Annotated in this window: 38 protein-coding genes; 20 read left to right on the top strand and 18 right to left on the bottom strand. The window is 69.6% G+C overall.

Features of this window, described 5'->3' with window-relative positions:
- Nucleotides 1-292 precede the first annotated feature (292 nt).
- The 3 genes from U9R90_RS10715 to U9R90_RS10705 are packed head-to-tail and all read right to left on the bottom strand — an operon-like array spanning nucleotide 293 to nucleotide 2,962.
- Nucleotides 293-1,561: an ATP-binding protein gene (locus U9R90_RS10715; protein WP_411056178.1), complete on the bottom strand. Its 1,269-nt coding sequence runs from the start codon at nucleotides 1,559-1,561 to the stop codon at nucleotides 293-295.
- A complete protein-coding gene (locus U9R90_RS10710) occupies nucleotides 1,558-2,313 on the bottom strand; it encodes a hypothetical protein (protein WP_411056177.1) in 756 nt (251 codons plus the stop codon). Before U9R90_RS10710 ends, U9R90_RS10715 begins: the two co-directional genes overlap by 4 nt.
- Before the next feature lie 28 nt (nucleotides 2,314-2,341).
- Nucleotides 2,342-2,962 carry a class F sortase gene (locus tag U9R90_RS10705; RefSeq protein ID WP_411056176.1) on the bottom strand — a complete coding sequence of 207 codons (621 nt, stop codon included), beginning with the start codon at nucleotides 2,960-2,962 and terminating at the stop codon, nucleotides 2,342-2,344.
- 253 nt (nucleotides 2,963-3,215) lie between these two features.
- Here U9R90_RS10705 and U9R90_RS10700 point away from each other — a divergent pair, with 253 nt between their 5' ends.
- Nucleotides 3,216-4,019, top strand: a complete 804-nt coding sequence (locus tag U9R90_RS10700; RefSeq protein ID WP_411056175.1) for a nuclease-related domain-containing protein — start codon at nucleotides 3,216-3,218, stop codon at nucleotides 4,017-4,019.
- 5 nt (nucleotides 4,020-4,024) lie between these two features.
- On the opposite strand, the gene U9R90_RS10695 is transcribed toward U9R90_RS10700, so the two are convergent.
- Nucleotides 4,025-4,447: a nuclear transport factor 2 family protein gene (locus U9R90_RS10695; protein ID WP_411056174.1), complete on the bottom strand. Its 423-nt coding sequence runs from the start codon at nucleotides 4,445-4,447 to the stop codon at nucleotides 4,025-4,027.
- A 175-nt stretch (nucleotides 4,448-4,622) separates the two neighbouring features.
- Here U9R90_RS10695 and U9R90_RS10690 point away from each other — a divergent pair, with 175 nt between their 5' ends.
- Both U9R90_RS10690 and U9R90_RS10685 read left to right on the top strand, forming a co-directional pair.
- Nucleotides 4,623-4,859, top strand: coding sequence for a hypothetical protein (locus U9R90_RS10690; RefSeq protein WP_411056173.1), 237 nt, complete (start codon nucleotides 4,623-4,625; stop codon nucleotides 4,857-4,859).
- Nucleotides 4,856-5,725, top strand: a complete 870-nt coding sequence (locus U9R90_RS10685; RefSeq protein ID WP_411056172.1) for an RNA polymerase sigma-70 factor — start codon at nucleotides 4,856-4,858, stop codon at nucleotides 5,723-5,725. Before U9R90_RS10690 ends, U9R90_RS10685 begins: the two co-directional genes overlap by 4 nt.
- A 13-nt stretch (nucleotides 5,726-5,738) precedes the next feature.
- On the opposite strand, the gene ligD is transcribed toward U9R90_RS10685, so the two are convergent.
- From ligD to U9R90_RS10665, 4 genes are all read right to left on the bottom strand, one after another.
- Complete coding sequence (ligD, locus tag U9R90_RS10680; RefSeq protein WP_411056171.1) at nucleotides 5,739-6,641, bottom strand: non-homologous end-joining DNA ligase; 903 nt, start codon at nucleotides 6,639-6,641, stop codon at nucleotides 5,739-5,741.
- 35 nt (nucleotides 6,642-6,676) lie between these two features.
- Nucleotides 6,677-7,633, bottom strand: coding sequence for a DUF4190 domain-containing protein (locus tag U9R90_RS10675; protein ID WP_411056170.1), 957 nt, complete (start codon nucleotides 7,631-7,633; stop codon nucleotides 6,677-6,679).
- A gap of 14 nt (nucleotides 7,634-7,647) precedes the next feature.
- Entirely contained in the window at nucleotides 7,648-8,697 is a 1,050-nt protein-coding gene (locus tag U9R90_RS10670; protein WP_411056169.1) for a Ku protein, read from the bottom strand.
- Nucleotides 8,698-8,843: 146 nt separating this feature from the next.
- Complete coding sequence (locus U9R90_RS10665) at nucleotides 8,844-11,816, bottom strand: M4 family metallopeptidase (protein WP_411056168.1); 2,973 nt, start codon at nucleotides 11,814-11,816, stop codon at nucleotides 8,844-8,846.
- Nucleotides 11,817-12,226: 410 nt separating this feature from the next.
- On the opposite strand from U9R90_RS10665, the gene U9R90_RS10660 reads away from it, so the two are divergent.
- The 7 genes from U9R90_RS10660 to U9R90_RS10630 all read left to right on the top strand — a co-directional run bounded on the left by U9R90_RS10660 (nucleotide 12,227) and on the right by U9R90_RS10630 (nucleotide 17,877).
- Nucleotides 12,227-12,448 (top strand): hypothetical protein, encoded by a 222-nt coding sequence (locus U9R90_RS10660; RefSeq protein WP_411056167.1) that lies wholly within the window; start codon nucleotides 12,227-12,229, stop codon nucleotides 12,446-12,448.
- A 298-nt stretch (nucleotides 12,449-12,746) separates the two neighbouring features.
- Entirely contained in the window at nucleotides 12,747-14,480 is a 1,734-nt protein-coding gene (locus U9R90_RS10655; protein WP_411057703.1) for a SulP family inorganic anion transporter, read from the top strand.
- On the top strand, nucleotides 14,477-14,914 hold the full coding sequence (locus U9R90_RS10650; RefSeq protein ID WP_411056166.1) for a pyridoxamine 5'-phosphate oxidase family protein: 438 nt from the start codon (nucleotides 14,477-14,479) through the stop codon (nucleotides 14,912-14,914). The genes U9R90_RS10655 and U9R90_RS10650 overlap by 4 nt, the downstream gene beginning before the upstream one ends.
- A 204-nt stretch (nucleotides 14,915-15,118) precedes the next feature.
- Nucleotides 15,119-15,526: an STAS domain-containing protein gene (locus U9R90_RS10645; RefSeq protein WP_411056165.1), complete on the top strand. Its 408-nt coding sequence runs from the start codon at nucleotides 15,119-15,121 to the stop codon at nucleotides 15,524-15,526.
- A 106-nt stretch (nucleotides 15,527-15,632) separates the two neighbouring features.
- Nucleotides 15,633-16,019 carry an ArsR/SmtB family transcription factor gene (locus tag U9R90_RS10640; protein ID WP_411056164.1) on the top strand — a complete coding sequence of 129 codons (387 nt, stop codon included), beginning with the start codon at nucleotides 15,633-15,635 and terminating at the stop codon, nucleotides 16,017-16,019.
- A 266-nt stretch (nucleotides 16,020-16,285) separates the two neighbouring features.
- Nucleotides 16,286-17,386: a dihydrodipicolinate reductase gene (locus U9R90_RS10635; RefSeq protein WP_411056163.1), complete on the top strand. Its 1,101-nt coding sequence runs from the start codon at nucleotides 16,286-16,288 to the stop codon at nucleotides 17,384-17,386.
- Nucleotides 17,383-17,877 carry a carboxymuconolactone decarboxylase family protein gene (locus tag U9R90_RS10630; protein ID WP_411056162.1) on the top strand — a complete coding sequence of 165 codons (495 nt, stop codon included), beginning with the start codon at nucleotides 17,383-17,385 and terminating at the stop codon, nucleotides 17,875-17,877. Before U9R90_RS10635 ends, U9R90_RS10630 begins: the two co-directional genes overlap by 4 nt.
- A 16-nt stretch (nucleotides 17,878-17,893) precedes the next feature.
- Here the strand turns inward: U9R90_RS10630 and U9R90_RS10625 are convergent, their stop codons facing one another.
- Nucleotides 17,894-19,537: a GMC oxidoreductase gene (locus U9R90_RS10625; RefSeq protein ID WP_411057702.1), complete on the bottom strand. Its 1,644-nt coding sequence runs from the start codon at nucleotides 19,535-19,537 to the stop codon at nucleotides 17,894-17,896.
- 934 nt (nucleotides 19,538-20,471) lie between these two features.
- Nucleotides 20,472-20,621 carry a hypothetical protein gene (locus U9R90_RS10620; RefSeq protein WP_411056161.1) on the bottom strand — a complete coding sequence of 50 codons (150 nt, stop codon included), beginning with the start codon at nucleotides 20,619-20,621 and terminating at the stop codon, nucleotides 20,472-20,474.
- A gap of 27 nt (nucleotides 20,622-20,648) precedes the next feature.
- Between U9R90_RS10620 and U9R90_RS10615 the strand changes: the two genes are divergently transcribed.
- Nucleotides 20,649-22,838, top strand: coding sequence for an FG-GAP-like repeat-containing protein (locus U9R90_RS10615; protein WP_411056160.1), 2,190 nt, complete (start codon nucleotides 20,649-20,651; stop codon nucleotides 22,836-22,838).
- A gap of 228 nt (nucleotides 22,839-23,066) precedes the next feature.
- Here the strand turns inward: U9R90_RS10615 and U9R90_RS10610 are convergent, their stop codons facing one another.
- A complete protein-coding gene (locus U9R90_RS10610) occupies nucleotides 23,067-24,071 on the bottom strand; it encodes a DUF3152 domain-containing protein (RefSeq protein WP_411056159.1) in 1,005 nt (334 codons plus the stop codon).
- A 324-nt stretch (nucleotides 24,072-24,395) separates the two neighbouring features.
- Entirely contained in the window at nucleotides 24,396-24,944 is a 549-nt protein-coding gene (locus U9R90_RS10605; RefSeq protein ID WP_411056158.1) for a hypothetical protein, read from the bottom strand.
- A gap of 357 nt (nucleotides 24,945-25,301) precedes the next feature.
- On the opposite strand from U9R90_RS10605, the gene U9R90_RS10600 reads away from it, so the two are divergent.
- The 4 genes from U9R90_RS10600 (at nucleotide 25,302) to U9R90_RS10585 (ending at nucleotide 36,862) form a co-directional block, all read left to right on the top strand.
- Entirely contained in the window at nucleotides 25,302-33,983 is an 8,682-nt protein-coding gene (locus tag U9R90_RS10600) for a DNRLRE domain-containing protein (protein ID WP_411056157.1), read from the top strand.
- A 40-nt stretch (nucleotides 33,984-34,023) separates the two neighbouring features.
- Nucleotides 34,024-34,557, top strand: coding sequence for a hypothetical protein (locus tag U9R90_RS10595; protein WP_411056156.1), 534 nt, complete (start codon nucleotides 34,024-34,026; stop codon nucleotides 34,555-34,557).
- 590 nt (nucleotides 34,558-35,147) lie between these two features.
- The gene (locus U9R90_RS10590) at nucleotides 35,148-36,272 is read left to right on the top strand and encodes a hypothetical protein (RefSeq protein ID WP_411056154.1); all 1,125 of its coding nucleotides are present in this window, start codon (nucleotides 35,148-35,150) and stop codon (nucleotides 36,270-36,272) included.
- Nucleotides 36,273-36,694: 422 nt separating this feature from the next.
- Entirely contained in the window at nucleotides 36,695-36,862 is a 168-nt protein-coding gene (locus U9R90_RS10585) for a hypothetical protein (protein WP_411056153.1), read from the top strand.
- A 206-nt stretch (nucleotides 36,863-37,068) separates the two neighbouring features.
- Here U9R90_RS10585 and U9R90_RS10580 read toward each other — a convergent pair whose 3' ends face one another.
- Together U9R90_RS10580 and U9R90_RS10575 are read right to left on the bottom strand one after the other, a co-directional pair.
- Nucleotides 37,069-37,275, bottom strand: a complete 207-nt coding sequence (locus U9R90_RS10580; RefSeq protein ID WP_411056152.1) for a DUF397 domain-containing protein — start codon at nucleotides 37,273-37,275, stop codon at nucleotides 37,069-37,071.
- Complete coding sequence (locus tag U9R90_RS10575; protein WP_411056151.1) at nucleotides 37,272-38,126, bottom strand: helix-turn-helix domain-containing protein; 855 nt, start codon at nucleotides 38,124-38,126, stop codon at nucleotides 37,272-37,274. Before U9R90_RS10575 ends, U9R90_RS10580 begins: the two co-directional genes overlap by 4 nt.
- A gap of 131 nt (nucleotides 38,127-38,257) precedes the next feature.
- Between U9R90_RS10575 and U9R90_RS10570 the strand changes: the two genes are divergently transcribed.
- The 3 genes from U9R90_RS10570 to U9R90_RS10560 all read left to right on the top strand — a co-directional run bounded on the left by U9R90_RS10570 (nucleotide 38,258) and on the right by U9R90_RS10560 (nucleotide 39,451).
- Nucleotides 38,258-38,749 carry an ATP-binding protein gene (locus tag U9R90_RS10570; protein WP_411056150.1) on the top strand — a complete coding sequence of 164 codons (492 nt, stop codon included), beginning with the start codon at nucleotides 38,258-38,260 and terminating at the stop codon, nucleotides 38,747-38,749.
- Between the two features lie 70 nt (nucleotides 38,750-38,819).
- A complete protein-coding gene (locus U9R90_RS10565; protein ID WP_411056149.1) occupies nucleotides 38,820-39,083 on the top strand; it encodes a hypothetical protein in 264 nt (87 codons plus the stop codon).
- Nucleotides 39,080-39,451, top strand: coding sequence for a hypothetical protein (locus U9R90_RS10560; protein ID WP_411056148.1), 372 nt, complete (start codon nucleotides 39,080-39,082; stop codon nucleotides 39,449-39,451). The genes U9R90_RS10565 and U9R90_RS10560 overlap by 4 nt, the downstream gene beginning before the upstream one ends.
- Here the strand turns inward: U9R90_RS10560 and U9R90_RS10555 are convergent.
- A complete protein-coding gene (locus U9R90_RS10555; protein WP_411056147.1) occupies nucleotides 39,406-39,900 on the bottom strand; it encodes a transposase in 495 nt (164 codons plus the stop codon). The two genes, U9R90_RS10560 and U9R90_RS10555, sit on opposite strands and share 46 nt — an antisense overlap.
- Between U9R90_RS10555 and U9R90_RS10550 the strand changes: the two genes are divergently transcribed.
- Complete coding sequence (locus U9R90_RS10550; RefSeq protein ID WP_411057792.1) at nucleotides 39,822-40,103, top strand: hypothetical protein; 282 nt, start codon at nucleotides 39,822-39,824, stop codon at nucleotides 40,101-40,103. The genes U9R90_RS10555 and U9R90_RS10550 overlap by 79 nt on opposite strands.
- Nucleotides 40,104-40,312: 209 nt before the next feature.
- Entirely contained in the window at nucleotides 40,313-40,747 is a 435-nt protein-coding gene (locus U9R90_RS10545) for a hypothetical protein (RefSeq protein WP_411056146.1), read from the top strand.
- 121 nt (nucleotides 40,748-40,868) lie between these two features.
- Here U9R90_RS10545 and U9R90_RS10540 read toward each other — a convergent pair whose 3' ends face one another.
- From U9R90_RS10540 to U9R90_RS10530, 3 genes are all read right to left on the bottom strand, one after another.
- A complete protein-coding gene (locus U9R90_RS10540; protein ID WP_411056145.1) occupies nucleotides 40,869-42,587 on the bottom strand; it encodes a PhnE/PtxC family ABC transporter permease in 1,719 nt (572 codons plus the stop codon).
- Entirely contained in the window at nucleotides 42,584-43,444 is an 861-nt protein-coding gene (locus U9R90_RS10535; protein WP_411056144.1) for a phosphonate ABC transporter ATP-binding protein, read from the bottom strand. Before U9R90_RS10535 ends, U9R90_RS10540 begins: the two co-directional genes overlap by 4 nt.
- An 8-nt stretch (nucleotides 43,445-43,452) precedes the next feature.
- Nucleotides 43,453-44,423: putative selenate ABC transporter substrate-binding protein (locus U9R90_RS10530; RefSeq protein ID WP_411056143.1), on the bottom strand; the 971-nt coding region annotated here is incomplete at its 5' end.

Below are 44,423 nucleotides of genomic sequence, written 5' to 3'. Positions count from 1 at the left end.
CCGTTGTGGGCAATCGTTCCGCAGGGCGAGGGGGGCACCTCCCGCTCGAGCGAAGTCGAGAGTGGGGGAGGGTGGGCACAACCCCTCGCCACGGGGTGCACCCGTTTCACCAAGCCCGGAGGGCAACACCCTCCCCCCGTCACGGGGCACCCGTGCAACCAAACGCCCGAGGGCAACGCCCTCCCCTCGCCACGGCGCACCGTGACAACAAGCCCGAGGGCGCACCCTCACCCCGCCACGGCGCACCCGTGCAACCAAGCCCGAGGGCGCAGCCTCGGCCCGTCGCGCGGCGCTAGCGCGGGCCGCAGTCGCATTCGGCTGTGGCGGGGAGCGAGAGGCGGGCGACCGCGCCACCGTCGGGCGCGTTGGCGAAGGACAGGCTCGCCCCCAGCACCCGCGCCTGGCCCGCCGCGATGGTGAGGCCGAGGCCGTGGCCGCCCCGCGCACCCCCCTCCGTCCGGAACCGCTGCGGGCCGTGCGACACCAGATACTCCGGATACCCGTCACCGTGATCGCGCACGGTGATGACGGGCCCGTCGACCGTCAGAACCACCGGCCCCCGCCCATGCCGATGCGCATTGGCGAGAAGATTGCCGAGGACGCGCTCAAGGCGTCGCCGGTCCGTCTCGACGCACAGGTCGCGAGCCACCACGACCTGCGTGTCCGTGCCGGAGGCCCGGACGACGCGCGCGGCGAGGGGCCCCAGCAGGTGCGCGTCGAGCTCGAGTTGCTCGGACCTGGAGTCGAGCCGGGAGATCTCCAGCAGGTCCTCGGTCAGCGAGCGCATGGTCTGGACCCGGTCCCTGACCAGCTCCGCGGGGCGGCCCGGCGGCAGCAGCTCGGCCGCCGCGTGCAGCCCGGTCAGCGGGGTGCGCAGCTCATGCGCGACATCCGCGGTGAACCGCTGCTCGCTCTCCAGCTTGCCCTGGAGGGATGAGGCCATGGTGTCCAGGGCTCCGGCCACCGCGGTCACCTCGTCCGGATGGCGCGTGGGGTCTTCCGTACGGGGGTCGTTGACCCGCGCGTCGAGGTCACCCGCGCTGATCCTGCGTGCCACGGACGCGGTCTGATGCAGCCTGCGGGTCACCCGGGTCACGGCGAAGGCGCCGATCAGGAGTGTGGCGCCGATGGAGAGGACCGACGAGCCGACGATGGCGCGGTCCAGGCCCTCGATCGACTTGGCGCTCTGCGAGTAGTCGATCTCGGTGGCGATCACCCGGCCGCCGTCGGCGGGGCCCGCCGCCCACATGGTGGGGCGGCCGTTGTGGTCGGCGACCATGGTGGCGCGCTGCCCGGAGGCGGCGAGGTCGCGCAGCGCGTCCGGCAGGCCCGACGGGTCGACACCGGAGCCAGGGGGAAGCCGGTCCCCGGCCTCGTACAGGCGGCTGACGTCCTCCAGCTTGGTGAGGGCCTTCTCGCGGGCGTTGCCCACGGTCTGGCCGGTCACCGCGACGTGGACGAGGGAACCGAGCAGCGCCGCGAGGACGCAGCACATGACCGTGATGAAGAGCGCGGCCTTCCAGGTGAGGGTCGCGGTCCAGGCGGGCAGGCGGGGCTTCACGGGCGCGCCGCCGAGGGGCCGGGGCTCGCGTCGCGGTCCGGGCTCGCGTCGCGGTCCGGGCTCGTGCCGCCGTCGGGGCTCGCGTCGCCGTCGGGGCTCGCGGGGATGATCTCCAGGCGCTTGGGGAGCATCGCCTTCTGCTGTGCGTCCCAGGACCAGACGTCCCGGTACTCGTAGTCGGGGATGTGCGCGGGGGAGTGCACGACGAGGTCGCGTCCTGCCACCTCCACGCTGAGTACGGGCTGCGCGGTGGACATGATCCGCATCAGCTTCGTACCGTCGGGGCGGTAGCAGCGGATGCCCAGGCTGCCGTCGGAGAACTGGATGCCGACGATCAGCTCGTGCTTGCCGTTGCCGGTGATGTCCCGGTAGTACGCCTTCAGGACCGGGCAGTCGGCGGCCTTCTCGTCGCACTCGGCGACCGCCTTGGCGGTGTCGTCGGGGAGCGCGTCCGCCCCGGTGTAGGTGTCCGGGTGGGCCGCGGCCTCCGCCTGGACGATCGCGATCGGGTCGATCGCGTGCAGGTCCCCGTCCGGGACGCTGATGCCGGGGACGGCCTCGGTCATCACGTCGGAGAGGTCGTCCTGGTTCCCGGGTGGTGGCGGTGGCAGGTCGGGCCAGAGCTGGGCCGGGCCGACGGCCCTCGGCGTCGGGCCCGCGCTCTCGGCGCCGCCCGGATCGTCGCAGCCCGTGGCGAGCAGGGCGGCGACGGGCAGCGCGAGAGCTCCCAGGGCCAGCCGGCGACGGGTCACGGCACTCCAGCCTGCCGCGGCCTGCGGCCTAGTTCACGAGATCGGCGTAAAGGATGATGTTGTCGGTGCGGTGGCCTCCCTCGAGGCCGCCACCGCAGGTGAGGAGCCGCAGCTCGGGGCTGTTCGTCTTCCCGTACACCTTATTCGTGGGGAAGTCCTTTTTCGCTACCTGTTCGATCTCGCGGATCTTGAAGCGCGCGGTGCTGCCGTCCGCCCGGTCGACCTCGATCGCGTCGCCGACCTTGACGTCCTTGATGTTCCTCATGAGCGCCGGGCCGTCCGCGGTGTCGTAGTGCGCGACCAGTACGGATGCGCCCTTTTCGCCCGGGGTGGGGCCGTCCGTCCACCAGCCGGGCTCATCGGCCTTGTCCACCGGCGGTACTCCGAGCTCGCCCGAGCCGTCCGTGGCCAGGTCGAGCATCGACTTCGCGTCGACTCCGGCCGAGGGGATGCGCAGCCCGGTCGGCTCGGCGGGCTTCAGCGGCTGGGCGGCCTGCCTGGCCTGGGTGGTGGCGGTGGAGCTGACGGTGACGTCGGGGCCGGGGCCGTCGGAGCCCTGGCCGCAGGCCATGAGCCCGCCGCCGAGTGCGACGGCCAGCGCGGAGGCCGTGGTGATGCGGGCCGTACGGGACAGGGTGGACGCGCTCATGGGGGCTCCAGTGGGGGAGGGGGCCGAGTGGATTTTCTGCGGCACAGTGGATTTCCTGCGGCACAGATGACGCTATGTGTCCCGGATTGCGATGGTTCGGCTGGCTGGTAACGGCAGGCCGTAGGTGTTCGGGCGGTGTCGTTACTGGTTCGGCTGTTACGCGACTGGTTCGGCCGGTACGTGCGTCTTCGCCGCAACCGGCCTATTGCCCCCTCCGTGCCGGACTGCTCCCATGGTCATGGGGTGATGCGGCATGGCCGGACTACGGGTCGTACCGACCTGGCGGCACGGGCAGGAGAGGTACTACGTCCTGCTGCCCGACGGAAGGAACATCGCCTGGTACGACCGTGACGCGGGCCGGGTGAGCCTCCTGCACGACGAGCGCAGAGCGGGCGTGCTGGAGGCGCTGCAGCCGTATCTCACCGGGCCGGTCACCGTCGGACCGCCGCCCGTGCCCACCGCCTCCGACCTGCTCAGACTGAACCTGCACCCGGACGACGACCTCGCCCCGAACCGCCCGGGCGAGGCCCTGCTGGTCGCGCTCGACCGCGACCCCGCGCCGCCCCGCCGACTGCGCGGCGACCCGCGCCGCCGTGAGCTCGCCGCCGAGCAGGCCGTGGGCGGGGCGCTGGACCGGTTGGAGGGCGTGGGCTGGCGCACGCTGCACTCGGTTCCGCTGCCCGGCGGGGCGCGTATCCACCATCTGGCGATCGGCCCCGCCGGGCTCTTCTGTGTGCACGCGCTGAACGCGCACCGCCAGCGGGTGCGCGTCGCCGATCCCAATGTCGCCGTCGGCCGGGCCGGACCGCAGCCGCTGCTGCGCGGCCTCAGGCACCAGGCCGACCGCGCGGGCCTCGCCCTGACGGCCGAGGTGCGCCCCCTGCTGGCGCTGGCCGAGGCGGCGGCGGTCGACCTCCGCGTGGTGCCGCGCGAGCTCCGGGTGCTGCCGGAGGGCGAGCTGGCGGCGCTGGCCGCGCTCGGCGGCGTACTGAAGCCCGCGGACATCGAGGCGCTGTACGCGCACGCCCGCGACCGGCGCAGCTGGCTGCGGGTCTGATCCGGTTACAGGTGGTCGCCCCAGCCGCCCTGGATCATCGTCTGGAACGCCCAGGCGCCGTCCCGCTTCAGCAGGATGTCGGCGTAGCGCAGCTGATGCGTGCCCTCCGGTGTGGTCATGGTCGAGTCGGTGAAGACCACGACCATCGCGGGGGACAGGAAGACCGGGGTGCGGGTCGACTCGAAGGTGACGTCCGTGTCGCCCATCACCTGGGTCATCGTCCGCACGAACCGCTCGCGGTCCCACTGGGCCGACCTGCCGTTGCCCGCGGAGTCGTCGCTCACCAGGTTGAGCGGGAAGACGGCCATATCGGCCATGCGCTCGATCTCGCGCTTGCCGCTGCGCGCGTCGTACTCCGCGAACCAGGCGTCCAGGCCGGCGCGGTCCTCGGTGGTCGGGGTGTATCCGGTCTCGGGCAGGAAGGTCATACACGCTCCTCGCGACTGCTGGTCAAGAAGGGTTACGTGAGGAACGTATGCCCTGGGGGTCTGCTAGTCAAACTTGATTAGTCGTGATGCGCGTCACGGACGCGGCGGTGTCACATCCGGCGCGCGGCCGGTGTCTCCATGCCGTAGCCCGATGGAGGAATGGAGGAGGAGAGACATGGAGTACGCCGAGGCGATGAGCCAGACCCCGCCGACCGTGACCGACGAGCTCGCCGCCCGGCTGCTCGGGCGGCTCGGGGCGCCGGCGATGGTCGAGCTCACCTCGTGGGTCGCGTGCGCGAACAGGTCCGCGCGGACGAACGTCGCTCTCGGCATCGAGTCGCAGGGCTTCGCGGCCGCCCGCGACATGCGCCCGCACGCCAAGCCGAGCCGCGGCATAGCGTCGGCGTCATGACCGACAACCCGTTCGTCGCCCACCGCAGGCTGCTCTTCACCGTCGCCTACGAGATGCTCGGCTCGGCCGCCGACGCCGAGGACGTCGTCCAGGAGACCTGGCTACGGTGGGCGGACGTGGACCAGGCCCAAATCCGCGACCCGCGCGCCTACCTGGTGCGGATCGTCACCCGGCAGGCGCTCAACCGGCTGCGGTCCCTGGCGCGCCGGCGCGAGGACTACTTCGGCGAGTGGCTGCCCGAGCCGCTGCTCACCAGCCCCGACGTGGCCGAGGACGTCGAGCTCGCGGAGAGCGTCTCGATCGCGATGCTCACCGTGCTGGAGACGCTCGGCCCGGCCGAGCGCGCGGTGTTCGTACTGCACGAGGTCTTCGACACGCCGTACGGCGAGATCGCGGCGGCCCTCGGGAAGACCCCGGCGTCGGTACGGCAGATCGCCCACCGCGCCCGCGAGCACGTCGCTGCCCGCCGACCGCGGATGGAGGTGGACCAGGCGGAGCAGCAGCAGGTCGTCGAGCGGTTCCTGGCGGCGCTGACGTCGGGGGATCTGCCGGGCCTGCTCAAGGTGCTCGCTCCCGACGTGGTGCTCGTCGCCGACGGCGGTGGGCTGGTGAAGGCGGCCAGGCGACCGATCGTGGGCGCCGGCAAGGTGGGCGCGTTCCTGATGAATCACGCCCGGCTCTCCGTGGACCTGCAGGCGGTGCCGATGTGGCTCAACGGCACCGCGGGCGCCCGGATCGATGTCGACGGCGCACTCGCCTCCGCGGTCGGCGTGGCCGTCGAGGACGGCCGGATCACCCGGCTCTACGCGATCCGCAACCCGCACAAGCTGGGCCGACTCGAGGACCAGGCGGAGCTGGCCCGCTAGCGGGCCACGCGCGCTACCGGCGTTTTCGGGGCAGCGGTCTGGCGCGGTTGAGGTTGATCAGCGGGCCGAGCAGGTCGCCGTACCGCTGCAGCCGGGGCGCGATCTCCGTGGCCACGAAGGACAGCTGCGCCGGATCGGTGCAGGACTCGACCTCGTCCCAGGTCACGGGTGTCGAGACGGTCGGCTCGCGGCGGGCGCGCAGGGTGTAGGGGGTGGCGGTGGTCTTGGCGGCAGCGTTCTGGCTGTAGTCCACGAAGACCTTGCCGGGGCGCAGGCTGCGCGTCATCCGGTGCAGCGCGAGGCCCGGCAGCTCGCCCTCGGCCTCGACCGCGAGCTCCTTCGCGTACGCCGTGACCTTCTCGGACGGCGTGGGCTCCAGCGGCACCAGGACATGCAGGCCCTTCGAGCCCGAGGTCTTCGGGTACCCGGCAAGCCCGTCGGCGGCCAGCCGCTCCCGCAGCCAGCGTGCGACCTCGCAGCACTCGACGACGGTGGCCGGGGCGCCGGGGTCCAGGTCGAACACCATGCGGTCGGCCTGGCCCGGTGCGTCCGCCTGCCACTGCGGGGTGTGGAACTCGGTGACCAGGTTCGCCGCCCACATCAGCGAGGCCAGGTCCTGCACCAGCACCTGGGTGGCCGCCGCCTGGTCGTCGGAGTGCCGGGGGACGTCGGCGGTGTGCACCCAGGACGGGGTGCCGGGCGGGACGTTCTTGGTGAAGAACCGCTGACCGTCGGGTCCGTCCGGGAAGCGCAGGAACGACACCGGGCGGTTGTGCAGATGCGCGAGCAGCGAGCCCGCCGTGCTCGCGTAGTAGTGCAGCGCCTCGCCCTTGGTGAAGCCGGTCGCCGGATAGAGCACCTTGTCCAGATTCGAGAGCGTCAGGCGCCGCCCCTCCACCTCCGTGATGGGCGTCATACGAGGAGAATCCCACGTAATCGCGCGGAATTCTCTCAGGGCGTCGGGCCGCTCCAGATCGCCGAGTCGCGGTCGAACTCCGGCCGCACCTCCACGTCCAAGGAGGCGTCGGCGTTCGGGGGCAGGCCGAAGGCGTAGGTGGCCACGGCCTGGCGGCCCGGGAGCACGGTCCCGCTGAGGCCGGAGAGGATGTTCGCCGCGCTGTCGAAGATCCGTTCGGCCGTGCGTCCGTCGGCGTCCTTTGCCTGCACTCGGAAGAGGGCGAGGCCCAGCCGCTCGTCGGAGTTGTTACGTACCGTGATGTCGACCGTCACGGCCCGGTGGCCGGAAGAGTGTCCGGCCGCCGTATCAGAGGGGCTGAACGAGCGAGGGGCCGAGACCGTGACCTCGACCCCGTCCTCGTAGTGCTGGGTCGCGCCGAAATCGAGCGCTCCCTTGGTGGCGGGTGTCGTGGCCTTCCCCGGCTCGGCGGACTCGTCGTCTTCCGGAGTGGTGGCCGCTGGTGTGGGCGGTGCTGTTGTCGTGGTCTCGGTGGGGGAGAGGTTGCGTTCGAGGTCCTTGAATGCGTCGTTGACGATCAGGGCTCCGATGACCGACAGGGCGAGGGCGAGGACGCCGAGGACGGCACCGGTGATCGACATACGCCGGTTGGTGGCGTAGCCCCGCGCCGCGCGGCGGGCGCCGACGAGACCCAGCACCAGGGCGATGACACCGAGGACGGCGGCCAGCCAGAAGAGGATGGGGACGAGCCCGGTGAGGAGTCCGACGATGCCGAGGATCAGGGCGCTGATGCCGAGCGCGTTGCGGGGCGGTTGATCCGGCCCTGGAGCCGACGGGCCGTGCAGCGGACCTGCGGGCGGTCCCGAGGGTGGACCCGTGGGCGGTCGTGCGGGTGGTTCCGGGGGTGGACCCGCGGGCGGGCCCGCCGGTGATTCCGGGGGCGGCGCAGGGTGGGTCCAGGTCGTCCAGTCGGGCTTCTTTGGAGCTGCCATCCGGTTTCGCCTCTTCAGGAGACCTTCCCCCGGCGCTGCTTGCCGCCCTTGTGGGAAAGGGCCTTGATGAGTTCCTCGCGACTCATGGACGATCGCCCCGGTATCTCCGCGTCGGCAGCGCGGTGATAGAGCTCTGTCTTGCTGAGGGATTCGAGGTCCGAGGCCCGCGGGGCCGGCTTTTCCGTCTTCTTTCCGGCCCGTCGTTTCGCCGCGGCGTCCTTGATCTTCGTGGGGGGTCGGAGGCTGGCCTTTTCTTCGGTCGCCTCCTGCGGTTCCTCGCCTCTCGCGGCCTTGGCTCTGCTGACGCTGGCTTCCAGTGCCCCCATGAGGTCGATGACGTTGGTGGACTGGGGAGGTGGCACCGCCTTGTCCAGGGTCTCGCCGGTGCGCTTGGCCTCGACGAGGCGCAGTACGCGCTCCTGGTAGGTGTCGTGGTACTCCTCGGGGTCCCAGTCCATGCTCAGCGCCTCGACCAGCTGGATCGCCGTCCGCAACTCCGGTTCGGTGACCTCGGTCTTCTGCGGGAGGTCACCGACCTCGTGATGGGGGTCGCGTACCTCGTCCGCCCAGTGCAGGGTGTGGACGGCCAGTACGTCCCCTTCCGCTTTCACCGCGACCAGGTACTCGCGATTGCGCATGACAACGCTGGCGATGCCCGCCTTGTTGGACCGCGAGAGGGCTTCGAGGAGGAGGGAGTACACCTTCGCGTACTCCTTGCCCTTCGCGCCCAGGTAGTAGGTCTTGTCGAAGAAGATCGGATTGACCTGATCCAGGTCGACGAACCCCTTGATCTCCAGGGACCTGGACTGACCTGGGGCGATGTCGTCCAGTTCACCGGGCTCGACGACGACGTACTCGTCGCCCATGTCGAACCCCTTGACGATCTCGTCCGCGAGGACCTCCTCACCGGTCCGCTCGTTCACCCGCTTGTTGCGGACCCGGTCGGACGTACCGCGCTGGAGCTGGTTGAAGCGGATCGTGTGGCTCTCCGTGGCGGTGAACAACTGCACCGGCATGGCGACCAGCCCAAATGAGAGAGCACCGCTCCAGACCGCACGCCCCATGTCCCTCCACCTCCTCGTACCTCCCATCGCACCCCCACCGCGCGGTGATCGCATCCCGGGCCCTGGGGAAGGCCGCGCTGCGGGGTGGGTGAGGGGGGACGCCAGGCTGGGCGGTGCTCCTCATGCTGGTCGGTGAGCGGACAGGGTCAGTCGCAGCTGCCGCTCGGCCGGGTCCGTGTCACCACGTTGCTGATGCCGGTGGTCCCGTCGAGCCACACCACCTGGCTACCTGACGGGGCGGCGGCCGAGAGCTGCTCACCGCGGTTGCACGAGACCCGGCGCCTGAGTACGTCGCCGCCCTTGCGGGACGGCGCGAACTGCCAGAGCTTGGCCAGCGACTCGTTGCGGAATTCGGAGCCGGAGCCGGAACCGGAGTCGGGGGTGCGGGCGGTCATCGTCACCGCGTCCGGGGAGACGGTCAGGTCGAAGGCGTTGAGTGCCTGCGGGCCGGTCTCCGGGCTCACGTCCCTGACGTCCGAACCGTCGAGCCCGGCACTGCGCAGGGCCGTCGTTCCGTTCGACCGGATCTCGTCGAGCAGCCAGAAGACACGGTCGCCGCGGAGGGCTGTCGGGCCGAGGCTGGTCCCCGCTGCGGCCTTCTGGATGAGGGTGTCCTCACCGGTCGCCAGGTCGAGCACCCGGGTGTTGTACTCGTAGCTGCCGGTGACCCGTCGGGTCTGCTGGTAGGCGATCCTGCCGTGGCTCAGCGACGGGAAGCGCGTCCTGTTGTAGCGGCCGCCGCCGATACGGGTAGCGCTGTCCGGGTCGCTCATCCGCAGGTAGACCACGTTCCGCAGCCCCGCGCGCAGACTCATGTCAAAGGTGACCACATCACCCTCGACGGCCAGGGCGGACCCCACACTTCGGCCGGACCACAGGGTCTTGACGGGGCCGCCGTTCAGCGGCCTGGCCAGGATGTCCACGGACGTGTCGCCGTACGCCTGCCACACCACCGTCGTACCGTCCGTGGCCGGATTGACGTGGTAGCGGCCGTCGTTGGGGCTCATCAGCCTCAGCCGCCCCTTGCCGTCCGTGCGGCCTGCCCACACCGAGTAGGGCTCGGATCCCTCCTCGTTGGACTTGGACGCCACCCACCAGCCGTCGCTCGCGCCCAGGTGTGAACCGGTGGTGTTGACGCGCTGGAGCAGCAGGTCCGAGTCGACGCCCAGGGCCAGTTCCCAGCGGGGCACGATGCCATGGGCGTTGAAGGCCCGACGGATGTTCCTGAGGTTCTTGCCGCCGGCCTTCAGGGCCTTGGCCGCCGCGATGACCGCCGTCCGGCCCTCGGTGAACCCGTCGAGCGGCGTCAGGTACTCGGTGAGTGCCTTGTAGACGATCTTGTCCGCGAGCGCGGGGTCGAGGTCCTCGCGGATGTCCCACAACGCACCCGAGAAAATGGTGGAGTTGAGGTGGACGCCACCGTTGTCGGTGCCGAACCCCACACCGAGGAAGGACTTGGCGGTGGTCCGTCCGTCGTTCTGGTCGCGGAACGCGCACGCGCGCGGGGACTTGGTACGGCACAGCGTCTCACCCACGAGCCCCGCGTCCGGGTCGTCCATGGGGATGCCGTACACGTCCGTCTCGACGGCGTTGCCGAAGTAGTCCGCGATCGCCTCGTTCATGGCGCCGGACTGGCCCGCGTAGACCAGGCCGGCGGAGTGATCTATGACTCCGTGCGTCAGTTCGTGGCCGACGACGTCCAGAGCGGCGGCGAGCGGGCGGTGTTCGTCGTCGCCCGTGCCGTACACCACCTTCTGCCCGTCCCAGAACGCGTTGACGTACGGCTGGCCGTAGTTGGTGACCCCGACCAGGGAGTTGACCGTCATGCCCCGCCCGTCGAGGCTGTCGCGGCCGAACTTGCTCCGGAAGTAGTCGTAGACGTGAGCCGCCGCCCAGTGTGCGTCCACCGCGCCCGCGGTGGTGGCCTCGGTGCCGAAGTCCGGGGTCGGCGAGGCGAACTCCTGGAGGTCGTCGGGCCACTTGCCGGCCACGTCCGCGGCCCACTTGCCGCGTGCGTCCCAGGTGGCCAGGACGTTGCCGGAGCCGTTCGGTATCCGGGACTGGTCGCGCAGTACGTAGGTGTCGCGGGCGTCGTCCTTGGTGACCTGGAGCTTGACGGACTCGCCGTTCAGCCGGACGCCGGAGCCTGAGGCACCCGGACCGGAGCCCGAGGCGCGCGGACCCGAGCCCGCGGCGTCCGAACCGGAGCCCGCGGCACCCGGACCGGACTCCTCTGGTGGGGGCGTGGCGCTTTGCGTGCTTCGCGCGGGTGCCGTTCCCGGCGCCCCGAACGTCTTGATGCCGCTGTACTGGAGCACCGGGTACCCGGCCCGCGCGTCGATGTACACCTCACGCAGCACCGGCTCGCCACGCACCGGCCCCTTGCTCCGCACGGTGACATGCCGGGCCAGCACCCCCTTCCCGGTGGGGATGACGACCAGGCCGCGCGGGATGCCGATCAGTGGTGGCCGCTCTCCTCCGCCCTCATCACCCTCATCGGACGCGGCGAACCCCCGCGCGTCCAGGTCGGCGGCCCGTACGGCGTCGACGGCCCGCTCGACGGCGAGCTTCTCGTCGATCTCCGCAGCGGTGCCGGTGCGCAGACCGGTGAAGTACTTGCCCGAGGTGCCGGTGACGACCCGGTTGCCGTCGCGCTTCTCCATACGGACCACATACTGGCCACCGAGAACCGGCACACCGCGGTGCTTCTGCCGCAGTCGTACGGTCTCCCGCCCGCCGTCCGCGAGGGTCGCCACGGGTTCCAGATCGCGTGCCGGAGCGGGGATCCGGTAGCGCCGCTCCTTCGAGGCGAGATGGGCCTGCGCCGCGTCCGCGGCATCACGCGCGGCTGGAGCGCGCTCTCGAATGCCCTCCACCAGCGCGGGCGTCGCGGTCTCCTGCCCCGGAATCACCTCGCCCGGGCTCGGCGGGGGTTCCGCGGCAGCCGGGCTCGCGGCAGCCGGGCTCGCGGCAGCGGGGGACGCCGACACGAGAAGTGCGGCGACGCCGATAAGCGCCGCCGCACTGGATATGCCGCTTCGTCGTGCTCTTGCCCCCGCTCTCGCTCTTGCTGTGCGTAACCCTTCCGGACTCTCCGTGCTGGTCCCGGACCGAGTCATGTACCCACCCCCACCTCTCCGTGGATCGGAACCGGCGGCACGCCACCGCCGGGCATGGACATGTAACCCGTGGTGTGTCGACGCATCAACGGGGCGGGGGCTCATGCAGGCGACTTCCGGCCCTTGCGGTCAAGGGCGTGACCGGGAAGGCCACGATCGGAGCCAGTTGCCGCTACGCGCGTGGGGTGCGGCCGGGGAGCCCGCCCCCTGAAGTGCGCCCCCGCCTGGGCGTGCCCGTATCAGCGGCGTGGCCTGGCAAATACGGGCAAGACGACTGGTCGTTGGGGCCGTTCACAGCACAACGCCCGCACCGGCGCCAGCGGTAAACGGAGATCGAGACCGCTTCGTCATCGCATCGTCGCTCAACCGGCCCTCACCGAAGGGCCCCCGAGTGGCGCATACTGAACTCAATGACAAAGCCATCCGCGCCCCGGCGCCACCTGCCCACGAGCCCCTTCAAAGCCCCGGTCGCCGCACCGGTGAAGCACTTCGCCCTGGGGGACCGCGTCTCCCACGACCAGTACGGTCTCGGCAGGATCATCGGCGTCGAGGACGGCATCGCGGCACTCGTCGACTTCGGCTCCCGCCAGGCCAGGATCGCCAGCCCGTACACGGGTATGGACAAGCTCTGATCTCTGCCGTACCGCGACGACAGGCCTTCCCGAGGAGGAACTAGGCGCTGCCGTCACGGTCCTTACGGTCGCCCCTGCGGTCCGCACGGTCTGTGCGGTCCTTCGTCCCTTTCCCTCGCATCGCTCATGAAGTCAGCTCAAGCCATAGATCACACTGATGACGAATTGCCAATTTTCGCAATTCGTTACATGCTGTAGAGGCTGTGCTGCCCGTGAAGTCGAGTGAGCGAGTGAGGTAGAGGGACACGTGACCGTTTCGCTCCGTTCCCTGCTGCCCGCCCGCGCGGACTTCGCCGCGATGACCCGCAACCCGCGCCGCGACCTGCTCGCGGGGCTCACCGTGGCGATCGTGGCGCTGCCGCTCGCCCTCGGCTTCGGTGTCTCCTCGGGCCTCGGCGCCGAGGCGGGCCTGGCCACCGCGGTGATCGCGGGCGCGCTGGCCGCGGTCTTCGGCGGCTCGAATCTGCAGGTGTCCGGGCCGACCGGGGCCATGACGGTGGTCCTGGTGCCGATCGTCGCCCAGTACGGACCTGGCGGGGTGCTCACCGTCGGCCTGCTCGCCGGTGGCATGCTGCTGGCGCTCGCGCTGCTCAAGACGGGCAAGTACATGCAGTACGTGCCCGCGCCCGTGGTGGAGGGCTTCACCCTCGGCATCGCGTGCGTGATCGGCCTCCAGCAGTTGCCCAACGCCCTGGGCGTCGCCCAGCCGGAGGGCGAGCGCATCCTGGTGGTCAGCTACCGCGCCGTCGAGGAGTTCGTCCGTACGCCCAACTGGACGGCGCTCGGGCTGGCGCTCGGGGTGGCCGCGCTGATGCTGGTGGGCGCCCGCCGACGGCCCACCATCCCCTTCTCGATCATCGCGGTGATCCTTGCCACGCTGGTCGCCCAGCTCTTCCACCTGAAGGGCGCCGCCCCGATCGGCGACCTGCCATCGGGCCTGCCCGCCCCATCGCTCGGCTTCCTGGACCCGGCCGCGGTGTCCTCGCTGCTCGCCCCGGCCGTCGCGGTCGCCGCGCTCGCCGCCCTGGAGTCGCTGCTGTCGGCGACCGTCGCGGACGGGATGACCGTGGGCCAGAAGCACGACCCGGACCGGGAACTGTTCGGTCAGGGCATCGCCAACCTCGCCGCCCCGCTGTTCGGCGGCGTGCCCGCCACCGCCGCGATCGCCCGTACCGCCGTCAACGTACGGTCCGGAGCGGGCTCGCGGCTCGCCGCGCTCACCCACGCCGCGGTGCTCGCCGCGATCGTCTTCGCGGCCGCACCCCTGGTCTCCAAGATCCCCCTGGCCGCGCTCGCCGGCGTGCTGCTCGCCACCGCGATCCGCATGGTCGAGGTCGGCTCCCTGCGCGCCATGGCCAGGGCGACCCGCTCCGACGCGGTGATCCTGGTCCTGACCGCCGTGGCGACCCTCGCCCTCGACCTGGTCTACGCGGTGATCATAGGGCTGCTGGTGGCCGGTGCGCTGGCCCTGCGCGCGGTGGCCAAGCAGGCCCGGCTCGAAGAGGTCGACTTCATCGCCGACCTGCCCGGCGGACACAGTGAGGAGGAGCGTGAGCTGCTCGCCGAGCACATCGTCGCCTACCGCATCGACGGTCCGGTCTTCTTCGCCGCCGCCCACCGCTTCCTGCTCGAACTCTCCGAGGTCGCCGACGTCCGCGTGGTCATTCTGCGGATGTCCCGCGTGACGACCATCGACGCCACCGGCGCGCTGGTCCTCAAGGACGCGGTGGAGAAGTTGAACCGGCGCGGCATCGTCGTCATGACCTCCGGTATCCGCGCGGGCCAGCGCCAGGTGCTCGACTCCACCGGCGCGCTCCGGCTGCTCCGCCTGGAGGGCCGCGAGTACGCCACCACGCCGGAGGCGATCGCCGGGGCCCGCGCCTATCTGCGCGGCGCCGGACTCCTGCCCACCGTCCCTGCCCAACCGTCCGGTACGGCTCAGCTGTCCGGTACGGCTCAGCTGTCCGGTACGGCCCAACCGTCAGCCAAAGCCCAACCGTCCGGCACGGCCCACGAGGAAGCCTCCCGATGAGTACCGCTCCCGCCCCGCACCGCCTGGTCGAACTCTCCGGCGCCGAGGCGCTGTGGCTCCTCGACGGCAGTCGCCGGGGCCGTCTCGTATACGTCAGGCGCGGGGCGCCCCCCGTCCGCCCGGCCGACGCCGCGCCCGCCGTCCGCCCCGCCGCGCACGTCCTGGAGCACGGCCGCCTGGTCGTCCGTACGCCGGTACCGGCCGCCGCGCTGGCCGCGGGGGCCGCGGTGACGTACCAGGTCGACGAGGGGGGCCAGGGCGGCACCGGCTGGAGCGTCACGGCCACCGGGCCCGTGGAGGTCGTCACCGACCCCGACGAGGCCGCCCACTACCGCCGTACGCTCGCCGGCCTGACCCATGGCCCGCACGACACGGTCCTGCGCCTGCACCCCCAGACGGTGACCGGCTTCCGTCTCACCGGCGCGGGGGCCTGATGCCACCTGCGGATACCCTCGCTCTCAACGGAGGTCTCGCCGCTGTCGTCGAGCATCTGGATCACCCTGCCCATGTGAACGACCACCGGGCAGCGATGGCTGCGTTTCCGGGGGACAACCCCCGGACCCCCAGCCCGACAAGCAGGTCAGCCAGGCAAGCCGGTGTGGACGTCGCCGGGCGGACCTGGGGAAAGGCACGAACCCATGACCATTGAGTGGCGCTACTCCAGCGAGCAGGACCACGGTGTGCTGTCGGTCGCCGGATTCCTCGGCGCGGACGCCGTCGCCCGCTTCACCGGAGCGGTCGGATGGGTGCTGGCCCGTGGTGCGGGTCCTGTCGTCCTGGACTGCACCGAACTGCGCGGCTGGTCCGCCGACGGCCAGAGCGCCATCACGCTGGCCGCCCAGCGCCTCGCCGACCAGGGGCGGGCCCTGGAGCTCGCCGCGATCCCCGCCGACGGCTCGCTCGTCCCCGACGGCGACGGGCCGCCGCTCACGGTTCACTGCGACCTGCCCACCGCGCTGGCCGCGCAGGCCGCCCGGAGCGCGCCCGCCGACGGCCGGCCGGACCAGCAGGACCGGCAGTGGCGTACCGACGGATGGCCCACCTGACGGGCCGGGTCCGGTCCCTCGAGTGGGTGGGCGAAGATAACACCATGCCGATGTTCTCCGCGTTCTCTGCCTCGTCCGCGTGGACACCAGCCGGGAGGCCCCTCCGGTGAGTGCGCCGCTGTACCAACTCAAGGCCGAGTTCTTCAAGACGCTGGGCCATCCCGCCCGGATCAGGGTGCTGGAACTGCTCAGCGAGCGCGAACACGCGGTCGGCGAAATGCTGCCCGAGGTCGGCATCGAACCGGCCCACCTGTCCCAGCAGCTGGCGGTGCTCCGCCGCGCCAACCTGGTCGTGACCAGGAAAGAGGGCTCGACCGTCTACTACTCGCTGACCAGTCCGCACGTGGCCGAACTGCTGCGGGTGGCGCGGACGATCCTGTCCGGCGTACTCGCGGGCCAGGCGGAGCTACTGGCGGACCTGCGGGCGGGGCAGCCGTCTTCGCCGGGGGCCGCCGAGCCGGGCGAAACGACGGGGCGCCGCAAGCCGTCCTAGGCGGAGGCTGGTGCGGGGGCGCCCCCGCACGGATGTGAGAGGCCCCCGCCTGGACGTGAGATGCCCCGGCCGGGTGTGGGACGCCCCCGTACCCCCTGCCAGCTGCGCGGCGACCGTCTCCCGGCAGGTCGGGCACCGCTCCCTGCCGTCCCACGCACTCCACCCGAAGTCCGTGGGCTCAAGCGACCGCCCTCCAGTTCCCTGCGCACCGGCGAGAGGGAACAAGGCTCTATGAATCGCAGGGCCCCGGCGCTACCCTCCCGCGCATGATTCCCACGGTCGTCTGGGGCACCGGCAACGTGGGCCGCGCGGCCATCCGCGCCGTCCAGGCGCACCCCGCGCTGAAGCTGACATCCGTAGTCGTCCGGAACCCGGACAAGGTCGGCCGCGACGCGGGCGAACTCGGCGGCCTCGACGGTGCGTTGGGCGTCACGGCGACCGACGACATCGCCGCGGTACTGGCCGCCGCACCCCGCGCCGTGGTCTACGCCGCCTCCGGCGACCTCCGCCCCGACGACGCACTCGCCGACGTGCTCCGGGCGATCCGGGCCGGGGCCGTCGTCGTCACCCCCGCCCTGTACGCGCTGTACGACCAGCGCAGCGCACCACCCGAGCTGCGCGACCCCGTACGGGCCGCCATCGCGGACGGCGGCGGCTCGCTGTTCGTCTCCGGAGTGGACCCCGGCTGGGCCAACGACGTACTGCCCCTGCTGATCAGCGGACTCGGCAGCACGGTCGACGCGATCCGCTGCCAGGAGATCTTCGACTATGCGACGTACGACCAGGAGGACTCGGTCCGGTACCTGGTAGGCATGGGCCAGCCCATGGACTACGAGCCGCCGATGCTCGCGCCGGGCGTCCCGACCATGGTGTGGGGCGGCCAACTGCGGCTGATGGCACGGGCACTCGGCACCGAACTCGACGAGATCAGCGAGACACTGGACCGCTGCCCGCTGGACAAGACGGTAGCCACCACGACCATGGGCGAGTTCCAGGCCGACACCCAGGGTGCGGTCCGCTTCGAGGTACAGGGCATCGTCGCGGGCCAGCCCCGCATCGTCATCGAGCACATCACCCGCATCCACGCGTCCTGCGCCCCGCACTGGCCAACGCCACCCGACAACGGCGCCGGAGCACACCGCGTGATCATCGAGGGCCGCCCCCGTATCGAGGTCACGGTCGAGGCCACCGACGAGGGCGAGAACAGGTCGGCGGGCGGGAACGCCACGGCGGTTGGCCGCCTGGTGGGCGCGATCGACTGGTTGGCGGAGGCGGAACCCGGCCTGTACGACGCACTGGACGTCCCCCTGCGCCCGGCGGTGGGCAGGCTCGCCGGGCCTCGAAGGAGTACGAGGAGGCCACGATGAACATCGACATCCCCGAAGGCAAGGACCCGATCGGCTACGTCTGGGGCGAACTGGTCCCCGGCATCGGTCCGTCCGCCTCTGCCTTCTCCCTCGCGGTGTACGAGCACACCACCCTCGGCCTGCGCGAGTTCGAAGCCGCGCGCCTGCGCATCGCCCAGATCAACGGCTGCCTCTTCTGCCTCGACTGGCGCACCGAACGCGACGACGGCCAGAAGGTCGAGGACGGCTTCGCCGACGCGGTGACCCAGTGGCGTACCACCGACGCTTTCGACGACCGCACCCGCCTGGCCGCCGAGTACGCCGAGCGGTACGCCCTGGATCACCACGGCCTGGACGGCGACACCGGGTTCTGGACCCGGATGACCGCCCACTACAGCCAGCGCGAGATCGTGGAGCTGAGTATGAGCATCGGCTCCTGGCTGGCGTTCGGCCGCCTCAACCACGTACTGGGCCTGGACGCCGTCTGCGTCCTGCCCCCGCACACCGTGTAGCTGCTACGCGCGGAAGCTAGAAGTCAGCGGCGATGACCGACTCGATGTTCCGTTCGGCGAGCGCGGTGATGGTGACGAACGGATTGACGCTCACATTGCCGGGAATCAGCGACCCGTCGATGACGTACAGCCCCGAATACCCGTGCAGCCGCCCGTGGTTGTCGGTCGCCCGGTCCAACACCGCACCGCCCAGCGGGTGATATGTGAGGTGATCTCCCCAGATCTTGTACGCGCCGAAGAGATCGGTCCGATAGATCGTCCCCTCCCTGGAGTTGATCCTGTCGAAGATCGTCTTCGCGGCGTCGATGGACGCCTGCTTCCAGGCGGTCTGCCAGTTGAGTTCCACCGCACCCCTCGCGGCGTTCCACGAGAACTCCGCCCGATGCGGAGTGTCGGTGATCGACAGGTAGAACGAGGCGTACGTCTCGATCCCGGTCGGCAGCGGCGCGACCTCGGCGAACGCGCCGCCTGCGGCCCAGTTGTCGATCCCGGCGGTGGGCATGGCGGACTGGACCTTCCCGGTCGGGTCCCACATGTGGTTGGCGCGTCCGCACATCACGTTCCCGTTGTCCCCCCACCCTTTCCCGATCTCACCGTTCAGACCGGGCAGTACGCCGGTGGCCTTGAGCCGGGTCAGCAGCTTGCTGGTGCCGACGCTTCCGGCCGCGAAGAACACCTTGTCCGCGGTGACGGTCTTGGTGGCGACGGGGTCGCCGACCGTGTCGATCTGGTCGATGACCACCGTGTACCCGGGGTCGCCGCCCCCGCCCACCGGAGCGACCGAAGTGACCTTGTGCAGCGGCGAGATGGCGACCCGACCGGTCGCCAGGGCCCCGGCGAGATAGGTCTGCCGCAGCGACTTCTTCCCGTGGTTGTTGCCGTAGAGCACCTCACCCACCAGCGCGGACTTCGGCACCTCCCCGGCCGCCTCCCGCTCCATGTACGCCCAGTCGTACACGTTCGGCACGAAGACGAACGGAAACCCGGACCGCTCGGCGTGCTTACGCCCGACCCGCGCGTACCGGTAGCAGTCGGCCGCCTCCCACCAGCCGGGGTCGACGCTGCTGACCCCGAGCCCCGCGTTGGCGCGCGGATAGTAGACGTCGTACATCTCATCCGCATCCACGGACGGCAGCACGGCCCCGAAGTTCTCCCGCCGAGGCGTGACCGCCATCCCCCCGTTGACCAGCGACCCGCCGCCGACCCCGCGTCCCTGATACACGATGATCCCGCCGAACTCCTCGGCGTCCAGGATGCCGGTGTAGCGCGGGACGTTCTTGTCGAGCGGATACCCGAGGAACTGACTGATCGGCTGTCTGGTTCTGGTACGCAGCCAGTACGAACGGAAGTCCGGCGCGGTGGTGTTGGCGAAGACCTTGCCGTCGGGCCCCGGGGTGTCCCAGGCCATCCCCATCTCGACCATGTGCACCTCGACCCCGGCCTGCGCGAGCCGCAGAGCGGCCACGGACCCGCCGTACCCGGTACCGATCACGAGGGCCTGGACGTGGGCGCCGGGTTCGATCGACGCGGCGGAGTTGGGGGCGGCCTTCGCGTGGGCGTCGGCGCTGACATGCCCCGCAAGGGCAACAGCCCCAAGAATGGAACCAGTTCCAGCGATGAATCCGCGGCGCGATATACCCCGGGAGCCCGCATTGTGCATGGTAGCGACACGCATGTGACGTTCCTCACTCTCGACGGAATGAGAACACGTATTACTGCCGCTAGCGCAAGAAGTCCCGCATACCAATAAGTAACTTTCGCCCGATCTTGGCTGGATGAGCTCCCAGGGTGCGCCGATGTACGTGCCGTCACCTTGCACGCGGACGAACGACGTGCACCAAAGGTTGTACAGCGTGCGGGGATTTGAGGTGTGAGAAGGCGCACGGCTTGTAGGCGTGATGTTCAGGAGCGCGGAGCCGCTTGAGGTTACGTGGGGTCCCCCCGCGAATCACGAAGCGTTGCCAAGTACGAGACTTTTCAAAGGTGGAACGTTTGAGTCCGCGATCAACCCATGCGTACAAGCCGCTGAGCCTGAAAAGGAGAACCTGGCTGACCCTCGGCGCCGTCGTCATCGGCGGTGCGGGAGTGGTGACGGTCGCCATCGCCACTCCGCCCGACGGCCAGACGGAGACGAAGGCGAAGGCCTCCCCGGTCAAGATGCACACCGTGCCGCTGCAGGCGAAGGGCGCCGGGAAGAGCGGCGTCGACCGCCGCGGCACCGAGCCGTACAGCCTCCTCGGCATCTCCTGGCCCGCGAGCAAGGTGGACATCGAGGGCACGGCGGAGGTCCGTACGCGCAGCGTCGAGACCGGTGAGTGGACCGGCTGGCAGAAGCTCGAACTCGGCGTCGACCCCGTGGAGACGGCCGAGGGCCAGAACGAGAGGAAGATGCGCGGCGCGACCGAGCCCCGCTGGGTCGGCCCCTCGGACGGTGTCGAGGCCCGCGTGGTCGCCGCCGACGGCTCGGTGAGCGACGGTCTGCCGAAGGCGCTCCGCCTTGACCTGGTGGATCCGGGCATGCTGCCGAAGGAGGCCAAGAGGGCCAACCAGGAGGCGCAGGACGCTCCGGACAGCAGCGACGCCGATCCCGCGGCCTACGCGCTGCAGCCGCCCGTCGAGAGCTCCACACCGGTGCCTGACGAATCGCCGGGCGGCGACTCGACGGCCGACGAGTCCCCCGCCGCGACGACGGCGGAGAGCCCAGCGCCCGCCAACTCGCCCACCGAGCCCCCCAGCTCGCCCACCGCGTCCCCCGGNAGAGCTCCACACCGGTGCCTGACGAATCGCCGGGCGGCGACTCGACGGCCGACGAGTCCCCCGCCGCGACGACGGCGGAGAGCCCAGCGCCCGCCAACTCGCCCACCGAGCCCCCCAGCTCGCCCACCGCGTCCCCCGGTGAATCCACGAGCGAGAGCACGAGCCCCGCGCCGAGTGACAGCGCCTCGCCGAGTGACTCCACCTCGCCGACGCCGACGCCGACGCCGACCGAGACCGTGCCGACGCCTCTCCCGTCCACCGTCAACCAGCCGCCGATCGTCTCCCGCACCACCTGGGGCGCGGACGAGTCCAGGGTCGACGACCCGCCGGCGTACCTGGACAAGCTCGACGCGGCTTTCGTCCACCACACCACGGACGCGAACGGCTACACCTGCGCCGACACCCCGAAGATCCTCCGGGCGGTCTTCACGTACCACGTGGAGTCCAACGGCTGGAACGACATCGGCTACAACTTCCTCGTCGACAAATGCGGCAAGATCTATGAGGGCCGTGCGGGCGGTGTCGACCTGCCCGTGCGGGGTGCGCACACCTACGGCTTCAACGGCTACTCCATCGGCATCTCCGTCATCGGAAACTACGCCACGGACGGCAAGACGACCGCGCCCATCCAGAACGCCGTCGCTCGCATCGCCGCCTACAAGCTCGGCCAGTACGGCGTCGACCCGGCCGGCCAGGTGACGCTCACCGCCAGCGCCGACACGGGCGTGTGGAACGAAGGCGAGCAGGCCACGCTCCGCACCATCTCAGGCCACCGCGACGGCTACGCGACTGAGTGCCCGGGCGACGACCTGTACTCCAAGCTCGCCGACATCCGCCGGTTCGCGGCCAGCCCGGCGGCGAACGCCGCGCCGCCCACCGCCGACCTGAACGGGGACGGCGTCCCCGACCTGGTCGCGGGCACGCCGGATGCCGCGGACAACGGCAAGGACGGCGCGGGCACCGTGACCGTCGTCCCGGGCGGTACGGACGGCCCCGTGCCCGCCGCCAAGAAGACGATCACCCAGAACAGCCCGGGTGTCCCCGGAGGCTCGGAGACTGGCGACAAGTTCGGCACCGACACCGCGTGGGGCGACGTCAACGGCGACGGCCACGCCGACCTCGTTATCGGCAGCCCCTACGAGGACACCCACAGCCTCACCAACAACGGCATGGTGACCGTCATGTACGGCCCGGAGCTCAACTCCGGCAAGGTGCTCAACACCGGCTCCGAGACCCGCGCGGACTGGGAGCGGCACGGATCGTCCGTCACCGTCGGGGACTTCAACAGTGACGGCAAGGCCGACGTCTTCTCCGTCGCGCGCGGCAAGCCGGGCCGTTGGTGGTCCTACGACGGCGCGACCGGAACAGCCACCTCCGGCTACCTGGGCTCCGGCCCCTATAGCGGCTCCGCCTACGCCGCCGACTCCGCCACGGGCGACTTCAACCGCGACGGCTACACCGATGTCGTCGTCAACTTCCGCGACCCGGACAAGTACGGCCGCGTACTGGTCCTTGAGGGTTCGGCGACCGGCCTGCAGCGCGCGGGCATCCTCGGTGTCAAGGGCGGCCGCTCGGTGGACGTCGGCGACGTCAACGCCGACGGGTACGCGGACGCCGTGGTCGGCCAGCCGTACACCGCCGAGTCCGGGGCGTACCGGGGCGGCCAGGTGACGGCCTTCTACGGCTCGTCCTCAGGCCTGACCACCACCGGCCGTACGACGCTCCACCAGGACTCCGGCGGGGTGCCGGGCGCGGCCGAGAACGGCGACGCCATGGGCTGGTCCATCAGCGTCGGCGACTACGACCGCGACGGTTACGCCGACGTCGTCGCCGGTGTGCCGCGGGAAGACCTCACCCGCTCCGGCACCTCCCGGACGGACGCGGGCATGGTCGTCCTGCTGCGCGGTACCTCCAGCGGCCTGACCGGCAGCGGCGCCCAGGCGTTCCACCAGGACACCTCCGGCATCCCCGGGGCGACGGAGTCCAACGACTGGTTCGGCTCGAAGGTCGTCCTGAACGACCTGTCGGGCTGGGGCCGCGCGGACCTCGCCATCGGCGCGATGGGCGAGAACAACGAGGACGGCACGATCCTGTACCTGCCCAGTGGCAGCGCCGGAATCTCCACGTCCAGCGGCGTCTACATCGGCCGCAGCCAGCTGGGCACGCAGGCGGGCGACGGCCTGGGCTCGGCTCTCACACCGTGATGCGGTAGCGCGGTAACGGCAGTACGCCACAGATCCCGCCGTGGGGGGGGGCCCGGGGGGGGGCCCCCCCACGGCGGGCGTCGCCATGGGGGCGGGCCAGCGGGCAGGCCGTACCGCGGCGATCACTCGCGCTCATGCCGATGCCGATGGCGGGCCGATCGGCCGAAATCCGCCAACTCAGATCACACGGGTCTTCCGTGAAGCCCCTGCTCCTGTCGTACGGGCCCGTCAGGGAACCGAAGGGCCGCTGAGATAGGCACCGGCCCGGTTGTAAGGCCAGGCGTTGGCGACGCAGCCGTTCAGTCCCTTGATCTGTTGCATCATCGCCGGGGCGGGCTGGCCCGGCCCGGGGCAGCCCTCGTGGCCGCGGCCGATTCGGTGGCCGACCTCGTGGTTGATGATCAGCGCCTGGTACTCGGCGATGGGCCCGTCGAACTGGGGTGAGCCGAGGACCCATCGCTTGAGGTTCACGACCACGTTCTCCCCGACCCTGCAGTTGACCTCGCCCCTGGTCTGCAGGCCCGCGGCGCCGCAGATGGCGTCGACGGTACCCGGCGTCGCGATCTTCACCACGAAGTCGTAGGAGCCCGACCCCACCCGCTTGAACGAGTGCTGGCCGCCGCGGGTCCAGCCCCGGTTGTCGGCGAGTATCGCGTCGACCCGGGCCGCGGCCCCGCTCGCTGTGATGTCGATGCCGTCCTCGACCATCACCTTGTAGCGCCACACACGAGGCCCCGCGCCCGCGGTCGCCGGGCCTGCCCCAGCCGTCCGGAAGGTGCCGGGGCCGGTGGCCGGTACGGCGACCTTCTCGTCGCGGGTCTGTGACGGGGACGGCGAAGCGGAGGCGCTGGGTGAGGCGGAGGCACTGGCCGAAGGGGAAGTGCTGGGCGAGGGAGATGCGTCGGGCGACGTGCTGCCGCTCGGCGACGCGTCAGCGGGGCGGGCGTCAGGAATGGGACCGGCCGAGGCTTCTTCTCGTAGGTCGGCGGTGCCCGGGGCGCGGTCGGCCCCCGCCTGGTCGCGTGTGTCCTGCAAGTAGGCAATGGCGACACCACCGCCGAACGCGGCGACGCAGAGGAACACGCCAACCGTGACCACCCGTGCCGCGCCTCGCCGCGCGGCGCGTCTTCGGACACGGGTGCGGCGTCCGCGGCCGTGCCCTCTGGGCTCCCCCGAGCCCTGGCCCCCTCCGGGTTGAGCTGACCGGTACTGGCGAACCGCGCGCCGTCCCATGGCTGTTGTCCTCCCCTGGCTGTGCCAACTGGGCAGGACTGACTACGTCATGGGACCGATCCACTGCCGCTCCGCGCCGCCGGAGATCCCTCTCCGGGCTTCGCGCCCCCCGCCGCACAGGGCAGGCAACCCCGCCCTGACCAGGACAGTCTTAGATACACCGTCGCATCGCCGTCAACCTGACGGATAAAACACCCATTCTGGTTGCGAGGCCGCAACGCACGCCGCCTGCCCTTCAGGGGCGGATGGTGGAACCGCATCGCGCCGCAGTTGCCGGTTCGTGCTGCCGCACACCTGAGGTGAGCCCGGCGTGTCCGCGCGGGGTCACTCTGTCTCGGTCGGCAGTTCGCCGCCCGAGCAGGCGGCACGGCCGAACTCGCCGCTCGCTGTGGCGAGTTGCACATGGTTGCCGCGGATGGCGAGGGTGCAGGACGCTTTGCCGCCCTTTTCGCCGAGCTGGATCGACACGATCGGCGTCCTGCCGAGCGGTACCTCGACGGTCTTCCGCCAGGGCAGTTCCGCGGCCTTGGCCACCGTCGCCTTGCCCGACTCGCTCCGGGCCAGGTAGGAGATGTCGGCCGGGCCGTCACCGGTGACCTCGTACGTCACCTCGGCGGTCGGCACGGGCTCGGCCTTCGGCTTGCTCTCGGTGCCGAACATCCCGTAGGCGACGAGGCCGCCGGTGACGAGCAGCAGGGCGGCCGCGATCGCCAGGGTGGCCCGGGTCCCGTCGGAGCGCCGCTTCGCGGAGCCGGAGCCGTCCGTGTCCCCTGCGGATTCCGCGCCCTTTTCGGCCATCTCCGTCTGGTCGCTCTTCTCGTTCTCCTCGCTTTTCTCGTCCGACTCGGCCTTCTCGGGCCCCGCTGATGGCATAACAGTGAACCGGCTTTCGGTAGGCGGCGGTTGTGGAACCGGGCGGTTATACACCATCCGTACCCCGCCGTGCGAGCGACCGAATAAACAGGGCATAAAGCCCCGGCCTTCAGCGGTGTTTTGCCTGTGATGTCCATGCCCTTGACGGCGCGTCGGTGCGCTTACTAGAAATCCGCCGTCACGCGTACGGGCCGGGCGTTCCGGCTCGTTGGCCGCGATGGAACACCCCCAAGCCGGGCGGGAACCTCCGCTCCGGTCCGTTCCGCCTGCCCGAAAGGCAGTTAGGTGAAAGTTCCCTACAGGAGATATCTCTCCTGCTTGGTGGTATCGGCAGTGGCGAGCACGCTGCTACCACAAATGGCCTATGCCGCACCGGTTTCCGGTGAGCCCGGCAAGAGCTTCACGGAATCACTTTCCGGCTTGTTCTCCGACGACGACGAGGAGAAGCAGAGGAAGCAGAAGGAGGAGAAGGAACCCCCCTCCTACGACGAAGGTCAAATAGCCGACCGGCAGAAACTCCCCAAGGGCAAGAACGCGCCGAAGGCCAAGCGCGTCAAGGAGCTGACCAAGCGACGCACCCCCACCGCCCGCTTCTGGGAGCTCTCCGACGGCCGCGTAGAGGCGGAGTTGTCGGCGGCGCCGACCTCCTATCGCGCCCCGGAGTCGAAGTCCTGGAAGCGGATCGACGGGACTGTACGCCCCGCGAAGGACGTGAAGGGCAAGGACAAGCCCAAGGGCTTTGACTACGCCAACACCACTAATACAGGCCGTAGTTGGTTCGGATCCGACCCGGACCGGCTGTTGCGCTTCGAGGCCCCGGGTGGCGGAGCCGTCACCCTCGGCCTGGAGGACGCGCCCGGCAAGCGGCTCAAGCCGGAGGCCAAGGGCGCCACCGTCACCTACCCGGGCGCGGCGCACGGCGCCGACCTGTCGTACCAGGTCGGTCCGGGCCGGGTGAAGGAGGACATCACCCTGGCGAAGCGCCCGTCCGGCCCGGTGACGTTCACGTTCACTCTCAACACAGACGGCGGTCTGACGCCGAAGGCGCGCAAGGACGGCTCGATCGCGTTCTTCGGCGAGCTGCCCAATACCCCCGTTCTGGTTATCCCCGCCCCGTACATGACGGACGCGAAGAAGTCCGCGTCGTCGCCGTACGGATACGAGTTCAGCGCGGATGTCACCCAGAAGCTGACCCGCGACCGGGACGGCGACGGCTGGAAGCTGACCGTCACCCCCGACGCGAAGTGGCTGAAGGCGAAGGAGCGGCAGTACCCGGTCGTCGTCGACCCGACGCTCACGATCGCGCCGTCGCCGAGCGGGTCCCAGGACACCATGGTCCTGTCCGACTCCCCGGGCACGAACTTCAACTCCTCCTGGAAGCTGTCCACGGGCAAGACCTCCAGCAGCGCCAGCGCGCGCTCCCTCCTGAAGTTCCCGCTGGACGAGATCCCCGCCGGGGTGCAGGTCGACGCGGCCCGGCTGAGCGTCTACTTCGACCAGTCGCACACCACCAACGGCAACGACGTCCCCATCCAGGCGTACCGGGCCACCGGCGCCTGGGACGAGTCCACGGCCACCTGGTCCAACACCAGTGGCCTGCTGGGGGAGTTGTCCGGCACCAGCGTCCAGGTGGACAACGGCGACGCGGGCACCACGGCCGCGACCGGCACCTGGCCCGCGTCCGGCTCCTCGCTCACTCAGTACGCGGTGGACCAGGACTACCAGTACAACAAGGACACGGTCGCCGGTGACAAGTACACCTGGCAGCCGAAAGTCAAGGACACCGCCACCTACCGGGTCGACGCGCACTACGTCGCCGCCGCCGACCGGGCCACCAACGCGCCGTACACGGTGACGCACCGGGACGGCTCGGCCACGTACACCGTCGACCAGAGCGCCGGGACCAACGGCGAGTGGACGTCCCTGAACGGCGGCACGCAGCTGCCGTTCGCCAAGGGCACGGCCGGAAAGGTCGTCCTCGGTGACGATCCGGCCTCCGACTCCACCGCGGTCATCGCGGACGCGGTACGCCTGGTCAACCCCGCCCAGATCGTGAAGAACAAGGGCGAGTACAACGAGTGGCACAAGTTCCCGGTCGCCGACACCGTCCAGAAGTGGGTCAACGGCACCGCGAACCACGGCTTCATCCTCAAGGCCAAGGACGAGTCGTCCACGGGCCCGCTCGGCGGCCCCCGCTACGAGGCCGGTGACGGCTACTACGGCGGCGAGACCGCGACGATCCCGCGGCTCACCGTCTCCTGGGGCCGGGCCGGCACCGCCCTGCGGTCCCCGACCGTCGTCCACGGCACCGGCCCGGAGCTGAGCTGGCCCGCGTACAAGAACTCCAGCGGCGAAACCGGCGCCGACATCGTCGAGTACCAGCTGCACCGCTCGACGAAGCAGGACTTCACGCCGTCGGCGGCGACCCTGATCGCGCCGGTCGACAAGACGGCCACCTCGTACGCGGACACGACGGCCACGCCGACTCCGGACACGTACGCCGGCCAGATCGGGCGGTCGTACTACTACCAGATCGCGGTCAAGACGGCCGACGGCGACCTACTCGGATCCCCGACCCGGACCGTCGGCGTGCCCAAGGCGGGCCGCACGATGAAGCTCATCCAGGGCACATCGGGCGTCACCGACACGGCGCTGTCCTCCGCGCAGCCCGGCACCAACCAGGACACCATGCAGTCCTGGGGCGTGGGCCAGAACTGGCTGAGCGTCGGTAACAACTCGTCCACGTACGGCAAGACCCGTGCGGCGATGAAGTTCGCCACTGACGACATCCCGGACACGGCCACCGTCCTGGAATCCCGCATGTTCATGTGGGGCGCGGAGACCACCACCGACACCGACGGCGCGATCTACGAACTCCACGGCCTCAACCGGAACTTCGACGAGACCGAGGCGACCTGGAACAACGCCACCGCCGCCACCGCCTGGACCGCACCCGGCGGTGACTACTCGGCCACCGTCTCCGACACCGTCGGCAGCGTCCACGACGTCGGCCGCCACTGGTGGGACGCGACCTCCCTCACCCAGGACTGGATCGACGACCCGGCCGCGAACAAGGGCGCGATGGTCCGGCTCAAGGACGAGTCCGCCACCGGTCCGCAGGAGCGCACGCTGTTCCTGTCCTCGGAGGCCGACGACTACCAGCTCGGCCCGCTGCTGCGCGTCGTCTACGTCGACTCCACGACGCAGGACACGTACTACGCGCCGCAGACCCCCTCCCGGATGACCCCGAACACCACCTACACGGTGGACTTCACGGTCACCAACACCACGTCCTCCGCGTGGGCTTCGGGCGAGCGCGAGCTCTCCTACACCTGGCAGCTCCCCGACGGCACGGACGCCACGACCGGCGGCAACCAGCTGGCCACGGCCATCCCGCCGCTCACCCCCGGCGAGTCGGCCACGATCCAGGCCGAGGTGAAGACGCCGATCAACTCGGACTCCGGCAACAAGCGCACCGAGTACGTGCTCGGCTGGGACGTCCGCACGGTCGCCGACGGCACCTGGCTGTCGGCCGGGACAGGCGGCATCCCACCGCTGAAGCAGAACACGGCCGTCGAGGCCCCGACCTCCAACCAGCTCGGCCTGGAGAAGTTCTACTCGTACACGGGCAAGAACACCGGCGCCGGGTCCACGGTGATGAACAACCTCGCCGCGGGCAACAGCGTCTGGTCGTACAACGCGTTCGCCAACCCGGGCCGGGGCCTCAACACCTTCGCCCGGTTCTCGTACAACTCGCTCGACACGAGTGACACGGTCGCCGGTCACGGCTGGTCGTTCCAGGTCGCCGGCCCCATCCGGCTCGGCGCGCCGCTGGACTTCCACCCGAACCCGAACCCGACCGAGGTCCGCCTCCCGGACGGCGACGGCACCACGCACGTCTTCCGCTGGGACAGCACCAACAGCGTGTGGAAGGCCCCCGCGGGCGTCCACTTCAAGCTGGAGGCCAAGCCGGGCGCGGAGTGCAAGCCGTCCAGCGACCCGGTACCGGACGCGTGGACGATGACGCGGCCGGACGGCACGCGGTTCCTGTTCGGCTGCGACGGCTACCTGACCTCCACGGTCGACAAGAACGGCAACGCGCAGACGTTCACGTACGAGGAGCGCCGGTCCAACAACAAGCCGACCAAGTTCCTCAGGTACGTCACCGACCCAGCAGGCCGCCAGTCCCTGACGGTCGACCACTACAAGAAGGGCGACTCGTCCTACGAGTACATCGACGACACGGGCGCGAAGGTCAGCGGCACCAAGCTGACCAACACCAAGATCTACGACCACGTGAAGTCCATGACGGACATCTCGGGCCGCAAGGTCGCCTTCTACTACACCGAGAAGGGCCTGCTCGGCCGGATCGTGGACGGTGAGGGCTCGGCGCAGCCGAAGGTCTTCAAGTTCACCTACGACGCCACGCAGGGCAACAAGAACGTCAAGCTGGTCGAGGCCACGGACCCACGCGGCAACGCGACCGACATGGCGTACTACGCCCCGAAGGACGGTGACGACCCGAAGTACCACTGGTGGACAAAGACGATCACCGACCGTCTCAACGGTGCCACCGGCTTCGCATACGCGTCCAACGCCACCACCCCCAAGTTCACCGACACCAAGGTCACCGACGCCGAGACGAACGCCACGGACTACGTGACGGACGACTTCGGCCGCCCGGTGCAGACCACCAACGCCAAGTCCGAGACCACGAAGATGACGTGGGACGCGGACAACAACGTCACCTACATCGAGGAGGACAACGGCGCCAAGACCGCGCACTGCTACGACCAGAAGACGGGCTATCCGCTCTGGCAGCGCGACGCGGAGAACAACAAGAACGGCGTCCCGCCGTCCGAGGACTGCGCCCCGGGCACCTACCCGGCCAACTCGGCGCAGTACGGCTACCAGACCCGGGCGGACGGCTACGCGGCCGACCTGGTCTCGAAGACCTCCCCGGAGGGGCGCGAGTGGCGGTTCGGCTATGACACGTTCGGCAACCTGAAGACGGTCACCGACCCGAAGGGCGTCGCGACCGCCACGGCGGACGACTACACGACGTCGTACGCCTACAACGGCTACGGCCAGCTGACCAAGGCGACCGACGCCAACGGCAACGCGACGACGAACAGCGACTTCGGCCCCACGGGCTACCCGCAGACGATCACCGACGCGCTGGACAAGTCGACGAAGTTCGTCTACGACGAGCGCGGCCAGGTCACGTCGGTGACGGACGCGCTGGACAAGAAGACCACGCAGACGTACGACACGTTCGGCCGCCCACTGGTCTCCACGGTGCCGAAGGACCAGGGCGAGGGCGACTTCATCACGACCCCGGCGCCCGTGTACGACGCCAACGACAACGTCACGAAGTCGACGGCGCCCAACGGGGCGGTGTCCACAGCCGTTTACGACGCCACAGACCAGGTGACGTCGGCCACCGCGCCGAAGGACATGGCGACGTCGGACGAACGGAAGTCGGCCTACACGTACGACAAGGTCGGCAACCTCAAGACGACAACGGAGCCCAAGGGCACGCTGACCACGTCGGACCCGACGGACTACGTCACGACGAACAACTACAACGCGATCTACCAGCTCACCTCGGCCGTGAACGCCGACGGCGACAAGGTCAGCTACAAGTACGACAACGTCGGCAACACCACCACGGTCATCGACCCGAAGAAGAACGCGACCGCGGACACGACCGACTACACCAGCAAGACCGCCTACGACCTGAACCACCGGGTCACCAAGGTCACGGACGCGGCCGGGAACACCACCCAGCGGTCCTACGACAAGGACTCGCTGGTCGTCTCGACAACGGACGCCGAGAACAACACCACGACCGTCACCTACGACGAGCGTGGTGCGAAGACTCAGGTCAAGGTCCCGCACAAGGGCACGACGTCGATCACGTACCGGACGACGAAGTTCGAGTACGACGAGGTCGGCAACACCACGAAGGTGCTCACGCCGCGGGCCGTGGAGGCCGGATCGACGGAGGCGTTCACAGCGCGTACGGAGTACGACGCGCTGAACCGCCCGGTCAAGCAGTTCCAGCCGTACGACCCGGCGGACGCCCGCTACAACGACCCGAACGTCTACACAGAGACGGCCTACGACGCGGTGGGCCGGATGAAGTCCACGTCGCTGCCGCCGTCAGAGGGCCAGACGGTCCGTAACAAGACGACCTACAGCTACTTCGACAACGGCTGGGCGAAGTCGTCCGTGGACCCGTGGGACATTTCCACCACGTACGACTACAACGACCTGGGCCAGCAGACCACCCGGACCCTCACCTCGGCGGGCGGTTCCTCGAACCGCACGATGGCGTGGGGCTACTACCCGGACGGCAAGCTCAAGTCGAAGTCCGACGACGGCGTCCCGGTCGGCAAGAACGTCGTCCTGGCCGACAACTCCGACACCCAGCACACCACGTCGACCGGCACTTGGACGAAGGCAGACGCGGAGGGCCAGCAGGGCTACGACCACGCCACGCACGCGGCGGGCACGGGCACGGACGCCTTCACGTGGACGCTGAACATCCCGGCGGACGGCACGTACGACGCGTACGTGAAGTACCCGGAGGTGACGGGCGCGGCCACGGCGGCGAAGTACACCGTCACCCACGCCACGGGCACGACCGACAAGACCGTCGACCAGACGGCCGCAAAGGGCACCTGGGTGCCGCTCGGTTCGTACGACTTCGAGCAGGGCAATGCGGCGAAGCTGGAGCTGTTCGAGAACAGCGGCGGAAAGGCCGTGGCGGACGGCGTGAAGCTGGTCCGGGACAACACGTCCGACACGGACAACGAGCAGAAGACGTTCACGTACGCCTACGACGCGAACAGCAACCTGACGTCCATCGACGACACGTCGTCGGGCACGAACGCGGACGCGTACACGGTCACGTACACCGGCCTGAACCAGGTCAAGAAGGTGACCGAGTCGCTCGCGGGCCAGGAAGAGAAGGCCACGTCGTACGCGTACGACGCGAACGGCCAGCCGGAGACGGTCACCCACCCCGACCAGCACTCGTCCTACACCTACGACCTGCGCGAACTGGTGAAGACGGTCGAGGTCGGCAAGTCACCGACGGACGCCTCCCCGAAGGTGTCCACGTACACCTACACGGCCCGCGGTCAGAAACTGAAGGAGACGAAGGCCAACGACAACACCGTCGACCACACGTACTACCTCGACGGCGCACTGAAGTCGACCAAGGAGAACAAGCCCAACGGCACCCTGGTCGCCTCGCACACGTACGCCTACGACCCGAACGGCAACAAGGCGCAGGACGTCGCGAAGAAGATGAACGCCGACGACAACGCGGCGTATCTCTCCTCCACGACCGACTACACCTACGACCCGGCCAGCCGACTCGCCAAGTCGGTCAAGACGGGCAACGGCGCGGCGACGGAGACGTACGTCCACGACGACAACGCCAACGTCGTCAGCCAGTCGGTCAAGGGCACCTCAACCACCTTCACCTACGACCGCAACCGCCTCCTGTCATCGGCGACATCAGGCACGTCATTCTCGTACAACTACGACCCGTTCGGCCGCCAGGAGTCCGTCACGGCGGGCGGCGAGGTCGTGGAGCGCAGCGTGTACGACGGCTTCGACCACGTCGTCGAGTCCCAGAAGGTGGACGACGCGGGGGCCCTGAAGTCCACGAAGTACACCTTCGACCCGCTGGACCGCACGGCCTCGAAGACGGCAGACGGCAAGACCACCGACTTCAACTACCTCGGCATGTCCGGCGAGGTACTGGGCGAGGAGGTCTCCGGCGAGCTGACCAAGTCCTACCAGTACAGCCCGTGGGGCGAGCGTCTGTCCCAGGTCAAGCACCACACTGACGGAACGTCGGAGGACGGCTTCTACGGCTACAACAGCCACACGGACGTCGAAACCCTGACGGACGAGAACGGCAACGCGAAGGCGACATACGGCTACACCGCCTACGGCAAGGACGACGAGTCCGAATTCACCGGCATCGACCGGCCAGACACCGCCGACCCCACCAAGGACGCGTACAACCCCTACCGCTTCAACTCAAAGCGCTGGGACGCCTCTGCAGGCGAGTACGACATGGGCTTCCGCAACTACAGCCCAGGCCTGAACCGCTTCACGACCCGAGACATGTACAACGGGGCGCTGGCGGACATGGGCCTCGGCGTGGACCCGTACAGCGGCAACCGCTACGCCTTCACCGGTGGGAACCCCACCAGCAGGGTTGAGCTCGACGGTCACATCTCTTGCGGCTTCTGCCGTGACGTGGTCAATACCGTGGAGGACGCCTTCAAGAGCGGGACAAAGGCAGTTGCGAAGACCGCGGGCCGAGGACTCTTGACTGCTGGACAGGTGTTCCTTGATGTGTTGGGGTGGAACTCGCCCACGGGATCCCAGGGATACGAGTCGGATCCTGGTGCCACACCGGACTACGACAAGGGACTGTTGCTCAAGCCTGACTCGAAGAAGGAGTGGCAGCCTGGCGTCGGCCGGTTCCCATTCCAGCGGCAGGACTGCACTCGCGGCCAGAGCATGGTGTACTACATGCCGCTCGACCAGCAGGGGCGGGCTCAGGGCGCCTTCGCGTGCCTCACGGCTGGCGGGTTCAACTACACGGACAAGAGTGGTGACAAGGTGATGAACACGCCGCCCACGGAGATCATGGGTAGTAACGCGCCGTGGCCTCCGCAAACGCCTGGATTCTGGGAGAGTGCTCCCCCGGGGTTCAAGCTAGGGAACGACCCCACTATGAACCGCGGTCATCTTCTGGCGCGTCAGCTCGGTGGTAGCGGAACAGATCGACGCAACCTGGTGCCGCTGTATCGGACCGCGAACTCCCCTGAAATGGCGGGGGCAGAGAAGAAGATTGCGGACTCGATCGCAGCGGGGAATACGGTCTACTATTCGTCGGTCCCTGTTTGGGGGGACGAAAGCAATCCAATTCCCCGCGGTGTTACCATGACCGCCTACACTTCGACAGGGTCTCAAATTGTCAATCAGACGATTTGGAACAGACCATGACGAAGACGTAGTCCGTTCGTAGTCGCGTGGAGGGGTGCACATGGAGTGGGTCAATCGCCTGGTGACGGTGACGGGTTGGAGCGCTGAGCCAGGCGAACTAGACTGGGCCGACACTGAAAGGGTGCTGGGCACCCCTCTGCCGGCTGATTTCAAGGAAATGCGCCGTCGCTTCGCGGCGTGGGGTGCCTTCTGTGATCATGTGCTGGTACTAAAGGCGCAAGGGGTCGCAGAGTCGGTGCTGGCCAATCACGAATCCTTGCTCAGGTCCGTGCGTGGAAATCCCGATAACCGTCGGATGTTCGAACCCTTCGGGCTCCTCGGAGATGGCGAGAGTGGGGGCAAAGGGCTTGTGCAGTGGGGGTATTCCTTCATTGAGGAGGAGTACTACTGGCTGGCCGACACCTCGCATGATCCGTCGACATGGCCCGTGGTGGCGCGAGTGGATCCACTGGAGCCTTTTCAGCGTTTCGACATGACCGCCTCTGAATTCGTTTACCGTTTGCTCACGGAGGCAGAATTCTCTGCATTCAGTGTCGCGGGGACGATCGAGACGCCGTATTACCGGGCTTTCTGAGCCGCTGGGCTTCGACTGAATTGAACTCCGACGTGACGGCCCGCCAGGTGCATCTGGCGGGCCGTCAGCTGTGCCATATTTTCCACGAGCCCATCCTGTTATTGATCCAAAACGGGGTACGAACCGGGAGAGTCGGCTTGAATAACAGTGGGCTCCCGCACGCGCTTGGGGGGTTGCAATGGCCGGGACTCGATCGGAAATTTTGCTCGGTATTCCTGTATCTGTTGTTTCGGTTTCAGTGATCGGGGGCGTCTGGGCGTCTTGTGATGTCGGCGTAAACTCATCTGCTAATTCGTTCTACCTCGTACTCCTTGCTCCGCTCATGTGGCTGACTGCAGCCGTTTTGTGGATGGCTTTCTATCGGGTTCTGGGTAGATTTGGTCCTGCTGTGACTTTGGTGGCCGGAGTCGTCTTCAGTGTGTCTTATTTGGTTTTTCGTGACGTGGCTTGGGATTGTGGACTCGTATCCAGCCCCAGAGTGCCCGGGAAACATTCCGCCATGGTGGCCGGGGTTCGTCCCGGGGTGAATCTCCTGGGTGCCTGGTGCGCGAATCCTGGACGGTCGACTTCTCCGCGGGGGCGATGGGGGCATGAGTCGTCTGCTCGGCTATGCAATGACTTGGGCCGCTCTCATGGGGTCGATCACCCTCAGGTACGGCGAGTCCGGCGAGGATCGGCTGATGAGTCTTGTCGCTGCGCTCCCGGCTTGGGGATATATCGGCTTTCGCGTCAGGCGGGAGATCCGGGGGATCAAGGAGGACGGCAAGCTGGAGCGCATGCGCAGGGAGGAGCGGAAGCTCATGGGACAGGACGAACTGCTCGATGCCATAACGCGGTTGGCTCGGCGCGGTGCGCAGCCGCTGCAGTGCGGCGTGGCCGGGCATGGGGCAGGGCACCTCTGTCTTGCCGTCGCCGGGGAGATCTCGCTGGCCGAGCTGGTTGAGGGGATCAGCGGCCGGTACGGGGTCTCACGCAATCTCGCCATGGGCGGATACGCCGATCCGACGGTGGACGCGACGACAGGGCTGCCCCTGCTCGCCCCCTTCGGTGAGCACGTGGTGGACATGCGGGCATGGGCATATGGGAGTTGGTGGATCGGGGCCGGGACCGTGGACAGCGAGGGCGGTGTGCGGCGCGTGGTGCTGGTCGCCGAACGGGCCGCGCCGGTGGTGGACGGGTTGCCAGTCGATGCCTCGTGGGTGGAGCGGGTCGTTGCCGTGACCGGGTGGGCCGGAGGGGGACGGACGCGGACGATCGACTGGGCCGCCGTCGAGGAGCGCCTCGGCACCGCTCTGCCCGGCGACTACAAGCAACTCGCCGAGATCTTCGGAGACGGTGCCTTCGACGGTTTCCTGAGCCTGTACGTCCCCGATGCCGGTCTGCCCGGCATGGACGTTGTTGATCACGCCGAGTATCTGGCCCGGTTTGAATCGCGGGAGGGCGTGAGTGTCTGGCAGCCGTATGGCGTCTACCCGGCCCCCGGGGGGCTTCTTCAGTGGGGTACGTCTGAGCAGGCGGACGAGTTCTACTGGCTTACCGAAGGCGATGACCCAGAGGGGTGGCCCGTCCTCGCTCAAGAGGAAATTCCCGATTCCTGGCGCCGGTTCGACGGCTCGGTCGCCGAGTTCGTCTTCCGCATGCTGACTGAGCGCGGGCACCCCTTCTCGACCGCCCGGTATTTCGACACGCACTGGTTCGAGAGCCACGAACCGTGAGCCGGCTCCGAGCTGACCGCTTGGCTGACGAGTCCAGTGGCTGCCTCGGCGCCGGGCACGGAGGGACTCTGCGAGCCGGGTGAAGTGCTGACACTCGTCGCATGCGTGGCTGGATCAGTTGGGAGCCATGGTCAAGTCACCGATCACTCGCAGCCCGACTTGAGCTGCCAACCAAGGAGCACGTTTGGCCTCAACCTGTTTGATGTGCACGAAAACCGATGAGCGCAGACTGAGCCGCCGGGCGACCGGCGTCGGATGGCGCACATCAGTCAGCGCCGGTCTCGGCTTCCTTGGGTGCCGCGGTGGGCGCCTCGGGGACGACATGCGACCCCCTGCCCGACACGGTGCCCTCCTGCCCCGCGCCCGTTCCCGTCGCGCCCCGGCAGGAGCGGGCACGGCCCCGTTCGCCGTACGGGCTGGACGTGCCGCTTGCCGGTGAGGACAGCGCGCTGGTCCGCCCGTATCTGCTCGACCACGAACAGCGGCAGGAACGGGCCCGGCAGAGTCGGCGGCGGCTCGCCCTGGTGCTCGCGGCCGAGTACGGCATCGACCTTGACCGGCGCCTGGTCGGCGCGGCGGGGGTGGCCTGATGAACAAGCAGCGGCACGGCGACCCGTGCGGGGCGCGGTCCGACCGCGTACCGCTACCTGCACGAAGGGCTCACCGTGCTGTCCGGCCACGCCCCGCACTGCGCGCGGCGTGGCGGATGATCCATGAAGAGGAGGGCTTGGACGGGGAGTAGGCCCGGAGGCCGTACGCGGTTGAGGTCCCGTCGCGCGCCGGGACCCTCCCGTCGTCAGCGCCCGGACAGCGAGGCCACGAACTCGGTCCAAGCCTCGCCGCCGACGCCCAGCGCTGGGCCGGTGCGCCGCTTCGAGTCCCGAACGAGCACGGCTGCGGGTGTCGTGGCGACCTCGACGCAGTCGCCCCCTTCGGCACCGCTGTAGCTGCTCTTGAACCAGGTGAGTTCCGAGCCCACGGACGGGGCCTCTGCGGTGTTCATAGCTCTCCCAGCAACTTCTCGATGAATCCCAGGGACTCTCGCGGAGTGAGAGCCTGGCTCCGGATGATCCCATAACGCGCGGCTGCGAGATGGGTCTCATCTCGGTTTGTGAGCAGGTGACTTCGCCCCTGGACCTCTCCGTACACGAACTGCTCGCCGCCCTTGCGTGTGATCAGTTTGAACGGTCCGTCAACGCCCGCGTTGTCCTCGCGGTCCATCGGCATGGCCTGGACCTCCACATTACGTTTCTGCCCGAGGAGCAGGATCTGTTCAAGCTGACCGCGCATGGCCCTGCCTCCGCCGAACGGCTTGCGTAGCACCGCCTCGTCCATGACGAAGCTCAGCAGCGGTGCGGGCCACCGACTGAAGATCTCCTGTCGCGACAGCCGTGCGGCAACGCGAGACTCGATCGTCTCCTCGTCGAGGAGCGGCCGCCGCATCGCAAGCACGGCCCGCATGTAGTCCTCCGTCTGCAACAGGCCGTTGACCACGTGCGAGTCATACGCGCACAGCTCGACCGCCTGCGCCTCGAGCCGCGCCATATCCCGGAAGAACGCCGGATACTGAGCCCGCGCAACCTCCTCCTTAAGGGCCTTCAGTACGCCGCCCGCGTCCAGCACCTCATCCGCCCGGTCGATGAACCGCGCCTGCGGAATCCGGCGCCCCTGCTCGATCGACGCGATCGACTGAGCCGCGTACCCCATCCGCTTCCCGAACTGCGCCCGGTCGAAGCCCGCCCGTACCCGCAACAGCTTCAACTGCCGCCCGAACGCGCTCACCACACCCGAGCCCGGCTCGTCCTCCGGCCGCTGCCCCACCTCGGCCCGCTCGCCGCCCTCGTCCTGAGCCATCGTCACCGTCCACGCCTTCCGCCCGAACCACCCGCCGCGCCACGTACAGCCACCGACCCGCCGCGTACAACGCCCCCGCGACAACGCGTCACTCCTGGTCACGCTACGCCACGACACCCCACCGTGGGAGCATGACCGGCAACCCCGCACGCACCACGCAGACCAGCCAACTCCCCAGCCCCACCCACCACTTCGCCATGGACTTCAGCTCCACCCCGCGCGGCGCCCGCCTCGCCCGGCGGCTGTGCGCGAAGCGGCTCGACGCCTGGGGCATCCCGTATGGCAGCGAACCGCACGACACACTCAGTCTCATTGCCGCCGAGCTGTGCGCCAACGCCGTCCGGCACGGCCACGTCCCCGGCCGGGACTTCCGCTTCGACCTCACCGCCGCACCCGACACGCGTACCAGGCCCACTGGCACACGCGTACGCATCGCCGTCACCGATACCAAGGGCGACCGTCTCCCCGAGCCCGCCCCCGCCGACCCCACGGGCGACCGGGCCGACGGGCGCGGACTTCTCCTCGTCGCGGCGCTCGCCGACCGCTGGGACTCCGAGTCGCGCGCGCAGGGTCCCGGCAAGACCGTCTGGGCAGAGTGCGCCATCCCGCACTCTGCCGCGTAGATGCCGACCGGCGTGGGTGGCGAAGCCGCCAGATTCCCCACGGCGTGGTATTCAGATGTATTCTTGCCGTATGGCTGACACCACCATCAAGGTCACCGACGACGTTCGCGACCGGTTGCGCATACTGGCCGACGAGCGGGGCACCAGCGTGCGCAGCCTCGTGGAACGGCTCGCCACCGAGCTGCCGACCGATGCCGAGCGTGCGGAGCGCACCGCCCGAGGGCTGGCCTACATCCGTGCGAACCTCTGCCCGGACCTCACCGACGACGACGTACGGCGCGCACAGGAATGGCGGGCTGACATCGCGGCCGGTCGCATCGGGGGCCGCAGGTGATCATCCTTGACCACACGGCGGTGCTCGCCCTGTGCCGGGGGCACCGGTTCCTGTCCGGCCTCGCGGTAGTTGAGGCGGACGAACCCGCCGGGCGGGCCCACGTCCCCGCGCTGTGCCTGGTTTCCGCGAGCCTGGAGCTGCCCGGTGCGGCAGCCCACGTCGGAGCACTGCCCGGCCTGGAGTTCCTTCCCCTGGACTTCGCCGCCACCGCGGCCGTCGAACAGGCCGTCGCCTCCGGAGTCGACTGGCGCCACGCACACGCTGTCTGCTCCGCGGTCTCCGGCGCGGAGGACGGGCAGGTGCTCACCGCCGTTCCCGAGGCCTACGACGGAACCGGGGTGTGGGTCGTCGATATCGGGAAACCCTGACCACGCGGCCCAAGCCAGACCTTGGTGAATCTGGCGTCGGTGCGGATGAGGTTCAGGGCGGCAGCGGTCAGCATGTGCTGGAAGCGCGTCTTGTCCAGTCCGTGGTGGCGGGTCCGGCGTAGTCCGCAGCGCCGGGGCCCTTGCCCGAAGGCCGCTTCGATGCCGGCGCGTGTCGCGCCCGGGAGCGTGCACCCGCAGGTGGGCGCGATGGTGTGGGGCGTGGCCAGGGGCCGGGTCGGTGCGGTCACGGGATGCGCGGGCCCTGCGTCCGGCTGCGCCCTCTGGGCGGCGGCATCGAGTGGGACGCGGAGCCCGAAAGCCTCACTACGTCCGTGACCTTCCTGGACCCGCCTCAGCGAGGAGGCGCGCAGTGAACCCCGTGTGGGACAAGCGGCGCAACGGCGACGCGTACGTGGCGCTGCTCGACCACGCCGCCGCCTGCCCTTCATGCCGTGCCGGGGCCGTCCTGTGCCCGGACGGCCGACGGCCGGCGGGCGCGCTGAGGACCGTACGGGAGCGAGGTGCGCGCATCGTGATCTGCCGCAGCCGCGAACGGGAGATCCAGCCTGGCGAGCCGTACGGGCGGCACGTGCACGACCGGGCGACGGGTGCTCCGCTGGTCAACTACAGCCACCGCGACCGCCGTTTGTGAAGGCGTTCAGGTAGGGCTGGTTGGTCGCGCGTACGTCGGGGATCCGTTTGGTGAGTGCGGAGTTGTGTCCTCAGTCAGGTCGGAATAGGCGGTTCCGATGGTGTGAGAACCGACACGCCTGCAACCAGTGACGCTCCGGTGACTCCGTGCGCTGGATGAAGTGAGAGATGCGAACGAGCGTTCTCCATCCGAGCTGAGGGGTAGGCGTCATGGGTGACGGTGACGAGCAGGAGGAGCGCGGACCGCGGGCCGAGGGGATGCGGCGGCACGCGGCCGGGCTGGTGGGGCATGTGACGGCGCGTAACCGCCTGCCGCTGGACTACTCCGTGGCGAGCCTGCGCGTGGTCGACTTCGTCATCGATGGATTGCGTTCGGGTGGGAAGGCGCGGGCGGAGGTCGGGGGGACGTTGTTCGGGCTCGGGGCGTACGTCGGTGAGGTGTTGGTGCGGCGGGCCGGGGCGGTGTGGGTGGACTTCGACGCCGACCAGCGCGCGTACTTCGGGCAGCCGGTCGGGGTGCGGATGCCGGATGGGCGGGTCTGGAACCCGCTGGGCAAGGTGGTCAACCGGTTCGAGGTCGGCAAGGAGGAGTCCCTGCAGACCTTCTACCTGACCCTGCCGGGGAGGATTCGCCGGGCGGCCTGATGCCGCACTCGTTGGGCCGGGCTCTGCCTGGTCGTGGGGTGCCCGTCTGTCCCTCGGGTCGGCGCTGGACGCCATCGAGTGGCCGTAGCGGCCCCGGTCGCCCTGGGTGTGAAGACCCGCCTCAGCCCCGCAGCGCCCGCCGCACCCGCCGCCCCACGAACTCCACGGTCAGGCTGACCAGCAGCGACGCCAGCAGCACGCTGGTGACCACGGAGAAGTCGAAGGCTCCGAGACGCTCGCTGAGCAGTCGGCCGAGACCCGCCGCGCCGACGACACCGACGATCGCGGTGTCGCGTACGCAGATCTCGAAGCGGTAGAGCGTGTACGTGATCAGGTGGCTCGCGGACGGTGGTGCCACGGATGCCACCGCCGAGACCATCCGGGGTACGCCCGCGTTGCGCAGGGCGTCCCGAGGGCCCAGGTCCATGGTCTCCCAGGCCTCGGCAACCAGGCGGCCGAGGATGCCGCCCGTGTAGAGGCCGAGCGCCAGGGCCCCGGGCAGTACTCCGGGGAAGAGCGCCAAGAGCGCGACGACGGCCCACACCGTCGGGGGGATCGCCCGCAGGGCGAGGAGGAGCAGCCGGGAGACCCACCAGGCTGCCTTGCGGCCCCAGGCCGCCGGGCTGCGGCGGTCGGCGCGCGGGCGGCTGGCCCAGGGGCCCGCGAGCAGGGTGATCACGACCGCCACCGCCATGGCGAGCACGGCCATGGCCACGGTGTCGAAGGTGGCGTCGGCCAGCACTCGCATCCCGCCCTCGGGGAGCGCGGGCGGCCACAGGTCGCCGAGTAGCTGACCGGTGAGCTCCTGGGTGCGCGGCGAGGTGAGTCCGGCCGGTGAGAGGCCGACCCACCACCAGGCGACCGCGATCGTCGGCAGCACCAGGACCAGGGACCAGCGGGTCGAGCGGGACAGGCCCTGCGGCGACCGGCCCGCCGCGCGCGGGCGCTCATGTCCGACCGACCAGTCGGCGCAGGTCACCACGGCGACATCGGAGCGGACGCGGTTGCTCCACAACTCGACCACCCCGGCGAGTGCCAGCAGGGTCGCGACCAGCGTCCAGACCTCGCCCCAGTTACGGGACTGCAGGCTCACCGTGAGTTCGAAACCCAGGCCGCCCACGCCCGCGACGCCGAGCACGACCGCGGACCGCAGGGCGCACTCGAACCGGTAGAAGGAGTACGAGAGGAGAAGCGGTGCCGTGCCGGGGAGGAGGGCGTAGGCCAGCGCGGAGAACGGCCTGGCCCCGGCGGAGCGCAGCGCGCGTAGCGGCGCGTCCGGCACGCTGTCGAAGGTCTCTCCGAATACCTGCGCGCTCTGCGCACCGAAGGGCAGGGCGAGCGCCAGTACGGCGACGAGCGGGTCGAGGCCGAGCACGCTGACGAAGAGCAGTGCCCAGACCAGTTCATGGACCGAGCGGACGGCCACCAGCACGCCGCGCAGGACAAGCCGCCCCACCCGTACCGGCCATGGCGGCGCGTCACCCCACGCCACGTCGCTGAGGATCAGGCCGCCGACCAGGCCGAGCACCAGCGCCCCGGCCGTCCCGATGAGGGCCAGCGCGAGCGTCGTCGCCGTCGCCTCGAACACCACCTGGAGGAAGGCGGGTTCGAGGGAGGGGTGCAGCACCGTAGCCGCGAGGTCGTCGAGCAGGGCCAGGCCGCCCCGGTTCACCAGCTCGCTGCCTGCCGGGATGGCGCGCTGAACCGCCCAGATCAGCAGTACGGTCACTGCCGCCAGGCCGACGAGTTTGCGGAGCAGTACGGTCCGCCCGCTCACGGACTTTCGCGCCCGGGCGGTTGCGGCCGGTGGTGAGGGCGGGGCGCCGAGTCGGAGCGTCATGCGAGCGTGTAGAGCTCGTGCAGGGCCGCGTCGCTGACGTCGGCGGCCGGACGGTCGAGCACGATCTCGCCCTGGCGCAGACCCACCACGCGCGTGCAGTGCTCACGGGCGAGTGCGGGCTGGTGCAGGCTGACAACGAGGGTGCGTACGGTCGATGTCGTGCGTACGGGCGGTGCCGTGCGTACGGGCGGTGCCGTGCTTACGGGCGACGAGGGGCCCGTGGACGACGTGGTGCCGAGCAGGCCGAGAATGCCCGCCGCGCGCACCGGGTCGAGACTGGAGACGGGCTCGTCGGCCACCACCAGCTCCGGCGACTGCACCAGGAGCCGGGCGATCGCCACCCGCTGCCGCTCGCCGCCGGACAACCGCTCGGTGCGTTCGTGCAGCGCCCAAGCCAGGTCGACACGGTCGAGCGCGTCCCGGACCACGTCGAGCGAGCGCGGCCAGACCAGCGAGGCCAGCGCGCGGGGCGTGCTCCACTGGCTGAGCCTGCCCGCGTTGACGTTGTGCAGCACCCGGACCTGCTCGATCAGCGCGAGGTCCTGGCTCACCGACCCGATGCGCTGCTGAAGTAGCCGCCGCCGTGGGGCAGTCAGGCGTGCGGGGTTCTCGCCGAAGACCTCCATGCTGCCGCTGGTCGGCTCAAGCGATCCATTGAGTAGAGCCAGGAGTGTGCTCTTGCCGGCGCCGCTGGTGCCCAGTACCGCTACGCGTTCCCCCGCGTGGACGGTGAGATCCAGCTCGCGCAGCGCCTCGTGCGAGCCGAACCGGCGCCCCGCGCCACGGAGCCGGATCACCGGCGTGCCGTCGCTCGGCGGACTGCCGTCGCTCGGCGGACTGGCATCGCTCGGCGACAAGGCGTCTCTCACCGCAGCAGCCCCAGGTCGCGGGCCACGTCCTCGATCTGGTCGTAGGCGGAATTCCTGGTCGGTACGAACGACTTGGCGCCGAAGAGTCTGAGCAGCTTGGCGTCCTCGGCGTCCTGCGGGTCGAGTCCCAGGAGCAGGTCCAGCACCTTCTTCCTGGTTCCGGCGCCGAAGGTCTTGTCGAGGTCCGGGCGGGCCAGCCAGTGATAGTCGGCGTAGCCGGGGGTGCGCCACAGCACGACCACCTTGCTCTCGTCGATGTCGCCTGCCGCGACGGTGGCCTTCCAGACCTGCTCGTTGACGGCCCCGGCCTCGTAGCTGCCACTGGCGACGAGCTCGATGGTCGCGTCGTGGGAGCCGGAGAAGCCCGGCTTGCCCCGCAGCGCGCTCGTCTTGAGTCCGGCCTGCCGCATGAAGTACTCGGGCATCAGCCGCCCGGAGGTGGAGGTCTCGCTGCCGAAGGTGAGCGTGTGCCCCGCGAGGTCGCGCAGTCCGTCCGTCGTCTTGAACGGTCGCAGCTTCGAGCCGGTGTGGGCGATGAAGAGGCTGTGGAAGTCGGCGTCGATGTCACGTTGCGCGATGGCGGTGGACCCCGGCTTACGCTCGCGCGCCTGGACGCCGGTGAGACCGCCCATCCAGGCCAGGTGTACGTCGCCGATCTCGAACGCCCGTACCACGGCGGTGTAGTCGGCGACGGGGCGGTAGACCACGTCCAGGCCGGTCGCGTCGGCGAACCGCTTGGCCACGGCGGGATAGAGCCGGTTGAGCAACTCCGGGTCCTGGTCGGGAATGGCGGCGATCCCGAGCGGTCGCGCGTCCGCCCCGGCCCCGCTGCCGCAGGCGCTCAGCAGCAGTGTCGCTCCGGCGCCGAGGAGCAACGTACGACGGGCTATCGGCCTCACAGGCATGCGTACTTCCTTGTCGCGGGACGGGGTGACGGGGTGGCCGGGTGACGGGCTGACGGGGTGGC

The sequence above is a fragment of the Streptomyces sp. E11-3 genome, from assembly GCF_046540415.1.
Lineage (GTDB): Bacteria > Actinomycetota > Actinomycetes > Streptomycetales > Streptomycetaceae > Streptomyces.
The sequence above is the reverse complement of the archived record's forward strand: the minus strand, read 5'-3'. Positions and strand labels throughout refer to the sequence as shown.

What these genes read in the sequence shown, in the direction of transcription:
- U9R90_RS10705 (WP_411056176.1), bottom strand. Translation starts at nt 2,962, where the DNA reads ATGAGCGCGTCCACCCTGTCCCGTACGGCCCGCATCACCACGGCCTCC.
- U9R90_RS10700 (WP_411056175.1), top strand. Translation starts at nt 3,216, where the DNA reads ATGGCCGGACTACGGGTCGTACCGACCTGGCGGCACGGGCAGGAGAGG.
- U9R90_RS10695 (WP_411056174.1), bottom strand. Translation starts at nt 4,447, where the DNA reads ATGACCTTCCTGCCCGAGACCGGATACACCCCGACCACCGAGGACCGC.
- U9R90_RS10690 (WP_411056173.1), top strand. Translation starts at nt 4,623, where the DNA reads ATGGAGTACGCCGAGGCGATGAGCCAGACCCCGCCGACCGTGACCGAC.
- U9R90_RS10685 (WP_411056172.1), top strand. Translation starts at nt 4,856, where the DNA reads ATGACCGACAACCCGTTCGTCGCCCACCGCAGGCTGCTCTTCACCGTC.
- ligD (WP_411056171.1), bottom strand. Translation starts at nt 6,641, where the DNA reads ATGACGCCCATCACGGAGGTGGAGGGGCGGCGCCTGACGCTCTCGAAT.
- U9R90_RS10675 (WP_411056170.1), bottom strand. Translation starts at nt 7,633, where the DNA reads ATGGCAGCTCCAAAGAAGCCCGACTGGACGACCTGGACCCACCCTGCG.
- U9R90_RS10670 (WP_411056169.1), bottom strand. Translation starts at nt 8,697, where the DNA reads ATGGGGCGTGCGGTCTGGAGCGGTGCTCTCTCATTTGGGCTGGTCGCC.
- U9R90_RS10665 (WP_411056168.1), bottom strand. Translation starts at nt 11,816, where the DNA reads ATGACTCGGTCCGGGACCAGCACGGAGAGTCCGGAAGGGTTACGCACA.
- U9R90_RS10660 (WP_411056167.1), top strand. Translation starts at nt 12,227, where the DNA reads ATGACAAAGCCATCCGCGCCCCGGCGCCACCTGCCCACGAGCCCCTTC.
- U9R90_RS10655 (WP_411057703.1), top strand. Translation starts at nt 12,747, where the DNA reads ATGACCCGCAACCCGCGCCGCGACCTGCTCGCGGGGCTCACCGTGGCG.
- U9R90_RS10650 (WP_411056166.1), top strand. Translation starts at nt 14,477, where the DNA reads ATGAGTACCGCTCCCGCCCCGCACCGCCTGGTCGAACTCTCCGGCGCC.
- U9R90_RS10645 (WP_411056165.1), top strand. Translation starts at nt 15,119, where the DNA reads ATGACCATTGAGTGGCGCTACTCCAGCGAGCAGGACCACGGTGTGCTG.
- U9R90_RS10635 (WP_411056163.1), top strand. Translation starts at nt 16,286, where the DNA reads ATGATTCCCACGGTCGTCTGGGGCACCGGCAACGTGGGCCGCGCGGCC.
- U9R90_RS10630 (WP_411056162.1), top strand. Translation starts at nt 17,383, where the DNA reads ATGAACATCGACATCCCCGAAGGCAAGGACCCGATCGGCTACGTCTGG.
- U9R90_RS10625 (WP_411057702.1), bottom strand. Translation starts at nt 19,537, where the DNA reads ATGCACAATGCGGGCTCCCGGGGTATATCGCGCCGCGGATTCATCGCT.
- U9R90_RS10610 (WP_411056159.1), bottom strand. Translation starts at nt 24,071, where the DNA reads ATGGGACGGCGCGCGGTTCGCCAGTACCGGTCAGCTCAACCCGGAGGG.
- U9R90_RS10605 (WP_411056158.1), bottom strand. Translation starts at nt 24,944, where the DNA reads ATGCCATCAGCGGGGCCCGAGAAGGCCGAGTCGGACGAGAAAAGCGAG.
- U9R90_RS10600 (WP_411056157.1), top strand. Translation starts at nt 25,302, where the DNA reads ATGGCCTATGCCGCACCGGTTTCCGGTGAGCCCGGCAAGAGCTTCACG.
- U9R90_RS10595 (WP_411056156.1), top strand. Translation starts at nt 34,024, where the DNA reads ATGGAGTGGGTCAATCGCCTGGTGACGGTGACGGGTTGGAGCGCTGAG.
- U9R90_RS10590 (WP_411056154.1), top strand. Translation starts at nt 35,148, where the DNA reads ATGAGTCGTCTGCTCGGCTATGCAATGACTTGGGCCGCTCTCATGGGG.
- U9R90_RS10580 (WP_411056152.1), bottom strand. Translation starts at nt 37,275, where the DNA reads ATGAACACCGCAGAGGCCCCGTCCGTGGGCTCGGAACTCACCTGGTTC.
- U9R90_RS10575 (WP_411056151.1), bottom strand. Translation starts at nt 38,126, where the DNA reads ATGGCTCAGGACGAGGGCGGCGAGCGGGCCGAGGTGGGGCAGCGGCCG.
- U9R90_RS10570 (WP_411056150.1), top strand. Translation starts at nt 38,258, where the DNA reads ATGACCGGCAACCCCGCACGCACCACGCAGACCAGCCAACTCCCCAGC.
- U9R90_RS10565 (WP_411056149.1), top strand. Translation starts at nt 38,820, where the DNA reads ATGGCTGACACCACCATCAAGGTCACCGACGACGTTCGCGACCGGTTG.
- U9R90_RS10555 (WP_411056147.1), bottom strand. Translation starts at nt 39,900, where the DNA reads ATGAAGGGCAGGCGGCGGCGTGGTCGAGCAGCGCCACGTACGCGTCGC.
- U9R90_RS10545 (WP_411056146.1), top strand. Translation starts at nt 40,313, where the DNA reads ATGGGTGACGGTGACGAGCAGGAGGAGCGCGGACCGCGGGCCGAGGGG.
- U9R90_RS10540 (WP_411056145.1), bottom strand. Translation starts at nt 42,587, where the DNA reads ATGACGCTCCGACTCGGCGCCCCGCCCTCACCACCGGCCGCAACCGCC.